A 57,671-nucleotide genomic window follows, 5' to 3' on the forward strand; every position below is an offset into this window, starting at 1 on the left:
AGGACAGGTGCTGCAAGTGGTTCTTGCGGCGCCTGTTAAATGGCCCGGAAAGGTGGGCAATATATTGAAATATATCGCCGTAGGCCTGGGGATATTGGAAACAGTGATGGAAGAGGAAAAGCCACCACCTGAACTTCCACCTGAAAAGGAGGAACTCTTCGCTCTGCCCACTCACGAAGAGCGGGACGCTGCCGCGATTGACCGGGTAGATAACCTGACTGACCGCGAGGCAATGCAGCAGCATACGGAAAGGAGCGAAGCTGATGAAATGGAATGATATTCGTATCTCAGCCCTAGGCGGTACGCTCTGCTCCATCTGGGCCAGCATCTCGCTAGGCGATGTGCTGCAGACTGCTTTGACAGCGGCGCTGGGCACCTTGATCAGTTTCGCCACGAGTAGATTATTGGCGAAGTTGGGCAAACGAAAGCGATGAACGGCGGTAATTTAGGCGTATCTACGGGTGCGCCTAACTTCTGTAGGGCTTCGACATATTGTACTGTTATCAATTTTGGAATTCGTTCGGGATCAGATGGAAACAAATTTTTTCGCATTATTATCGAGGGGGCACAGGCCGTATTGTCAATAAATTGAGGATAAGCGTAAAAATAATTTTTTCATTTTTTTTGACACTAATTTGAGACATGTGTCATATATTTGTGTCAAATGAATAAACACAAATTAATAAATAGTGCTGTAGAAGTTTTAAATGAGGATTTTCATGCGCCATTAGAAAGGGTAGCCGAAGTTGCTCAAATAAGCAAGCGAACTTTGTACCGATATTTTAAAGACCGAGAGGCTCTTATAACAGCCTGCTATGCCGACATGCTAGAAAATTGGTATCAGGCTATGGTAACAGCCTTCAACAGCGATAATGATCCGATCAAACAATTGGAGGCGATGTTACATGCTGCTATTGACTGCGGCGTAAAGTATATTTTCTTACACACTTTGGAGGAGAAGCATGTTGATGTTGCAGACATGGATAAAGATAAAATATTGGCTTATGAACGAACAAAAGAAAAATGGTTCGCCATGGTTCCTGAATTGCAGGAGAAACATATTATAGACAATCGTTTATCAGCTCCCTGGATCAGACATCTCTTTGAGAGCATGGCAAGGACAAGTGTAAAGGCATTAAATTCTGGTGATGTTGCTCCAAATGATCTCAAAAAATTTGCGTGGTTGTCTTTCAGCCGCAGTATAGGTATTCGATAATCTACTAAATATAATAACATGATAAAGTCTTTTTTGCTGATAGGGCAATCAAATATGGCGGGCCGTGGTAATCAAAATTCCGTACCTCCAATAATTAATGAATCAATAAAAATGCTTCGTAATGGTCGTTGGCAGATAATGTCCGAACCAATACACAACGACAGGCCTATGGCCGGTGTTGGGCTTGCATCGTCTTTCGCTGCCTCGTGGCATGCAGACAACATTGGCGAGGAAATCGGCCTTATCCCTTGTGCCGATGGCGGTACCAGCCTGAACGACTGGCAGGTCGGCGGCGAACTTTTTGACCATGCTATTTTTCAGGCAAAACTTGCTCAGCGCAGCAGTAAGTTATCGGGAATTCTATGGCACCAGGGAGAAAACGATTCATCTGCAGAACTGGCCGCAAAATATGTCGATAAATTTGATGTTATTGTCAATGAGCTACGTAATCAGTTAGAGGTTCCTGATGTTCCCCTTATTATTGGTGGAATAGGCGATTTTTTGCCCCATGGGCAGTTCGGGGCACATTTCCATGATTATTATTTAGTTAATAACGCCTTATAGGAATATGCAGCATCACACAGTAATTGTCATTTCGTTACCGCAAAAGGTTTGACTGCCAACGAAGACCAAATCCATTTCGACGCGAAGTCAGTTAGAAAATTCGGGCTTAGATACTATCGCGCATTTTTAAATGCAGCAGATGTGACTGAAGCTTTAATGGATGAAGACGAATTGCTGGAAAAGATTTATAGACGTGAATCGTCGGCCAATGAGCAGAAATTTGTTTTAGAGGTACAATTTGCATCTGGAAAAATCGCATTTAAAGAATTCCATGAACAACTGAAACTGATCGGTAAATAAGGTAATAATTTATCTCAGCCCTAGGTGGTACGTTATGTCCCATCTGGGCTAGCATTTCGCTAGGCGATGTAGCGCAGACGGTATTGACAGGCGCGCTGGGTACCCTTGTCAGTTTTCTGACAAGCCGTATGATTGGTAGATGGAACAATAAGGGGCGAAAATGATACTTGATGGTATTAACTGAGTAAAGCGCACTCCTGCAGTGCGCTTTATTGATATCAATCAGCAACTTTAATAGCTGAATCACGGTATTGCTTTAAACTCATTCCTTGGTGTCGTTTGAAAAACTTATTGATATGACTTTCGTCTGCAAAACCAAATTCATCCGCTATTTCGTGCACTCTTTTATCGCTAAAACGTAAGCGATGTTCAATAAGCCTGATGCGATATGAGGAGATATATTGCTGAAGGGATTCATTGCATTGTTTACGAAAATAGCTACCCAAATAAGTTGGAGAAAGATCGAATCTTTCCGCTATGACAGCGATTGTCAAACGTGCTGGATAACGAATATGTTCTTGAATATAATCCAATATCTGCAAGATACGATTGTCTGCATGTGGACTTATATTTTTGGGTTTAATAATGGCAATATTTCTCGCAGCAATGACAATCAAAGCATTGACTAAATGCCGCACCAGATCTTCCGTATATACAGATTCCTGGATCAGCGTTTGTTGGATGTGTTGAATCAATGAGCTAACCATTTTCTTATCATCCTGGTTGATCAACACAGATCCAGCTAAATCCGACGCATTGTGCAACAGACATTCGATATGATCAATACTTTTCCATTGATATTCTCGCACATAGTATTCTCCGAAACGGATAACCATAAATTCACAAATACTGCCAAGATCAAAAGAATGGTAATCCTTTGGCGTGATAAGAAAAAGATCACCGGGTTCAAACGGAAGTTCATTACCATTGATGCCATGTACACCATTCCCAGATAGTACATATACAAATTCAAAAAAATTAAACTGTCGATCCCGAAGTGGGCAACAATTTACTTTTTCATAATAGACCTCCAGCGATTTAGAAATATTCTCTCTTGCCATAAATGCAAATATACCCAAATGTACTCGATATATACCTGTTAAAAGGTGTTATATAGGGCTAATTTTGTATAATTCAACGTAAGAATAAATGAAAGCGATAGTTTTAAAAGAGTTTGGAGATACAGAAAATCTCCTTTACAAAGAGATTGAAATGCCTTTAATTAAGGCTAATGAGGTTTTGGTCAGAGTGAAAGCCATAAGTATTAATCCAGTAGATTATAAAGTAAGAAATCGACAAGCTCCTTTGGCAGAAGATCTAGTACATTTTGATCCTTTAATTTTAGGTTGGGATATTTCGGGAGAAGTTGTGGCGGTAGGAGCAGATGTTACTGAATTTAAAGTTGGGGAAGAAGTATTTGGTATGGTCAATTTTGTAGGTCATGGAAAAGGTTACGCCGAATACGTGGCAGCTCCAATTGCTCATTTAGCGCTAAAACCCAAAAACATCACACATATTGAAGCAGCGGCTAGTACGATGGCTGCCTTAACAGCATGGCAAGCTTTTGATAGTTATGGAAAATTGAGATCAGGAGATCGCGTATTAATTCACGCCGCTTCAGGTGGTGTTGGTCACTTTGCTGTACAGATTGCCAAATATTTGGGAGCCTATGTGATCGCCACTGCATCTGCCCCAAACAGGGATTTTGTTTTGGGATTAGGAGCTGATGAATGTTTTGATTACAGAATGAAGCCATTTGAAGAAGTGTTACACGATCTTGATTTTGTAGTTGAGTCGATTGGCGGAGCTAACTTTCAAAAATCCGTACAAGTATTAAAGCCATTCGGAACCATTGTAGCCTTAAATTCAGGATACACAAAAGAGGATGAACAGAAAGCAAAGGAAAAGCAACTTCATGCCTGCTATTTTATGGCGGTATATTCCAGTAAAAAAGATATGGCTATTATAGCTTCTTTTTTGGAGCGAGGTATATTAAAACCACACGTTTCGCATGTGTTCGATTTTGATGAAATGGCGCAGGCACATTTGCAAATAGAAACGGGACGAACTGTTGGGAAAGTGGTTGTCACTTTATAAAAAACATAGATAAAGAATTCGCACAAGCTATCTTGGATAGTTCGTACAGTGCAATCACTTTTACGAACAGCAGATAGCCTTGTTTAAGTACATCATAAATATATTGAAATGATAAAAATACTCGTTATAAACGGACATCCCGATAAAGAAAGCTTCAACACAGTCATTGCAGATCGGTATATTAAAACGGCGCTAGATCTAGGGGCCGAAGTCCGATATATTCATATTGGAACATTAGATTTTAATCCCAATTTGCAATTTGGTTATCGGCAAAGAATGGAACTTGAACCTGATCTGTTGAAGGCTTTAGAAGATATTCACTGGAGCGATCATCAGGTGTGGATTCATCCCATCTGGTGGTTGGGTATGCCTTCGATTATGAAAGGATTTATTGATAGAGCTTTTCTTCCGGGAATTACTTTTAGAAGTCATAAAAATCAACCAACTGAAGGTTTGCTAAAAGGAAAAACAGGACATATCATCACTACGGCTGGCGATATGTCGTTGGAAGTGTACCAAGATGTTTATAAATCCAGCGGACTCGTTCAGTTACAAAAAGGCATTTTGGAATATTGTGGAGTAACGATCATTCAACATGATTTTATAGGTCCTGTGCACGAATTCAATGCGACGGATTATCAAGAAGTATTGGACAATGTGGAAGCAATTGCTCAAGCAGATATAAATCTCATTGCTAATTAGGATAACAAATTTCATACGAAGGAGAATAGTGAAGCATCCCTCAGGTAAGTGAAGCGTATAAACTCCTGGTGGTGAATAGATGTATCCGCGTCGAGTAGCGTGCCGTAAATCTGTGCTATTCTTTAGCTCAAATGAGTTAGTCTCCCCGTACCAATAGCGGTAATTTTGTATAAACAAAAGAATAAAAAATGAGCAAAATAGTTTTTATAACAGGAGCTTCCAAAGGATTTGGAAAATTATGGGCTGAGGCCTTACTGCAACGCGGCGATAAAGTAGCCGCCTCGGCAAGAAATATTGCTGCATTAGCAGAGCTGAAAGCGGCTTATGGCGACAATATACTCGAAGTGGAATTGGATGTGAACAACCGCGAAGCTGTTTTTTCCGCTGTGAACAAGATCAAAGATCATTTTGGACGGATCGATGTGCTGATCAACAACGCGGGATTTGGCTTATTTGGTACCACCGAAGAAACCTCCGAGCAGCAGGCCCGTGATCAGATGGAAACGAATTTCTTCGGATCCCTGTGGGTGGCGCAAGCGGTATTGCCGATTATGCGGGCACAAAAGAGCGGCCATATTATTCAGGTTTCCAGTTTCCTTGGCTTAACTACGATTCCTTTATTGGGTTTATACAATGCCTCAAAATTTGCCGTAGAAGGGCTTATCGAAACCATCGGTTCGGAAACCGCGCACTTAGGCATCAAAACGACCTTGATTGAACCAAACGGTTTTGCGACAGACTGGGCAGGAGCATCTGCGGTGCAGACTTCTTCGGATATTACCGATTATGATGCCGTGCGTGCAGCTTTTGCAGCGACGGGTGATAACCCCGATACCTGGGGCAAAGCTGAAGCTACGGTAGAGCCTGTGCTAAACATCATCGACAGTGAAAATCCGCCCAAGCGTTTGTTGTTCGGTAAAATTGCCTATCAGGTAATCAATGATGTGTATACGCAAAGGCTTGAAGATATCCAGCACTGGAAAGAGGTCAGCATTGCAGCGCACGGACATTAAAAAACCGCTATTTCCGGTAGAATATTGTTTAACTTTGATAAAATGAAAACCGATGCAACATTATAGAACCCTGACAGAACTTCATCTGGGCAATCGTTGGGCAGCGCCGCAGCATCCGCTCTTCAGCTTGGTCGGCTGTCTTTCCGATTGTAAGTTGGGGGATAGGGAATTTACCGCCGACTGTTATGTGATTGCGTTCAAGAAAATCAAATCCGGCAATCTAATGTACGGGCGTACGCGCTACGATCACGATAACGGATGTCTTTTCTTTGCAAAACCCCGGCAGATCATCGAGATGAAAAACCTGGAATTTGAAGAAGAGGGCTATATGTTGATGATCCACGAAGACTACCTGCATGGCTATGAACTTTTCAAGGAAATCGAAAAATACAGTTTTTTCGATTATGAGGTGAACGAGGCGCTGCATCTTTCCCCGAAAGAAGAACAGCTAATTTTGGAGCTCTATGCAAAAATCCAGGACGAATACGAGAATAATCCCGATGAATACAGCCGTGAAATTATGCTGAGCCATGTTTCTTCGATCCTGAAATATGCGCAGCGCTATTACAAAAGACAGTTTATCGATCGGGCGCAGGTGAGCGGCAAAACAGCATCCAGGTTTAATGATCAGCTTCGCAATTATGTCAATCAGGGCCTGCTAGCCAAAAGCGGCTTACCCAATGTGGCCTTCTTGGCCGATCAGCTCTTTGTGTCGCCACGCTACCTCAGTGACCTGCTCAAGCAGGAAACGGGCAAGACGGCCATGGAGCTGGTCCATATTTTTATGATTTCAGAAGCCAAGAATTTACTGCGTCTAGGGGAGAAGGGTGTCGCTGAAATTGCGTATGAACTCGGTTTTGAAAACCCATCCTATTTTACCCGACTTTTTAAAAAACAGACGGGGATGAAACCCTTGGAATTTAGAAAATCCCAGTTGAACTGATAGAAGCTAAGCTGTTATAAGTCACAGGAAAATGAACCATTTTCCTGTGACTCTCTGTTTGTGTTCAATCACTTACATCGACCGTTTAATTTTCGGGCGAGAGATGCTGTACTGCTATTCGTCGAGCGCAGGTATTTGTCGCGCAGTCGACATGCGACAGCGTTTCAGCGCCAACAGCTCGTGGAGAGGATCGATTAATGGGATAGGATCGATCACTTCATTTTTCTTTTCGAGCAAAACTGATAGGCCACCAACCCAATCGCAAGACCGGCCACAATAGATTTGCTGATAAAGGCCTTTTTATTAAATTTCCATTCAGCGCCTAGGCCGAGTTCTTTGGCGATATTAGGGAGATGGCCTTTTGCGATATCCTGTGCCACGCCTTCCAGCATATTGACGCGGTCTGCCAGGACTAGTGGAAGCCAGCGTCCGTAGCTTGATTCGCTGTATTTGAAAGCGATGCGCCGAATTGCGCCACTCAGGCCGCTTGGTGGACTGCTGGTACCATAGACTGCTGTCAGATTGGGTCTTTCCACAGATTTGAGTATTTCAACCGTCTCTTCCTGTAGTGGAGGCCGTTGCCAGGCATATCCTTGGTGTTCTTCGTTATTTCGTTTTTTAATGGGGAAGGTCGGATCATTCCTGGGGTCAAAATCGATCCCCCAGCCCTTGATGTAGCTATAATGTCCTTTTCTATCGTTGATAAATTCTTCGGGTGTTGTTTGATCTGTTATCATAATAAAATATCTTAAGTTGAAGCCAATGGTGGGATTAACACGGTCTTGATGCAGTTGTCCAATTTGGAAGAGAAAAGGTGATAGGCATCGCCCACTTCCTCCAGTGGAACCCGATGTGTAATCAGTTCCTTTGGATTGATAATGCCGTCTTGTACATGTTGGATCAGTTTTGGCAAAAGCCGCTTCACCGAGGCCTGATTGGCCCTTATCGTAATCCCTTTATTGAGCACATTGCCTATCGGGACCAGACTGTTATTCGGACCATAAACACCGACGATCGACACGATGCCGCCCTTTTTTACACTGTTAATTGCCCAATGAAGTGCTGTAGTAGATCCGCCTTGAAGCATCATGTATCTTCCTAAAAGCGTATTCATCGCATTTCCGGCAGCTTCACAACCTACGGCATCAATACACACATCGGCCCCCAGCGAATCGGTAATTGTCTTGATAAAAACAACAGGATCGCCTATAGACCGGAAATTGACGGCCTCACACTGCGCATAGCGTTCGGCAAATTCAAGCCGATAGTCCACCTGGTCAATAATAATGACGCGTGCTGCACCAAACAGCCAGGAGCACTTGGCAGCCATAATACCGATAGGGCCAGCGCCAAATACAACCACGGTATCGCCGGGCTGTATGCCAGCCATTTCGGCCGCCTGATAGCCTGTAGGCACTACATCGGTCAACAAGACCGCGTCGTCGGGGTCCATCCAGTCGGGGATCACCACAGGGCCTACATCGGCATAGGGCACCCGCACATATTCGGCCTGCCCGCCGGCATAGCCCCCTGCGGTATGCGAATAGCCAAAGATGCCACCCACGGCGGTGGCTTCGGGGTTCGACTCATGGCAGTTGCCGTATAATTCCTGCCGGCAAAAAGCACATTTGCCGCAGGCAATGTTAAAAGGGACCATCACCCGGTCACCCACTTTCAGATTTTCTATTGCCGCTCCGACCTCAACTACCTCACCGATAAATTCGTGACCGAAAGTAGAGCCTACCCGGGTGTCGGGTACCAGTCCATGGTAGAGATGCAGGTCTGATCCGCAGATACAGGAACGCAGTACCCGGACAATCGCATCCTGCGGATGGAGGATTTCTGGCAATGGGGCATTTTTATCTGCGCGCACGCGATAGGGGCCCCTGTAATTCATTGCAAGCATAATTTCGAATTTTTAATCTATCAAAAAAGCCAGCGCCCGTTCGAAGACACTTACTTAGGGAAGGGATGTGCTGCGCCATTCGTTTGGCTACTTTGCGGATAGCGGATTTATACGTTACAGTGCGTATTTAAGACACTCCAGCCATCAAATTGAATTTATAGGGTATTTCAACGATTCAAAATGTCCGCTTCTTCTCGTCTTTCTTAGGGTTAGTAGGGCCGTTACGGAGATGTTGGCGCAGACATGACCCCGTCACCGAGACTTTATCCTGGAGCAAATCGGCAACTGTTCCTGTAAACACCACGGTGCCACCATATTTGCCTGCTCCAGGGCCAATATCGATAATCCAGTCGGCCTGCGCGATGACATCGAGGTTATGCTCGATAACGATCAACGTATTGTCGTTGTCCACCAGGTTATTGATAAAGTTTAATAGCTTTTCGGTATCGTTTGGATGTAAGCCTGTGCTGGGTTCATCAAGCACGATAATCTTGTTGGAGTTTTTCAGTTCCTTGGTCAGTTTCAGACGTTGTCTTTCCCCACCCGAAAAGCTGTCCGACCGTTGCCCTAAGGTCAGATAGTCCAGGCCGAGTTGGAGCAACATGTCAAAGGACTGGCGGTAGATTTTGTCCGGGAAAAAATCATAGGCTTCTGCGACGGTCATATCCATTACCTCAACAATATTTTTGCTGTGGTAATGATATTTTAAAACCTCGGGCTTAAAACCGGAGCCAGCGCATACTTCGCAGGTCTGTTCAATATCATCCATAAAGGCCAGATCAATTTTTTCGATACCGATACCTTTACAGTTTTCACAGGCCCCCAGGCTATTTCGGCTAAACAATTTTTCGGATACCTGATTTGCTTTTGAAAACAGTGCACGTATCGCATCCGATAAACCCAAATAGGTCAATAGGTTGGAGCGCGCACCTGTGGAAAATAACGACTGGTCAATAATGGTGGCCTCTGGATAAAATTTGGGCAGCACTTTGTTGATAAGCGTACTCTTACCGGAGCCCGCCACGCCGGTAACCACCGTCATCACCTTCTGGGGAATCTTGACCTGGATGTCTTTCAGATTATGCAGATTGGCGTGCCTGATTTCCAGATATCCCGCTGCAGATCTTGGCTCGTTGTTAATTTGGGGGGCTTTGGCAAAGTACCGGCCTGTTTTTCCGCTGGATGTTTTTAGTCCTGCAACCGTACCGTTATACACAATCTCGCCACCGTTTTTTCCCGACGCTGGTCCCATATCGATGACCCGATCGGCTATGCGGATCAAATCGGGGTCGTGCTCCACAAGCAATACGGTATTGCCTTTATCGCGGATCTGTTTAATAATTGCGGCGATGTTCTGTAAATCCATTGGATGAAGGCCGATGCTCGGCTCGTCGAAAATATAGAGTAAATCCGTGAGGCTGCTCCCCAGGTTCCGGACCATTTTGATGCGCTGGCTTTCTCCGCCCGACAAGGTGTCTGTACGTCTATCCAAGGTCAGATACTGCAAACCGATGTTGACGATATGTTGAAGTTTATGTTTCAATTCGGTAAGGATGACATCAAAAGTGCTGGAATGTAAAGAAGCAACAAATTCCAGCAGCTCATCGATCGAGAGCGCGGTACAGTCGGCAATGCTTTTTCCTGCTATTTTGCAGGACAGAATCGTATCATTCAACCGTCTTCCCTTACATACAGGGCAAGTTTTGGTAATGATCGTATGGCTTAACGCTTCTTTTCGGCTCAGGATTTCCTTCGATTGCTTCTTGAGGAATGCTTTCTCAATGCGGGGGATAATGCCCTCATACTGTACCGTTTTACCCCATTCCCGGGCAGGATGTTTGGGTTTGTGTTCGGCGGCATGCAAAAGGAGCTCCCATTCCTGCGGCGTATAATCATTCAGTTTTTTGTCGTTGTCAAAATAGCCTGACTGGGTGTAGCGTGTCAGGCGCCAGCCACCCGGTTGAAAGGTCGGAAAGCGGATGGCCCCCTCGTTCAGCGATTTTTGCTTGTCGATAAGGCGATCGACATCTACGGTCTGCACCATGCCCAGCCCTTCACAGGCCTTGCACATCCCTAAGGGATTATTGAATGAAAAGGCATTTGAATAGCCTACAAAGGGTGTCCCCATACGCGAGAAAAGCAGGCGGAGGGAAGCATAGATATCGGTGGCCGTTCCTACGGTCGAGCGTGCATTGCCGCCCAATCTTTTTTGATTGATGATAATGGGGACATTCAGGTTGTCGATTTTGTCGACATCAGGAACGCCGATATGCTGCAGCCGGTTTCGGATAAAACTGCCCTGTGTTTCGCTAAACTGCCTTTGGGCTTCAGCACCTATTGTTTCAAAGACCAAAGACGACTTGCCCGAACCGGAGACTCCTGTAAAAACAGTAATCTTTTTCTTTTCGATCTGTACAGAAATATTCTTGAGATTATTTTGCCGGGCGTGTATGATGTTTATGTGTTCCATAATCATTAACTTTGGTAATTATTAACTAAGTTAACTATTTTACGGGTGATGAACAAAACCGAACGCAAATTTTATGAAGTATTTACCGATTTACAATGCTTCATCTTGGCCAATATGAATAGGGGCGACATCAATGGTGTAACAGCGACCCACTATAATATGATTGAATATATTTACCGTCACGATCATTGTATCGTAAAACAGATCGCGCAGGCCTTTCATATAAGTCCGCCCGCAGTTTCCAAACAGCTCAAATTTTTGATCGCTAATAATCTCATTGAGCAGCAGCAGTCCTCGGCCGACCGCCGTATTTTCAATTTGAGCGTAACGGATCAGGGCAAGTTCATCATCGACAATTCGGAGAATTTCAGGGAAACCGTGGCCAAAGAAGCGGCTAAAAGCCTGTCGGAAGAGGAATTAATTAAGCTGAGCGAATTGCTCGATAAGGTGTTGACAGGAGTGAAAAAATAGTCTTTAAACGGAAAAGGCAGCCACTTCTGGCTGCCTTTGCTCGTACGTATATTATTCGTAATCCTGTTTTGTTAGGCATCATCCCAAGAGGGGAGCTAAAGAACACAGTCTTTCGATTGCGTATGGCATTATGGACTGATCAAACGCTATTAATGGCTTAACTGTAATTTTCCAATAAAGGGGCGGTTATCAACCGTTAGAATAGCTTCTTTAAGGGAATAGCATAGCTGGTAGCTTTCGCTCAGTGCCTTTTTGCTAGCTTCTATTTTGTCTTTTTCAACCTTGTCGACAATCCAGGTTGGGTTTAACGGATCGGAATTAAATTTGGTGATTAATACGGTAAATCCTTCTTTCTGAGCACTGATTAAAGTGTCTTTTGTGATGTCTACTATTTTCATAGTGAGATAATATACAAAAAAAATATGAAACAGGATGTGCCAAGTTGAGTCGATGACCTAGCCGGCGTCCGGACAATTTTAACGCAAATGTACCTTCTTTTATGGATCCGACGCTAAAATTTGGCGATTCAGGCATCGGAATACCCATCGTAAAGCAGCTTGCAAAAAAAAATATATGTAACTAAACTTTTTATCTTAATTCTATTCTCCATTGAGGTGGTCGCGCACAAAATTTAGCCAATTCTTAGGATCAATGGTTTTATCAATAAAGACGTCCGGTTGTAATCCGATATCGTCTACAGGGAAGTCCGGAATACGGTAACTTTTAGATAATCCATAATACAGTTCAATATCGCCACAGGGTGATGTAACGATATTTACATTAGAAATATCAAGCATCCCTTTTGTTGTTCGACCGTACAATTTTACCTTTTTACTTTGCATGGCAGTCAATAGAAATTGCTCTGTCGTGCTCCCGTTATTTTCATTGATAACGATTCCGATGTTTTTGGGGTAGGGCTGAATGGTATCCAGCTTGGTTATGTTTACTTTTTTATTGAATAAATCAACATACTCACCTTTATTGGCCTGCAATTTTTCGTAGTAGTTTTTGAACGTCTTTTTAGACTCCTCGTCAAAATCGGGGTTTTGACTCAGCTCCAACATGCGTTGATTATTTAAATCAGTCGAATAAAATAATGCACCTACGGTTCTAATCGGTTGCGTGTATAAGAAGGGGATAAGACTACTATAACTCGCATCACTTCCACCTGGATTATTTCTGACGTCAATAATAAAGTTTTCGGTCGATAAGATGGTTGCTCGGTTGGCCAATATAAGGCTGTCAATCGCCTTCTTTTCGGATATTTCAAAATCAGGAATACGGAGGTAAACCGTGTTTTCATTTAATTTTTCGAAAAATGGCTTTGTAGCGTTTAATGGATTTAGGTCCTTTTCAATAGAAGGCTTATTTTGTTCGGTAACCTTTTCGGCTTTCTTTGTTTTTCCAATATAATTTACACCGATATGTCCATTACGAAAGAAACGGATCCATTGATTGAGCAATGTAGCACATTCCTGATTATTGGGCAATTGTTTTACTTTTTTGAGATATAGCGCATTGTGCAATTCATAAGCATCCCGGCCTTTCTTGCTGATGATGTATTGAAAACCGGCATCATTCTCTTCAAACGTTTTTTTTACCCACAAAAAATTGGATTCACAATTGCAGTTTTGGGCGAAATTTAAGATAGGTAAACTTAGCAATAGCCATAAAAATAGGACGCGTGTGTTCATGTGTATAATCAGAAATGTTAATAATTGTCGATCGTACAAATATAGACTAAAAATAGAAAATACACGCGTACACAGCGAAGAAAAGATGCATTAGTACGGATAAATCCTATTACTGATTTTGATTCGTCTTTATTAAAACTATAGTGGAACCTCGGCTGTCTATAGTGTACAGTTTATAAGATGCAAAGTCTGCTATATAATGGTTTACGCGGTTATTGTATAACCACTAGGGCCGATCTTATGAAACTATAAACGTATTAAAGATTCGAAAAAAATGAAAAAGAAAATAGTCATTTGCGATGATGAACTTCTTATTTTAGATGTATTAGCAATTGCCTTAGAAAGTGACAGCATAGAAGTGATCAGCACATCAAAAAGTACGGAACTTATCGCACTCATTGAAATTGCGCAACCTGACCTGTTGATTATCGACCTAATGATGCCCTGGTTGACCGGTGATGAACTTGTGCGCGAGCTAAAAACAGGGCAAAAATATAGCCACATGCCCATTATCATGATGTCTGCTAGTGCTAGAGCGCCAAGAGTAGCCGACGAATGCGGAGCAGATGCTTTTCTGGCAAAGCCATTTGAACTTGATGATCTCTATGATTTAGTAGAGAAAGTGATGTAAGGGGACCAAACTTAAAAATGTATCGGTTTCTCATGAAAAAAGCAGGCAGAACATATTGCGGCCAACTTAAAGTCGCAGTTTCGGGCTGGTAGTCACTTTGTTAATTTAGCTTAATGTTTGTTAAATCGAACCTTACTGTAAGCAACCACAGCTAAATAATTCGTTATTTAGGTATAAAAGAAAACAGGAAAAATGCGCTCGGAAATTTTCGGGATCTGCTGTTTGCCGTTTCCAAAGCTCCGGCGATGCTCAATTTCCTCAACAACCAGCAGAATAAAAAAGATCACCCCAATGAAAACTTTGCCCGCGAAGTGATGGAACTCTTCACCATGGGGACTGGTAACTATACCGAATCGGATGTAAGGGAAGCTGCACGCGCATTTACGGGCTGGTCGTATAATAAGGATGGCCAGTTCCTGGAGCGTAAAAAGTTTCATGACTCGGGCCGCAAAACATTTTTGGGGAAAACCGGGAATTTTGACGGTAATGCCGTGTTGGATATTATCCTGGATCAACCCGCTACGGCCCGTTTTATCACAGCAAAACTCTACCGTTTTCTAGTCAATGAACAAGTGGATCAGGACACCGTCGTTTCGTTGAGTAGAGATTTCTACGATTCTGGATACAATATCAAGCAATTGCTCGACCGCATATTTACAGCAGCCTGGTTTTACGACTCCAAAAATGTCGGTAATAAAATAAAGTCACCGGTAGAGCTCATGGCCGGTATCATGCGCATGTTGCCCATGGAAATAGCGAATCCTGAAAACCTGATTGTTTATCAAAAGTTGCTGGGGCAGATGCTCCTTTATCCGCCGAATGTGGCGGGATGGCCGTCGGGAAAAGCCTGGATCAACAGCTCGACCTTATTACTACGGATGCAGATCCCACAGATATGGACCGGCCTGCGGCCGCTAGACCTTGATGCGCAGAATGACGACGACCTCGACACGGGTCTAAAGCAGTCGCGGGCGCTGGCTAAGGCCTACAAAAATCCCAAAATATCCATTGACTGGGCTGGGGTCGAGGCTGCATTTGCCGACCGGGATCCCTTTGAGCTCTTGCTGTCGCAGCAGCCATCATTTGGTAAGAAACTGCGCGATAGCTACGCTGGTGGAAGCCGGCGTAGAACTATTATTGAAGTCATGAGCATCCCCGAATATCAACTTTGTTAATCGTAAATAGGAAACCATGTTTATCAAAAGACGCCAATTTCTTAAAGCAGGTACACTCGCAACAGCATCGCTGCTGCTGCCCAATTTCTTAAAAGCCATGTCCTCGCCCGAAGCACTGGAAAGGGGAAATAAAGTGTTGGTCATCTTGCAGCTTAGTGGCGGCAATGACGGGCTGAATACTATTGTGCCGATACGCAATGATATTTATTTTCGGGAACGGCAGACGATTGCGGTCAATAATGCGATGGCCCTTACGGATGAAGCGGGCATTCATCCGGCTTTACCCTTTTTCAAGACACTTTATGAAGAATGCCAGCAATGGCACGGACCATGGTACGGCCAACCAGCTCTTCTTTCTATCCGGAGGCATGAAACGACAGGGACTGCTCAATGCCTTGCCTGACCTAACTCAGCTCAATGAGGGGGATCTCCAGTATACGGAAGATTTTCGAAAAGTATATGCAACAGTGTTGAAAAACTGGCTACATGCGGATTCCACCAAAATATTGGGATGGAAAAATGGGATTTATGATTTTATTTGAAAAGCACAGCTGTATGAATACAGTCTGTTCGTGGGATAGCAGCGCACAAAAAAACTGATGCAGGCTTGCATCAGTTTTTGCTAAGAGCCTTTTAAGCTATACCATTTACTTCTTGGCTAGCAAGGGCAAATATTTTTCATAACCCTTGGCTTTCATTTCTTCTTTAGGCACAAATTGGAGAGAAGCACTATTGATGCAATAGCGTAGCCCCCCTTTGTCGGCAGGGCCGTCATCAAAGACATGTCCTAGGTGAGCGTCGCCAGTTTTGCTACGTACTTCCGTCCGGCGCATGCCATGAGAATTATCAGCTAATTCTTCGACTAAGTCTGGATTGATCGGTTTGGAAAAGCTGGGCCATCCACAGCCTGATTCAAACTTGTCGGTCGAGACAAATAGCGGTTCACCGGTAGTAATATCTACATAAATGCCATCTCTGAACTCATCATTATATGCGTTATCAAAGGCACGCTCGGTTGCCTGATTTTGTGTTACATCATATTGTAGTGCTGTAAGTTCTTTTTTAAGTGTGCTCTTGTCCCTTCTTTTGTAGGTTGGTGACACAACTGTATCTTTGGTGGGAGAAGGATTGGCTTTGCGAGCGATCTCGAATAATTCCGGATCAATATGGCAGTAGCCCCCTGGATTTTTGTCGAGATATTTTTGATGGTATGTCTCAGCGTTGTAGTAGTTTTGTAAGGGTTCCAGTTCAACAACTATTTTTGCCGGATATTTTTTGGCCAATTCGGCAAGGCTTTCCTTGATAACCGGAATGGCTGAATCATTTGTATAGTAAATACCGGTACGATATTGTGTTCCGATATCGTTTCCTTGCTTATTGAGCGAGGTCGGGTCGATAGTCTTTAGGAATAAATCTACGAGCAGCTTTAAGTCAACGACTTGCGGATCGTAAGTGACTTTGACAGTCTCCGCAAAGCCCGTTTTTCCTGTGGAAACCTGCTCATAGCTTGGGTTTTTTAGATTGCCATTGGAATAACCAACTTCGGTAGCGGTCACCCCGCGGACCTGCTTAAGAAAATGCTCCGTACCCCAAAAACATCCCCCTGCAAAATAAATAACCTGATCTTTATCGCCGGTAGGGTTCATAGCTTGTTTTTTAATTATTTTGAAACATCAGTTTTCTGCGAAAAACCAAATTTGCTGAGCATAAGTAAGCCTAATCCTAGTAATAATAATAAAAATACCTGTTTCATAGCGTTTCTCCATTCTTGTTTTTTAATATACGATGTAAAGATCCAGATCGGTTTTAATCAATTTAAAAATTGGGATTCTTTGCTTCGTTATTGGTAAGATATATCTAGTTATGAAATTCCATAAAGATCGATAGAGAGTTTTAGGATGCAGGCACTTTTTTTACCTGCAGCAGACAAAACCTACTGTTACCGATAGAAATCTATTATTAAGTTGCTAAAAGTTTATACACTACTTTTTTTGCCGAACACCGACAATACCATATAACCTAAAATTCCCGCTAGCAGGGAGGTTAGCAGAATCGATAACTTCGCTTCATTTATATGCAGCGCGTCTATATGCAGCGCGTCGCTGAAGGACAGATGGAAATAAATATAGACATGGTAAAGCCAATTCCAGCCAATAAACCCACACCCAGGATATGTTTGAATGAGCTTCCTTCTGGCAGACTGCTAATCTACTGTTAATACCACCCCCGAAAATCGGGCCAGCAGTCGATATTTAGTTCGTTTTTCTTCGGGTTTAAAGTGAAAGATGCAAATTTCGATAGGTCAGAATATTTTACTAATTTAGTAACATATGATAGCATTGATGGAGGATAGTACTGTTGATTTTACCATATTTTTATTTAATAGATCAGTAACTTTATGCGTGAAATCAATTGTCATGAGGAAAAAATTCACCTGTGTGGAAATATACAGTCTTTTGGGTATTTATTTATCTTTGAAGACGATAAGTGTATTGCGGTAAGTGAAAACTGTGTAGCTATTGCAGGTGAAGATTACTCCGAAATACTCGGCATGACAGTAGACGATGTTCTTCATCGGATTGTTCCATCTTTTGAACTTCGTGGAGAAAGCATAGAACATGCTGTTTCAGACAACATGTTTGCCAGGTATGCCGATCGTGTAGCTATCCATGCTAACGATTATTTTTTAAGTCTCTATAGGTATGATGGCAAAATTTATCTTGAAATAGAGGCCTGCAATCCGCTTGCTGTCAAAACCACCAAATTATATTATTATGCCAAGCATTTAGATGACCGTAGCGGGGGCAACTCTTGCTGGCAGGCATTGACTGAATTGATTAAGGACATCATCCACTATGATAGAGTGATGGTGTATCGCTTTTTGGAAGATAATAGTGGACAAGTTATTGCAGAGAGCAAGACGGCGGATCTGGAATCGTTGATGAATTACCGTTATCCGGAATTCGATATTCCGGCACAGGCGCGCGAGCTTTACCGTATTTTTCACGCCCGCCATACGGCGAATGTCAATGAGGAAGTGATTCCGCTAATGGGGCGGAGCGCCGATGCTCTCGATCTTACACGCTGCAGCCTTCGGGCACTTTCACCCATGCATTTGCAATACCTTAAAAATGCCGGCGTAAAGGCGAGTGCAAGTTTTAGCATTATCGTGGACGATGAGCTTTGGGGGCTTGTAGCCTGTCAGAACCGGGAGCCAATGCATGTCGATCTTTCACAGCGCCATCTATGTACCTTTCTTACACAATACGCTGTGAACAATTATTTGGCAGATTTTCAGAAGAAACAGGTAAAAGTTCAGAAAAATCTATCGCAGCTGAAGCATGATCTAAAAAGTGATTTGTTGGTCAAGCGCGACTTGTATGACGTGTTGGAAAAGTATGCCGTGCGTATTATGGAGGTAATGAACGGGCAGGGGCTAATCATTAAACGTGACCGCGCAATCATGATGGTGGGTGAGGTGCCTGATAAAAAAATGCTCCGAGAAATTGATAAACAAATAGCCAATGCAGAGTTTTTTGCGACAGATAGATTTAAGTGTGATGGTCCTTCCAAAGATGTTGAGATGTATCCTGGTGTATTGCGCATCAGTATTCTGCCCGCAAATAACTGGTACTTATATGTCTTTAGAAAAGAACGTCTGATAGAAGAGACCTGGGCAGGGAAGCCGGAAAAAGTGATGCAGGTTGACGAAGATCGAAAGATCACCTTTCCTTCGCCACGTTCTTCTTTCGAGGCCTGGAAAAAGATTACGAAGGGAAAAGCCGAAAAATGGCAATCTTCTGAACTCGCTTTTATTGAAGATATAACACACATTATTCAGCAAGCAGTAGCACAACGTGGTGGAGAGATTGATGAATTGAACAAGAAACTGGTGCGCTCTAATAATGCGCTTGATACTTTTGGCTACACATTGACCCATGATCTTAAAAATCCGCTGACGACGATACAGCTCACTGCACAAATGTTGCTCTATAAAAAAGACATCTCTGAGGAACTGCTTGCAAAGTCAATGAAAAATATCTTGGATGGGACGCAACTGATGCGGGATATGATGGATAAAGTCTATCAAATGTCAAAGGTAAATCATGTAGACTTTGTGTTTGAACCAATTAATCCACAGTCCAAGATTGTCAATATCGTGGAAAATTGCAAACAACAATACAAGGTTCCTCATTTAGAATTTATAATGGGCGAAACACTACCTGTTTTGGGAGAGAGAACATTGGTCTATCAATTATTTTTGAACCTTGTTGGCAATGCCATAAAATACAGCAGCAAAAGGCAAAACCCGCAGGTGTCCGTTAAGAGCATGCGGCAAGGAAATACGGTCCGGTATGATATCAAGGATAATGGAATCGGAATTGATTTGAAGGAGGGCGACAAAATTTTTGAAATCTTTGCCCGAATGGCCAATTCAGAAGGCTTTGAGGGTTCGGGGGTTGGCCTGTCCATTGTTAAACAAATTGCGAGTAAGCTCAACGCAACTATTCATGTAGAAAGCGAATTAGATGTCGGTACTACATTTTCAGTCGTCTTCAAAGATGTGCCTGAAGCAGATCGTATGCATTTAGTATCTTAAACGATAGAGGGTAGATTTTTTAGAAGGTGATATAGTGGTTTTTATCCAATAAATTGTCTATCTTGTGGTATCTCAAAGAAAGATTATATAAACGGTTTGGTAACCAACTATCTGCCCAGCTTAGGTCTATATTTTAAATTCCTCCCACAAGACCATATTTTTCAATCATTGCGGTGTTTTTAAACAATCAAAAAATGAAAAAGAAAATTGTTGTTTGTGATGATGAAACCGTCATCCTTAACGTTTTAGAGCTGGCTTTAAAGAATGAATTTAGAGAAGTTTATTTAGTTTCAAAAAGCAGAGAACTTATTGCATCTGTCGAAGAAATTGAGCCTGATATTATATTATTGGATATTGAAATGCCATGGCTGTCAGGTGACGATATCCTTCGTGAACTCCGAAGTTCGGAAAAACATCGAAAGATTCCAGTGATCATGATGTCTGCAAGTTCGCGTGGAAAGCAGATTGCTTCTGAGAGTGGAGCTGACGCCTTTTTGGCCAAACCATTTGAACTGGACGATCTTTTACTTCTCGTGGATAAATTAGGTTAGGCGTAAGCGTTTGTCTTAGGATGATCCCATCAGCTGCTTAAAAGCACTTTTTAAAGAAAAAGTGCTTTTATGTGTATTTAGTCACCATGTACTTGCCAGCTAGTTGCTCAGTATGCTATTAAGTTTATCTGTGATATCTGTTAAATCAAAAGGTTTGGCGATAAAGCCATTTGCGCCTAAATTTCCTGCGATTTCAGGTCCATCGACGCTTGCTGATAGCACGATGATAGGAGTTTCTTTAATTTCGGGTGTACGGCGGATAATTTTAATCAACTGGTCACCAGAAATTATTGGCATCCAGAGATCCAGCAGCAAGAGGTCTGGCTTATGGGAAATTAATTGCTTCGTCAGGTGGGTGCTATTTATTTCGCATATAACATCAAATCCTTCTAGTTCTAAAAAAAGCTCAAGCATCTCGAGTATTCCTCGGTCGTCATCACAGATCATTATCTTTTTAGGCTGCATATTCTTTATTTGTTGATTACGATGGGTAATGTAAAATTAAATGTGGATCCCTCTCCCGGCTCGCTTTCGACCCACAGTGTTCCTTTGTGGTTTAAGATAATCTCATGCGAAACATAGAGCCCAATACCTAAGCCCGGAAACTTCTTCTGTATATGGCTGACACGGAAAAATCGTTCGAAAATTTTTAGTCTATCCTGATAGCTTATGCCCATGCCATAATCCCGTACCGAGATTTTAACAAAATTAGCTACCCTGTGGATGCTAACTTCAACTTTTTTCGACTCGGGTGAATATTTAATTGCATTGGATAGCAGATTGTTCAGCACTTGGATAATCTGTAGCTCGTCGCCTTCTACGATAATGCCCGTACTTCCTGTAAGGTGGATGTCAGAATCAGGTGCCGCCAATCGCATGCTTTCAACGGCATCTTGGATTGTCTTATCGATCTCAAATGGCTCCATGTGCAATTCAAGATTTCCAGATTGAATTTTAGACGTATCTAAGAGTTTTGCTATCAATATATTCAAGCGATCGATATATGCTGTGATTTTATCTAAAGTTGAGACATATTTCGGATCGGTGTTTTCGGTGCCCAATCGCTGCAAGATCTGGAAGAGACCCTTGATTGTTGTGAGGGGTGTCTTCAGTTCGTGGCTCGCAATCGAAAGGAAATCATCTTTACGCCGATCCTGCTCCTTCTTTTCAGTAATATCTTCGATGGCGATTAGGATCCTATCTTTATACTGGCCCTCGAACTCAATACGATAAGCATTTAGCAGCATGACTTTTCGGCCAATATGAGGAAAGATATGATCTACCTCATAATCGATAACCGGATTATTGGTTGGCAATATCTGAGTGAGCATCTCTTTTAACGAAGAAATATCCCACTGCTGATTACCGAGGTCAAATAATAATTTTCCTACCGTTTCTTCTGTGGTGACTTTAAATGAGTTTAAAAAATGCCTATTGGCGCTCAGGACGATATATTTGGCATCGAGTACCAAGAGACTTTCTCGTACTGTTTCAATAATACTGGACAGAAAGCTTTCTTTATCTTGTAGCTCCTTGGTTCTTTGCTGTATTTTGAGCTCCACATGGGACTTCTCTTCACGAAGATCATGCTCCGCTTTTTTTCGATCACTGATATCATTTTGAACACCAATAAAATGAGTTACCTGACCTTCTTCATTCTTCACTGGTGAAATAAAAAGTTCGTTCCAAAAAAGCGTTCCATCCTTACGATAATTTCGAATTTCAATTTTACATTCTTCGCCACGCTCAATGGATTCTTTAATAATCTTACGTTCGGCTTGCGAACGGTCCTGAGCCTGTAAAAATCGGCAATTGTGGCCAATAATTTCATCGTGGGCATAACCACTGATGGTTTCGAAAGCTTTATTGCAATAAATGATGGGATTATCATACTGCAGATTGTCTGTAATTATAATACCCGAATAGGCAGAATTCAATGCTTTTAGATAAAGATCTAAATCATTGTTCTTGTTTTCAATACGTTGCTTTAAATTTTTTATGCCGGAAGCATTTTTTTTCATATATTTTAAACTCCCAAATTAATTAAGGTGTCCTAATTTAGTCGATAATTTTGAAATTGAAGCGGATTTTGGGATGTCTAAATTAAAAAACCGTATAAATTCCTACTGAAAAAATAATCCATGCGAACATGCGGGACGACTATTATGATCTGACCTGTACCGCTGAGAACAAAACTCTAGTTAATATATTCTTTACCTGTCCTTAATACTGTAGTTGTATTAAAGCATGATCTTTACAGCCGACGAAGAATTATTGATCTAGAGAGTATGCTTGTGAAAACGATAGACGCCGTGCTATTGGCACGTCTGGTAAATGCAGATTACAGTGCTTTTGATGAGATTTATGAACATCATTGGAGTCACCTGCTTCAAATTGCCATCAAGAAGGTCGGCGACCTGGACGTTGCCATGGATCTCGTTCAGGATCTCTTTGTAGACCTCTGGCAAAGACGTCACACAATCAATATCCACAGTGGACTGCGGGCTTACCTCATTTCGGCCTTGTACCACAAACTGTTTCAGCATTTCAGGAAAAAGGGGGTGTATGAAAAACATATCGAGCAATATAGTATACTGTTGCAAGATGGTTTACATGACCTATTTCCAATAGATGGTTATGAGGAAAACTATACGGATGTGCTGGTCGCTATCGAACAGTCGGTCGTTGAAATGCCCGACCGTATGCGTATGGTGTTTAATCTGAAATACCAACGGAGCCTCAGTAATCACGAAATTGCGGAACACTTAGGCATATCCCTTCAGACTGTAAAAAATCAATTGAGCAAAGCATTGCACCTTGTGCGCCAGCACATGCAGCTGCAACAGCTAAATCCCAGTGTATTTCTGTCCTTATCTTTTTTTCTTTTCTTTTAGCCTAATGTCCGATCGCTGCCGCCGTCATTTTTTCTTAAACTAAGCTTTATACAAACTTAACCTATTTGGGATGGTACGATCATCCCATTGCTGCAACTATAAGGTGTATGCAGGGTAAAAAAAGAGAACTGGAAAATTTGATTGAACGATATTCCACAGGAAAGCTGACAGACACAGAGCGTGCGCATCTGATGCAATGGATGCTGGAACTCGACGTAAATAAAGCTGAGCAGGTTGATATGGATCTGGCGAGCAATCGTATGAAAGAAAAGATTGATGCACGTTTGCTCCCTGCCGAAACTGAGGTGGAAAGCCAACAGCTGTCTTGGCAATTTTTCGCTAAACTTGCAGCTTTAGTTCTTTTTTGTTTTTCTTTCAGCTGGTATCTTATGGAGTGGGATCCGGTAGATAGGTCGCAACAACGACAATTCACTAAAGCTGCGGAAATTGCGGTGAAATCTACACGGATGACTTGCAGCGTTTCGCAAGATAGCCTGATCTACTTGGAAGATGGGAGCAGAGTCCGCCTTTTGGCGCATTCCAGCCTGACATGGGTGCAGCCTTTCCCCAAGGGACAGCGTACCATTCAATTGGAGGGAAAGGCATTTTTTGAAGTGGCGCATGATCCTTCCCGACCATTTACCGTATTGGCAGGCAATATCCTGACCACAGCCTTGGGAACATCTTTCTGGGTAACGCAGGAAACCAAATACGCCACACCAAGGGTGCGCCTGATCTCCGGAAAAGTTTCCATTAAAGAGCGTAGTGAAAATGGCAGTGAAAGGCTGTTAGCCTATCTGAGCCCCGGACAAATCTGGCGGGCACCGACTGCGCAGCCCAAAAAGGAACCTGTGGCAAAATCCGAAAAACCACCGGAGCGGGTCCTACCAACACTGTTGACATTTCAGCATAAGCCGCTTAAAGAAGTGTTGCCTGCACTGGCTTCCTTCTACCGTACAAGCATTCTGTTTTCTGAAGAGGAAGTCGCAGAATTATCCTTATATGGTACGTATACGCAGGAAAATGATATTGCGCAGATTTTGCAGACAATCTGTATTGCAAATGATCTTAGATTGGAGTTTAACGCCGAAAAAAATACCTATACGATCGTAAAAAGCAGGTTATAAAAAATAAAAAAAATTAAATAAATGCACCCCAAAATCGGGGAGCCTTGGACAACTATGCACAATTATTAAGTAAAAATATGCAATTATCTTTATCTAAAAAACGGCCTGCCAAAGGGGCTTTATTACTGCTATTAGCGATTGCTTGTGGCCAAAAGGGCTTTGCCCAGCAAGGAGGGCAACTCGTTGTCATCGTGCAGGATGGAAAGTCGAAGGGCCTGGCCAATGCTACAGTGACCATAAAAAATAAGGTCAGCAACTTGAAGCGCTCTGGTCAGGCTGATCAGCAGGGAAAAGCAGTGTTTAACAATCTGCCAGTGGATAGCAACTACTGTATTCTGGTGACGTATACCGGCTTATCGCCAAAAGAGGAATGTCAGTATATCGTTACGTCGGGCAAACGTTCGAGTGTGGTTTTTCAGTTGACAGACGCCGCGGCAAATCAGATGGATGAGGTGGTCGTGGTGGGCTACGGTACGCAGAAAAGGACCAATCTCTCCGGGGCTGTGGATCAGATCAGCGGTGAGGTGCTCGAAAGCCGCCCCATATCCAATGCGGCTCAAGGACTTCAAGGGATTTCACCCAATTTGAATATACAGTTCAATTCAGGCGAACCTGGGGTCGCTCCTAAAATTAATATTCGTGGTATTACCTCGATCAACGGCGGCGATCCCTTAATCCTGGTCGACAACGTGCCGATTTCGGCAGCGGAATTAATTCGCATCGCACCACAGGATATTGAATCATTTACCGTCATCAAAGATGCTTCTGCCGCTGCAATTTATGGTGCACGTGCCTCGTTTGGTGTACTTATTATCACGACTAAAACCGGAAAAGGGGATGTAAAGGTGAACTATTCCAATAATTTTACCTGGAATACGCCGACGGTAATGCCTGATAAAATAACAGATCCTTATGTGTTTTCGCGATTACTGGAAACCTCAACAGACAATACGCCTTGGGACAATGTCAATTACTCGGATCAGTTTTACCAATATGCAAAGGAGCGCTCGGATAATCCTACTATCGCCGGGGTGCGGGTTAATCCTTCGGATTCCAAAGTCTGGGAATATATGGGAAATAGGGACTGGACGCGTTACTTCCTATCTGACTGGAATGCAACTCAAACGCATGACCTGTCGATCTCGGGTTCCAATGAGAAGGTACAATATTATATCAGCGGCAGCTACAACCGACAAAATTCGCCCGTTAAGCTTACAGAAGACTACTTTGACCGTTACAATTTGCGCTCGAAAGTGAATTATAGACTTTCAGATTTTATTTCATTTGGCAATAATACAGTGATTGGAAGCATACGCCGACTTGCACCATCGCAGATGAGCCTGGCGGATATCTACAATATTTTTCCAACGTCATTTGATAAAAATCCAGATGGCACATGGGCCAATTCTTCGGCAGGTATCATCGCAGCGCAAATGGTCGATGGTGGAAAAAGTGACCGTAAGCGACTTGATGTGCAATCAACTTTCAATACGGAACTTCGCTTTTTCAGCAATAAATTTAAAGTCAATGCCGATTACACCTTTCAGCGCAATTCCTTGAACCGCAATTGGTATACCAAGCAATATGAGATTGGTTACGGTCCGGATGATATCCGAAAAGAAGGGACCACAGGCGCATACCGTGAAGCAGGGTTTTCCTACTACAACGTGTACAATATCTACGGAACCTATATGCAGTCTTTTAACAGGCATCAGGTCAACGCGGTATTGGGCTTCAACCAGGAAGATTACCGCTATGAAGTTATCAGTGCCGAACGCGCGGGTTTGATTTCGGAATCTTTTCCGACGATTCAGTTTGCAACGGGGACTATGAAAATGGGCGAGGCAATTGATACCTATGCACTACGTGGAGCCTTCTACCGTTTGAACTACACCTATGACGATAAGTATATTGTCGAGTTCAATGGCCGTTACGACGGTTCGTCCCGCTTTCCAAAAAACAAACGTTTTGGCTTTTTCCCTTCGGGTTCGGCGGCATGGCGCATCGATCGTGAAAATTTTATGTCAGGAGTTTCAGGACTGGATCTCTTGAAACTGAGAGCCTCTTATGGCCAGCTGGGTAATCAGTCTGTGTCAAACTACGGCTACCTCCCTTCGATGGAAAAAAAAGATTCGGAATATTTATTCGGCAGTGAACGCGGTATCTTTATTCAGGTGCCTTCCTTAGTGTCGCCAAACTATACCTGGGAGAAGGTCAATACTGTGAATGTGGGTATGGATGTAGCTGTACTGAAAAATAAGCTTTCAGCTAGTTTTGATTATTATTCGAGACGTACCTTGGGGATGCTGACGCTGGGCAAAGATCTACCCAATATTTTGGGGGCAGATGAGCCCCGCGAGAATGCCGCCGATCTAAAGACCAATGGGTGGGAGCTGACCATCAATTTTCAGGACCATTTTGAATTGGCCAATGCACCATTGCGTTTCAATGCCAAGTTATTGCTGTCTGACTCACAGTCTAAGATTACACGCTTTGACAACCCCAATAAAAGCATCCTGCAGTATTACGAGGGCATGCAGATGGGAGAGATCTGGGGGCTGCAGAGCAATGGGCTTTTTAAAGATGAAGCTGAGATTGCCAAGTTAGACCAGACTTCGATTATTCCTTGGGGAGCCTTGTCCATCGTACCGGGATGGCCTACTTATGTGGATCAGGATGGTAACGGGAAGATTGAAAAAGGATATAATCTAGGGGATACCAAAGACCTCAAAATTATCGGTAACTCAACACCGCGCTATCAGTTTGGTGTGGATCTTTCTGCTGACTGGAAGGGGTTTGACTTGCGTGCATTTTTTCAGGGAATTGGCAAGCGCGATTATTATCCGCTGGATTACCTCTATTGGGGGACTTACCAACAACCTTATGGTAATTTCTATGGGCACTTGCTCGATTTCTACCGTCCGGAAGGTGATTCGGATATCGACCGTGCCAAGCATTCGCAGGCTTACCTGAATCTTGGGCTTGCAGATCAGAATCTCGATGCGGCCTATCCGATATTGCAGTCCTGGCTCGCCGACCGCAACCTGGGAACCCGTATTGACCAGGCTCAGGGACTGGCTATTCCACAAACCAACTATTTGCTGAATGCTGCTTATCTGCGCCTGAAAAATCTGACCATTGGCTATACCTTGCCAAAATCAATAGTCTCCCGTGCGAAGATCAGCAATCTGCGCGTGTATCTCAGTGGCGAGAATATCATCGAATGGTCGGCGGTAAAACGCTATTTTGACCCGGAGACGTTGAATGAAAATACCTATACCAATCCTACAATCGGTTCAGATCGTGTCGGGAATGGATTGACTTATCCCTTTCAACGGAGTTTTTCAGCTGGTATTCAAGTGACTTTTTAATTGCCTATCATGATAAATAAATATATAAAAATAGCTTTAGTGGGTTCAGTAATTTCCCTGCTTGGAAGCTGTAACGACAACTATTTGGATCGTGTTCCTGAAACTGCGATCAATAACGAAAATTTCTTTAATACAGCCACGGATCTGGAATTGTATATCAATGGATTGTATAATTTCTCAGGACTTGGTATCTATCAGGCTGACGCTACCTCGGACAATGCAAGTACAACGGGCAATACCGAAATCAAGACCATTATGGCTGGTAACGCCTCTGCCGCAACGATCTCGGGCGGCTGGGACTGGGTGCAGCTCCGCAAAATAAATTTCTTTTTGCAGCACATGGGAAAAGCAAATATCAGTGATAGTGAGAAAGCGCATTATGAGGGATTGGCTCGTTATTTTAGGGCACGGTTCTATGCGGAGAAAGTACAGCGTTTTTCAGATGTGCCCTGGGTAGATAAAGCGCTCGAGGTTGGTGATAATGACTATTTATTTGCCAAACGTGATCCGCGTGCCACAGTCGTAGAAAAAATCATGGAAGATTTTGAGTTTGCTGCCCAAAACGTACAGCCCCGCATCAAACTCGGTACCGTTAATAAATGGGTGGTGCTGCAGGAATATGGCCGCTTTGCACTGTATGAAGGAACTTATCGTAAATACCACAGTGAGCTTGAATTGAAAAGCTCGGCAAATGACTTTTTGACCAAAGCACAGCTCCTGAGTGATGAGCAGATGCGTGAGGGTGGTTTTACCATCTATAATACCGGCAGACCTGATGTGGACTATGGGTCTTTATTTTTTAGTGAAAATCTCGAAAATAACAAGGAGGTGGTGCTGGGACGCTTTTATGCCAACAATGTGCTCAATGCGGACTCCTGGCCAGGGATGTTTGGTAATTACGAGTATTATCCGCTCCGTGATCTTGTGCAGGCCTATCTCATGAAAGATGGCTCATTTTATACAGCACAGCCAGGCTATGCAAAAAATACATTTGTCAAAGAATTTGAAAACCGCGATCCGCGCCTGTCACAAACCTATGCGTATCCGGGATGGGAGTTGATCTATTCCCATACTTATGCCCAGGGTGCCGGATTATATGTGCAGCAGCTGGCCAAAAACTTCTCGGGCTATCACCAGATCAAAGGATTTCAAAATACACTCAGTCTGGAAGCGCGCAACAACCTGGACATTCCGCTGTACCGCTATGCCGAAGTATTATTAAATTTTGCTGAAGCGAAAGCAGAGCTGGGACAACTTACACAGGCTGATCTTGATCGTAGTATCAATTTGCTACGCAGAAGGGCTGGTATGCCTGATATGACCGTCAGCGAACGTATAGATCCGGTTATGGCAGCACGCTATGCCAATGTCGAAAGTAGCCAGCGCAACCTGGTACTGGAGATCCGGAGGGAACGTCGGGTCGAACTTGCTTTTGAAGGCTTTCGCTTTACCGACCTCATGCGCTGGAATGTGGGCGAACTGTTGAAAAACAAACGTGAAGGCATCTATTTCAATGGATTGGGACAACATGATATGACCGGCGATGGCATTCCGGATATGGTGTTATTAGCTGCCTCATCGTCTATTCCCGCAGTAAAAGAGAAAAACAGCTTGGGCAGAGAACTGCAGTATTATCGTGTGGGACGATTTGGACAGGATGTAGGTGTGTTTTTATCGGATGGAAACAGTGGAACTGTCGAAACGATCGAAAATACTGGGAATTTTGAAGCGCCCAAATTTTATTATCGCCCTATACCGCAAGGCGAAATACTTTTAAATGATAATCTTAAACAAATATTCGGATGGTAATGCGTCGTGTAACAACAGCTATTTTATTTTTTCTTTTTCTTGTGTTATCTGGTGTGGAGGCCGCCTGTGCACAAGAATTCAAGTTTGCATTTTTAACGGATATGCATGTACACAGTGATTCGACACTTGGTCAGGTGGAGCGAAGATTAAAATCCTTGCCCCCTCAGGTCGAGCTGCTGCTAAGCGGCGGCGATAATGTCGATATTGACAATTTAAAAACAACTGACTTATCGGCGGGCGAGCAGCGCCTCAGGTCCTTAAAGAGCCTTTTCGACCTTACAAAAAAGCCATACCATATGGCGATTGGCAATCACGACCGCTTGCCGCGCGATCTTCGGAATGGCAAGAATGACTTTGAGCTCTTTGAAAAGACTTTTGGCCAGACGTATTACAGTTTTGAATTTAAGGGCTGGAAGTTTATTGTGCTAAATAGTGTGGAAACCAAAGATAACCAGTATGTCATTGGGGATAAGCAGCTCGCATGGCTGCAGGATCTGGTGAAAAATACAGCCCAAGATCAACCTCTAGTGATTATTTCACATGTGCCTTTTTTGTCGGTTTATTATCCGGTGTTGGAGGGGCGCTATACGGCTACCGACACCTTTGCAAACCAAAAACAGGTATTCGATCTCTTTAAGGAACATAGCCTAAAGCTGGTGTTGCAGGGCCATATGCATTTGTACGAAGAGATTAAAGTAAAGGGCGTGCAGTTTATCACAGCAGGAGCGGTTTCGGGCAATTGGTGGCATGGAACATTCGAAGGTACGACACCCGGACATCTTGAAGTGCAAGTCCAGGGAAAAGAGTTTAGCTGGAAATATGTGAAGTAATTTCTTAGCCGGTCAATCGCATGAGCACAGTGCAGTTCAAGGGAAATATACAAATCAGCTAACCGCCAAAAGGATATAAACTTTTGGCGGTTTTTTTGGGGAAAATAGAATAGAGTTAATCTTAAGAGCAATGGTCTGTTGCATTATTCTACTGGTTTGTTTATAAATCCATCATAAATTGACTTTCCTAAAAATAAAACCTAATTTTGATTCATCAACAATAACTAAACCAGCAGATGAGTGTCACACATGTCCGACAATTGTTTACCCAGCTTTACGAAGAAAATTGGGTGAAGTTGTATGTGCATGTTTTCCGCATGTTGGACGATCGTGACGAAGCCCGTGATATTGTGCAGGAAATATTTGCCAATCTCTGGGACCGCATGGAACGACTGGAAATTGAGCATTCCTATCAGGCTTACCTGTTTCGTTCGGCCCGAAACTTGGTGATCAACCGTATCGCCAGCCAGGATGTCGGACGTAAATATGAACATTACCTGGAGCATGCCGCCCCGAGCCTTGAAATTATGCCCGACGAATTGCTGCGGGAGAAAGAATTGGCTGCGCAGATCGATCAGGCGATTGAAAAGCTGCCCCGCAAAATGGCTTTGATCTTCAAAAAAAGCCGTTTCGAACAACGTAGTTATCGGGAGATTGCCGCAGAATTGGAGATCTCGGAGCAGACTGTCAAAAAGCAGATATCCAATGCGTTGACGGTTTTAAGAAAAAAAATACGAACTATTTTCATTTTTTTCTACCACTAAAGGGTCGCCATCCTGTCTTCTAAGTTATAAACAGGATAGCACCTATGAAACCACCCTTATCGAAACAATTACTGCAGCGCTACCAACAAGGTCTGTGCAATGCCGAGGAAACGGCACTTGTCGAAAGTTGGTACAATCAGCTCAGCAAGACAAATAATGAAAAAGATATACCTGAACTTGATCTGGCAGCCGAAGACCGGTATTTCCAACAGCATATTTTTGGGGCTGTATTGCAGGGGCATCGCCAACGACGTGCCTATCTGAAGGTAGCTGCCAGTCTGGTATTCTTTTTAATGGCAGGCGCCGCTATATATTTCTTTTCCAAGCCCCAACGAGCACCGCAACCTTTGCCTTTTAGTGTCGGTCAATTCCAGGCGGATCTGCTGATCGGCAACGAAGTGGTCAGCCTCGACGATAAGAAGCCCTTTAGCCCCGCCTATATGGCGCAGGAAAAAGGGGCGAAGGTGGCTGTCAAAACCAAAAAGGGGCAAGAATTCAAAATGAAGCTTCCGGATGGTACCGTCGTCTGGCTAAATGCCGACAGCAAGCTGGAAATCGGATCGGGATATAACCTACAGGAACGCGCGGTCTTCCTGACGGGTGAAGCTTATTTCAAGGTGGCAAAAAATAAAGCGAAACCTTTTATTGTTCATGTCGGCAACACCAGCATCGAGGCCTTGGGAACGGCTTTTAACGTGAAGTTGTACGCAAACGACAGTCAGCTGTTGACCACACAGCTGGATGAAGGAAAAATACGGGTCAGCAATGCGGGGCTTCAGCAGGTATTGCTGCCGGGACAATCCATCGAACTGAATGTGCAGAATGGTGCCTTCCAGCTACAGCAGGAAAACAGACTGCAGGATGCATCCAATTGGAAAGACGGTTACTTTGAATTTGACCAGACTCCGCTGCCGGAGATTTTGGCCGATCTTGCCCGGTGGTACAATTTTACCTATAGCCTGTCGCCCGTCTATAATAATAAAGTCCTGAGCGGAAAAATCAGCAAAAAAGAGTCCTTTGCCGAAGTGCTTAAAATATTGCGATTTGCCGGCATAAATTATACCATCGACAAAGACCGACTCGTCCTTGTGCCCTAACCAAGCCCAAAACAAACGAATATTCAATCTAAATACCCTATGAAACAATCCGTAAAAACACTGCTATTGATGCTGATGCATGTCAATGGCTATGCCTTTAGCCAGCAGGCAGACAAGGCAGCTGACCATGTTCAACTCAAACAACTCGTCAAAGCCATTGAGCAGCGAAGCGATTATCGCTTTGTTTACGACCCCCATGAAATTAACCCCGATCTGCCTTTCAATGTCAATTTAAACAATGCCAATATCCCCGAACTGCTTCGGCAGGCATTCGCGGCGAAGGGGATCCGTTATCAAATTGTCAAAAACACCATTGTGCTCCAGGGCAAAGGGGCCAGCAAATCATTGCAGGCCACCATCTCTGGGCGGGTCAGCAATGCTTCGGGTGCAGCGCTTGAAGGCGTAAGCGTCCGTGTTAAAAACAAGATCGCCAGCACGGTCACCGATGCCAGCGGCCGCTTTAGTTTAAATGGGCTGCAGCAGGAGGATATATTGCTCTTGAGTTACGTAGGCTACCGCAGCCAAGAAGTGAAGGTTGCGGGTAACGGTCCCCTGGAAATAAGCCTCGAGGCCGATCCGGGCAACCTGGATGAAGTGGTGGTTATCGGTTACGGCACGTCTTCGGTACGCAAAAATACGGGTTCAGTATCCAGCGTCACCCGCAAGGAGATCGAAACACAGCCGGTACTGGATCCCCTGGCAGCTTTGCAGGGCCGCGTTGCGGGACTTAATATCGCTTCCAATTCGGGCTTGCCGGGCAGCTCCTTTCAGGTGCAGCTGCGCGGGGTCAACTCCTTGACCAATGGCAGCAGTCCGCTGTACATTATCGACGGTATCCCATTTTCGGACGAAAGCATGAACCAGTTTACCGCAGCCAATGGCAATCAAAGCCCGCTGAGCCTGATCAATCCCAAGGATATTGAACGCATCGATGTGCTTAAAGATGCCGATGCGACAGCCATTTATGGCTCCCGGGGTGGGAACGGCGTGATCTTGATCACAACAAAAAAAGGCAATAAGAACGGGCTTAAAATAGACTTTAATGCCAATGTGGGCTCCAGTAAAGCCATCCGCAACCTGAAGATGCTGAACACGCAGCAATACCTGGACATCCGGAAAGAGGGCTTTAAAAACGATAACTGGACGGCAACGCCAGATAATGCGCCGGATCTGCTTACCTGGGATCAGTCTGCCTACAGCGACTGGCAAAAGCAGTTTTATGGTGCATCGGCTCCTTTCTCCACCTATCAGCTGTCTTTTTCCGGTGGCAACGAAAATACGCAGTACCTGGCGAGTGCCAATTTCAACCGCCAGGGTGATCCTTTGCCCGGTAATAAGAACTATCAGCGTGGCGGTGCACTGTTGAACCTGGCTACACAGTCCAAAGACCAGCGATTTAAACTCAACAGCAGTTTCAACCTCAACCTCGACCGCAACAATACGGTCCCCACAGATATTGCACAGTTTTATAACCTGGCGCCAAATTATCCTTTATACGATGAAAATGGCAACTATTACTGGTTTCAGCAGACCTTACAGAATCCTGCAGCCTACATGGAGCGCTCGAGTATTTCTAAAGCTAAATCCCTGCTGGCCAATTTTTCTGCCGAATACGCCATCTTACCTGAATTGGTCGCGAAAGTCAATGTGGGCTATAACCTCAAAAGTATGGACCAGACGCGCTTGCTACCCAACGCGGGATTTAATCCATTGACGAGTACGGGATCAATGGCCTCTTACGGGAATTCGGATTATCAGTCCTATATCATTGAGCCGCAATTAAACTACAGCAAAACAATTGGTAAACATGATTTCAAGTTGCTTTTGGGTGGCACCTGGCAGCAAAGGATCACCGAAGGGAAATACTTCGATGGCAGCAGCTACCCGAGTGATTCGCAGCTGGACAATATAGCAGCTGCAGGGATCCTCGCAATCCGCAACAATCAGTATGCCGATTACCGCTACCAATCTGCATTTGGACGTATCAATTATGCCTATGCCGACAAATACCTATTGAATTTCAGCTACCGACGGGATGGCTCTTCCCGTTTTGGCCCCAACAATAAGTACGGTAATTTTGGATCGGTTGGTGCAGCCTGGGTATTCAGCAGTGAAGAGTTTTTCCAGGATCAGTCTATCCTGAGCTTCGGTAAGCTACGTGGTAGCTGGGGGGTGACGGGCAATGACCAGATCGGCGATTACCAGTACCTTGATACCTGGGGCACAGGTTTTGCCTACCAGAGCATCACGGGGCTTTATCCGACGCGGGTGTTCAATCCCAATTTTGGCTGGGAAGAAATCAAAAAGAAAGAACTGGGCCTCGACCTTGGATTTTTCAGGGACCGTATTTTCCTGACGGCCAATTATTACAACAATAGATCGGATAATCAGCTGATCAATATCGTGCTCGCACCGCAGACAGGCTATAATTCTTATTTTGGTAATACCCCCGCACTGATCGAAAATAAGGGCCTTGAGTTTGAGCTGAGCAGCGTGAATATCCAAAAGGAAAAGTTCAGCTGGAAAACCAATTTCAATATGACTTTTCCTTCCAATACCCTGCTGGACTATCCTAATCTTGAAAGTAGCAGCGATGTACGGCGATACGTCATTGGCGAGTCTACCCGTATTGTGCGTGGATTTCAGTTTACGGGAGTGGATCCGCAAACAGGTATCGCTCAATTCCTGGATGTGAATGGTGATGGGAAAATCACCGAATTCAATGACTATGTGACCCTGGGTTCATTGCTGCCGAAGTTTTATGGCGGGATCAACAACAACCTGAGTTATGGCCATGTGAGCCTTGGACTGCTGTTTCAGTTTGTCAAACAGGAGGGACCCTCCATTGGTTATGGCCCGCAGGCCACGACCATCGGCGCACTGGGCAACCTGGATGAATATGTATTGCGCCGCTGGCAGCAGCCGGGCGATGTGACGGATGTACCGCGTGCAACCGCCAACAGCGCCAACGATGCCAACCTGGCGTACCGCAATTACTACCGTTATTCATCGGCGGTATGGGATGATGCCTCTTTTATCCGCTTAAAAAATGTATCCCTCAGTTACGACATCTCCAAATGGGCGCAGAAGATCAATATAAACCGTGCTGTGCTGCAGTTCAATGCGCAGAACCTCTTTACCTGGACAAGCTTTAGAGGTATGGATCCCGAGATGCCTGGTTTTGACCGTACTTATGTTTCGGATGTCAATCCTTTTGGTTCGGTGCGGAGCAGCGCTACACCATCGCTGCGTACCTATACTTTCGCGGTTCAGCTCACTTTTTAATGATCATAAAACTAAAGACTTACACCATGAACAAATATATCATCTACAGCCTTTTTGCAACGCCCCTGTTGAACCTCTCCTGCAACAAATTTCTGGCGGTGGATCCCCCCAAGACAGAAGTGGCGGCAGCGTCGGCTTTCAGTGACGAAAAAACGGCCACAGCAACCGTGGGCGGACTCTATACCAGTATGAACAACTACAATAACCAGTTTGCCAGTGGACTGATGAGCATCGTGCTATCCAGCCTGGCCGACGATTACAACTCGGCCTTTACAAGCTATGATGAGTACAAATACAATCGGCTGAGTCCCGCAACCTCTTACCTCGATCGGCTGTGGTCGCAACCCTATAGCTATATCAATCACAGCAATAAGATAATCGAGGGACTTGAAGCTTCGGCACTCAGCACCAAGGTGAAAGCGCAGCTCTCGGCAGAAGCGCGTTTTACGCGGGTATTCAATTATTTTTACCTGTGCAACCTCTTCCAAAAAGTGCCCCTGATCACAGACACCAAAGATCTGGAAGCCAACAACCGAAAAGGGCCAGCGTCCCGGGAAGAGCTCTATGCTTTTATGCTGGGCGATCTGAAGCAGGCTGCTGTGGATATTTCGGATACCTACCAGGGCAATGAGCGCACCCGCCCCAATAGAAAAGCGGTTGATGCGCTATTGGCCCGGTTATACCTGTACCATGGCGACTGGGCCGATGCGGAAGCGACCGCCGACAAAGTCATCGGGGATAACCGGTACGAACTGTCGCGCGACCTCAATACCGTTTTTTTGAAGACGAGCAAAGAGGCCATCTGGCAGCTGCAGACGGTCAATCTTTCGACGGCAGGCGTCAACACCTGGGAGGGATTCAGCATCGTTCCGGCCGTAGCGACGGCACGGAGTTACTATCAGCTGTATGATACGACCGTGGCAGCTTATGAGGAGAACGACTTGCGTAAATCACAATGGTTAAAATCGTATGTGGTAAACAATAAAACGCTTTATATGCCCTATAAGTACAAGTTGCGCACAGCGACACCGGTTGCCGAATACAATACTGTGCTGCGCCTGGCCGAGCAGTATCTGATCCGTGCGGAAGCGCGGCTCAACCAAAATAAGTTACAGGCAGCACTACAGGATATCAATCAGATCCGCGAGCGTGCAGGCCTCGCTGCGCTGCCACAAACGCTGGACAAAGCAGCTATCGCCCTAGCCCTCGAAAAGGAACGGCAGCTGGAGCTGTTGGGCGAATGGGGCCACCGCTGGTTTGACCTGGTCCGCACAAACCGGGCCCTGCCTGTACTTTCGAAGGTCAAAACAGACTTTAGTCAAAGCGATACCAAAATACCGATCGCCAGTGCTATTTTATTAACCAATGGTAATCTCCAACAGAATGATTAAGCTATATAAACAGGCCTCGCTGCAGTTTAGACGGGCCTTGCTGCTGCTGTTACTGCCAGCAACCCTGGGAGCGCAGGCGCAAGTCAGCATCCTACCGGAAAAAGCAGCCGCCGGTGATACCGTGACCATCAGCTTTGATCCCGTTAAATCTACCGCTGCTCCTGGCGCAGGGCCATTTTTCGTGGACTTCAACTACTCCAATTTTTACGAATTTCCGAGCCGCATGCCCATGCAGCGCGAAGGCGGACTGTGGCGTGTACGCTTTAAACTGCCGCCCTACGCCAACTTTTCCTGTTTTACGATCGCCGACAAGGACAAGAAATTTGTGCAGCGGGCAAGCGATAGCAGTCAGTATGAGATCTACGTCTATAAACAGGGGAAACTGATCGCTGGTAATTTCCTGGGGAAATCGTATAGCGTACCCGTCCAGGATAAAACATCGGATCGCATCGTGGATAAACAGGAATATTACCTCAAAAAAGAGCTGAGCTTGTATCCCGACAACTACGAGGCCCAGCTCCGGCTAATCGTCCTAGAGATGAAGAAAAGTAACCCTACCCAGCAGGCCCGGCTCCTGAAAAAGGGCTTGGCCGTGGTTGAAAAGAAATTCCGCAGCAACCCGCTTTTTGAAGGGAACCTCAATAAGGTGACCATGGGGTATTTGATACTCGGTCAAAATCAAAAAGTAGATTCGATCCGCCAGGTTGTGATCGACGAGTTTCCCAACAAGAAGATCGGCATAGCCTATCGGCTCAATAAACTGTTTCGTGAGCCGGATTCCACGGCGGTGGTCGCCAAGATCGGGCAGCTTCTTGCCCTTAAAACCACCGATAATGAGGCGGCCTATGGCAGCGCTTACGACTATCTTTTTACCTACTATGTGCGGCATGGCGACAGCGTACAGGCCAAGAAATACCTGCCCCTGATTACCCGATGGGAGCAAGATCCATACAAATGGCGCGCCTACAATCAATATGTGCAGCTGCTGTTGGATCATAAGCTGCTGCTCAACGATGCATCCAAGCTCAATCTATACCTGTTGGACAGTGTGGCGGCCTATCCGGTGAGCTTAATACGCTATTTCCCCGAAACAGGTTATCTGGTGGCGCATGACCCCGCCAAGGCTGATAAAATCGCTGCGGTGAAAGCAGAACTTATGGCCAATCAGGGGCTTATCGCTACTCAGTTAAATCAGACTGAAGTAGCGCAGGACTGGTTTGCCAAAAGCATCCCTACGCTCAAATCGGCGGCACTGCTCCGGGCCATTGCCCTGCAGTATCAAGCGTGGAATGAGCCAGAGCGTGCGATACCTGTGCTGGAGGCAGCCTATCGCTATGCGCCTTTTGATCCACAGATCCGGCAGCTGCTCGACAGCGCGCTCGATAAAAAGGGGATGGGCAATGCCGCCGAGCGGCAGGCTTATTTTAGGCAGCTCGATAAGCAATGGAAGCAGGGCTATTACGCGGAGTTTCAGAAGATCATCGGCAGTACACCTCTTCCAGAAGACCTCAGCATCGTTGATATGGACAAAAAGCCCTTGCTTAAGGCGGAACTTGCGGGCAAGATCGTTGTCATTGATTTTTGGGCAACCTGGTGCAAGCCCTGCATAGCCTCTTTTCCTTATCTGCATCAGGTGTACAAAAAATATGCGGATGACCCGCAGGTGAAGTTCGTTGTGCTCAATTCGGGCAGTGGAAATAGCTGGGACGATGCGTATAAATGGGCGCAGGCCAATCGCCAATTTGACTTTCCATTTTATTATAACCAGGATAAGAAGTTGAGCAGTAAACTGGAAATAACCTCCATTCCGACAACGTTGATCTTGGATAAAAAAGGGAACATCCGTTTCCGAAAGGTGGGCTTTGAAGGTGAAAAGTTGCTGCAGAGCCTCGATGCCATGATCGAATACCTGAAAGAACTGGACCAATAACCAGGGCATGTCGTACCCCCTTTTTTTTGGTATATTTGCCTTACAGGTGATCCTGGTTGGATAAACTGTAATCAATATTTATGTTTGAGAAGAAAACTATCATCACTGTACAACACCCCGAATCCATGCATCATTTAAATGGGATGGTCGGTTCGTGGACAGACTGGGAGCTGACAGAACTTGGAAGGCAGCAGGCGGAAAATATCGCCACTAATCTGCGATTGGAGCTTGGGGATAAAAATTTTTCCCTGTATTCATCGCCACTTCGCAGAGCCAGTGAAACTGCCCAAATAATCGGACAGGCTTTTGGGCGCAGCCCACAGTTCATGAAGGCGTTAAAGGAAAGGAATCTGGGCAGAGCGGTGGGGCAGTCGGTACAATGGCTGAAGGACAATATCGAAAACCAAGAGCTAACCTGCTTTGATAGATGCTTTAGTGATGCAGAATCTCGTTATGATGTTTGGCAAAGGCTGAAGCCGCTGTATGAAAAAATCTGCTACGGTGAAGAAGAGTATACGCTATTGGTCTCGCACGGAGACACTTTAGGTATATTCCATGTAATGTGGCTGGGATTGGATGTCGAGATGCTGGATAAAATACAGCTTGCGGGCCGCAGTGCTGGTGTTACCATTCTTCAACAGTTGACCACAGGAAAAAGAGTCATCAGTAAGCTGGGGGATATGGGCTATCAAATCCTAAAGGATCAATAAGGTAGTTATACAACTACCTTATTGATGTCTATTACCTTTGTGGTAATACGAAATGTTTTTGTTGATCCCTTGCGCCGCATCATTTCTTTCGGGCGATACCGTTGCGGGAGCGTATTGCAATGACACAATATCGCTGCTGTCGATGTCGGGCATTTTAAGCGGGCGGTACCACGAAGGTGGGTTTGTTAGATTGCCCGTCCGCTTGCGATCTGTTGTTTCGGTTGATTCTTGTACCGAACGCTGTTTCCAGCGTTTGTATACCAGCAGTGCTGCTCCAGCGACTGCCGTGATAACGAGTCCGATTTGTGCTTTCATGCTTTCTTCTTTACGAATTGAAAAAAATTCCTTTCAAATTGAACAAAGCTCCTTTCAAAAAGTTCAATAAAAATCAAATCAGCTTTTTGGTCTAGCGCAATAAGGTCTTCCAACAGTGCATTCGAACGTTAGTCCACCAGTGTCACCAGCATATCAGCCAATTTTGTAGGTGCTGTGAGCATGGCATCGTGGCCCGTCGTGATCTCCCGATAGTGCCAGTTGAGCTTGTGGTCGGCGCGCACCTTTTCGCTCATCTCCTTCATAATGGGCAGCTGTGGATCGGTACATGCGATATAGACCAAGGGTAATCCATTGCCATACTTGTTTTTTAAGTGCAGCCGCTGTGCAAATGTGCCAAAGGGTTGTGCGCTGAGCCTTTCCTTGACCCAGGAAACCATGCCGGGGGCTGTAACACCAAATAGTGCAACGTCAAAAGGCGCAAAATTCTCTTTCCGCTGAATGTTTTTGAGCTGAATTTCTTGCACTGCCTTGGGTTGCAATGAAATGGGGCTCTGGCCGTCTTCAATAATCATGGCGTCGAGAAAAATCAACTTGTGTAATCGTGAGGGAATGCGATCGGCAACTCCGGCAATCACAGCACCGGCATAGCTGTGTCCAACGAGATACACATCGTGCAGATCTTCCATCTCGATCAGGTTGACGATGTCCTGGATATGGGTGTCGATGTCGACCGAAGGCTCGATCAGGTGTTTACGTTCACCAAGCCCCGTCAGCGTAGGGGCGTAGACCCTGTAGTGAGCATCTGTGAGCTGTTGTGCGACGGCCTGCCAGCACCAGCCGCCATGCCAGGCCCCGTGAACCAGCACATAGGTAGGCCGATGATCTTGGTGTTGAGCGTATCCACTTAACATACCGCAGCTTAGCAGGACAAGCAGAAATAAAGTTCGCAGTTGTTTCATTTTTTTATAATTTTATACTGTTTTTAATACCTGACAAAGGTATAGGCAAGCTTTTGTCCGCACAATAACTCATCCTGAAGTGAGTGGCTATAACTCGATATTTAAAATGGCAACACCCCGAAAAAAACAATCCACCAACACGGAGAATCTACAGACTTTGGCACAGGCATGTGATGTGAACGAAGTACTGGCGCAAATAGCGTTGCGTTGGAAAATGCAGATTCTATACTGTATTGCAGCGGATGTATCGCAATTCAGCACCTTAAAAAAAATGTTTCCGACACTTTCAGATCAGGTACTGAGCAAACGTTTAAAGGAGCTGAAAGAAGAATCGCTTGTCGTTACCGAAGAAATTGAAAACACCGTACCGCCTCAGATACGCTATAGCCCAACAGAAAAGGGTAAGGAACTGTTGAAGATTATCCTGAATCTGCATCACTGGGGACTAAAATGGAAAACTACAGGCAATAACTATTGCCAAGTGCATTCGGAAAGCGATCAGGATCGCGTTTTTTAACCCTATTTAAATCTTATGGATTCACTCTTTCGCGCCTGGCAAACAAGCCGCATGGCTTACCTTAAGTTCTTCGACAATTATTCTTTGGAACAGCTTAACCGCATTCCCGAAGGCTTTAGCAACAACCTGATCTGGAATATCGGGCACATCATTGCCACACAGCATAAATTAATTTATATCGGATCTGGGGTAGCGGGACATATCCCCGAGGAAGTTTTTCTGAATTATCAGTCCGGCACAAGGCCGACAGCAGCGGTATCGCAACAGGAAGCCGATCTGCTTAAAAGATTACTCCTCGAGCAGATTGAGCCGACCATCGATGATTTTAATAACAAAAAGTTTGTCCACTATCAAGAACGTACAACCGGAACGGGCTTTCATCTCACTTCAATAGTGGATGCCTTCGAATGGAATAATTTTCATGAAGGGCTGCATTTGGGGTATATGATGAGTATTAGAAAGTTTGTTATTGGACCGACAATAATCTAGGGGGGGGTATTTTCAATGGTTTGTATATGCAGTACGAAAGGTTAAATAGGTGAAAGCGAATGATTTTTAAAGCTCTTCGGTCGAATATGGATGTCGATGACAGTGTATTTGATGATATATACCCGTCCAAAATAAAACAATTGGCTGAACGCCACTGGACACCTGTTCATGTTGCAAAAATGGCTGCCGAGTACCTGGTTGAATCTCCCATGGACAAAGTCCTGGATATTGGTGCCGGAGCAGGGAAATTTTGCCTTGTTGGCGCTTCTTGCACCCAGGGAATGTTTTATGGTGTGGAACAGCGCGAATCACTGGTGGAGCTTTCCAATGGATTGGCCGAGAAACATCAGGTGCACAATGTAGCCTTTATTCATGGCAATATTGACGAGATCTGTTTTTCCGACTATGACGCATTTTATTTCTATAACTCCTTCTATGAAAATATAGACACATCGAGTCCAATAGATTACTCGATAGCGCTTGATCCAAAACTTTATCATGCCTACACCGCGGCTCTTCGGAATCAGCTTGCGCTGCTGCCTATTGGTACGCGTGTTGTTTCCTATTGGAGTGGCTGGGAAGAGATTCCTAGTAATTTTGATTTGGAGTATACGGCATGTGACGGTTTTCTCAATTTCTGGCGGAAGCTGGGTTAAGGGAAAGGAAGCAGGACAGCCCTGCTTCCTTTTTTTGACGACCTTAATCTAAGTAGAAGAAAAGCCGGCTGAATATCTGATTCGGTACTTTTGGCGCAATAAAATAAGGCTGAACCTTGCCTTTATCGTTCAATTTTGGTAAAAAGAATCCTTCGGCCCCCATTTTACTTTTTGTTTCGTCGCCGTCAAAAGCCCATTCATTGTCCGTATTGGCCTTGGTGAAATTGACCGTGGCACTCCGCAGATCAGCGCCTTTGTCAAAATCCTTCGGTGGTAAATAGTCCACATAGACCCACCTTCCGGGAAGTACATTTTTTGCAATGTACTCCTTACGGACATCACCGGTCGCTGCATTGACCTTCTGTAAAGAAATATCAATCGGGAAATCAATGCTTTTATCATAAATATAAAAGCCCAGTTTATTGACATTGGGGTCCGCAGCAGGTGGGGTCACTTCCTGCACCTTGCCATCAAAATAGACGTAGTTGAAATTGACTTTAATCGTGTTTTCAGGCAATTCGGCACTGTAAACCACTTTCTTGGTCTCCGTATCGGTTAAGGTAACCAGTCTTTTTTTTGGTATTTTGTAACTGTACGCCGTCGCAAAATGGATATTGTGCTGCGGTTGAATGATAAAAGCGCCATCTTTATGATCAAATACGGTCGTATCAATGGCGATCTGCAATGGATGGTCACTGCCATTATAACCATTGATCAGGATATGCATCGCGCGTTCCACCTCCGCAGCGTCCTTGTTGCAGGCACTGAACAGGAAGGGAATGCCGATCAGCAGGAGCGCAGTGACCAGGGGATACAGCTTTGTTGACAAATTTTTCATACTTTATAATTCTAAAACCTTATTAAACCGCATCATGGTGTTGATGGGTGCTTCATTGATAATAAACAACTTGGAAATGGCTTTTGTGGGCGAGGGCACCGGTGCACCTGAGGTCAGCTGGCTGAATTCAAAAGACGATCCTTCGGTGTAGGGAATATTTGTCCCAGCTTTATAAATATAGGCCCGAAATAAGACCGAGGTCTTCTCTCCCTTATAATCCTGGAGGCCTAAGGGAAAGGGATCGAAAACGAGGGGCTGAGAGAACGTATTGGTTTTTAGATTTTTGATCCGTACGACCTCTTCAAACACTTTGGGGGTAAAATAGTATTTTCCAAATACAATGTCCACGGGCTCCCGGTAATTTAAGATGTTGGACTGGAGCATATAGATCAACTGTACTTTGCCCTCCACAGGTGCCGGCACTTTTGGGAAATCGGCTACTTTTCCGTCCATGTAAATAACATTGAGGTCTGTTATAGCCGCTGTATCGTTGGCATTGATTTCCTGTTCCAGCAGAATTTTATCGGTAACCTTAGACTTCATGGTAAATTTTAAACGCTGCTTGGCCGGGTCATTGAAATTATAATTCGCAGCAAATGCGATGCGGCTAAAGGCTGGTGTTACCGTAGCGCTAAAGGTGTCCAATTGGAGGATAAGTTCCTCGTTGCTGTTATTGTAACCACTTAAATTGATCATATGCACATTGGAATGATACAGCAGTTGGTCGCCACCTTTATCGCATGAAAGGAAGGTGGATAGCAGAAAAAAGGTGATCGCCGTGGCTATTAAGATTATTTTTGTTTTCATAACGGTTGATTTAAAAGGTATATCCAATGGAAAGGCTAAAGGAACTGCCCACTTTCCGGTTAAAAGTTTCTTTGTCGCCTATGCGCATCTTTTTTGTCCCGTCTTCGGAGGTCTCGTAATAACCTTCCTCATATTTCTGGGAAAAACCAAACTTCCATTCGTAGATCTCGTCCCATTCCTGTGTGGGCCATTCGGAGTTTGACAGGCCTTTCCAGCGATCCTGTACTTTGTACGTCTCGGGTCTATTCACATAGAAGCGAAACGGACTGTTCAACAGGTTGCTCAGGTTCAGTTTAAGATCGAGGTTTTTGTTTTTCAGGAATTTGTAGCTCAGTTGTGCGTCGAGCTGGTTGCGTGGGCGTTCGTATTCAATCAGATCTTCGCTCATGGCTGTCATAAAGGTTTTATAGCCCATGTGGTTGAAGGCTACGTTGGCTCCAAAGCGGTCTCCGGCGTATTGGATAGCCGCATTATACACGACGGGGATCTGTCCATAAAGTGGGCGTTTGCTTTTCAGGAATTGCTTTTCACGGTATTCAAAGGTATTTCCGTATTTATCGGTGCCGATGCTCTTTGCCATAAATTCGGCCGACTGCACTTCGGAGCTTTGAAGCGTCATGTTTCCACTGACATTGAAATCCTCCAGCAGGGAACCGGGCGCCATAAAGCCCAGGTTTTTGCGGATATCAAACTCCAGTCCCTTTACTTTGGCCCATTCCGAGTTATTGGTGGTCACATAGATGCGATGCGACGAATCCATCATCTGCCGGTACAATTCGATGGGGTTCTGAAAATATTTATAGAAAAACCCGATGGAAATAACTTCGGCAATGGAAGGATACCATTCAAAACGCATATCATAATGGTCAATTAAGGTCGATAGCACACCTTCATTCCGACGGTAAGCACCACCCAATGCGGGATCCTGCCGCACCATCTTGGAGTTTTCAATCAATGCCGGCCGCACCACGGACTGTGAGTAGGCCATGCGGATGTTAAAATCGGGTATGGGCGTCAATGTTAGGCTGGCCGATGGCAGGTAGCGCCAGGTTTTCTCTTCGGTTTCGGGATCCGCCGTCATGCCCACCAGTTTGCCCGTTTTGGGATCGACAAAGCGTTGCTTGCGCATGGCAATGGTTCTGGCGTCCATCTGCAGGTCATTATCGCCATTTTGCAGGCTTTTATACTTGAAGTATTCGGCTCGTACACCCCAGACCAGTCGGATCCACGAGTTGAAGCGGTTGTCGAGTAGACCATAGACGGCCTGGTTTATATTTTTCCCTTCATAAGCACTGACGGAGAATGCTGCCGGATAGTAAAACATGCCATGTAAGGGATCTGTGAACTCGAGGTATTTCGACCAGGTGTTGACAGGCGTAAAGGTATTGGCACCGACAGAGACGATAGGCAGCGAAACCCATTCGAACAAGCCATGCCGATCCATATATTGGTATCCGGCTTTGAACGTCTGCTTTTGCCCGAGCCAATTCGTCTGGTAGCTCAATGCACCTTCCGCAATTTTGTTGGTCTCCGTATAATGGTACTCGGAGCGTGTAAATGTTCCGTCACCGGCATTAGCGTAGTGCGAAGGAATCACATTATAAAGGGTATCATTTAAGAAACCGATCGGAGCGAGCCAGGCTTCGGTGGCATCTTTCTCGCGGTTGTTCAGCTGGTTACTTGCAATATTCCACTCGAGTTTTAAATTGCCGAACCGATGTTCGCCATCCAGTTTATTCTGCAGCATATCGATAAATTTGGGACGGTCATATTCGCGGATTGCTGGCCTCGAATCGTAGCCAATATCATTTCCCCAGCCTTCGATTATAGAGAACTGATTGTTGAACATCCGGGAATAGAAATTCCGCGAGGTTACCTTGTGATTTTTACTGTTCCAGCCCAGGTTGACCAAAGCGCCTAAGCTTGAATTGAAGTTATACTGTGTCGAGGTCGCCGGATGGATTTCTTTGCCCGTGCTGACATCGAAAGTTGCCCCGTCTACCTTTTGCCAGTTGCCGCGCTCAAAATTGGAGATGTGATCAATAGATTGCTCATTTCGGTAACTGAGTGAACCGACAAATCCAAAGACGCCCTTTGTACCACTATAACTCCGCCCCAGGCTGCACTGGTAGTTTTGTCCGGGTAGTGCGGTGTATTTTCGGGTACCCAAACGCTCCAGTCCGCCGATACGCTTGTTCTGTGCAGCGATCATTTCCGGTGTAAAAGGTTTCACGCCTTCAGGCACGGGTTTATAGGGATTGGCAGGGTCGTAATTGATCCCGTCGAAAACGGTCAGATCGCGCGGGAAATTGCCCCTTGTACCATCGTCAAAGGCCAGGTAATCTAAGCTGCCGCGGCCATAGCCCAGGAAATCTTTACCCGTTGAGCCATTGATGTATTTGCTTCCCACCGAAAAGGACGTGAAGTTTTTGACCGGAATGGCCAGGGTGTTGATCTGTACCAGTCCACCACCAAAACCAAAGCTCAGGTCGGGCGACGAAGTTTTGTGAATGATGACATTGTCGATAAGGTTGCTGGGGACAATATCAAATTCGAAGTCCCGCACCTGCACGTCTGTACTGGGGAGGGTGGCGCCATCCATCATGGCCAGGTTGTAACGCTCGGCAATACCGCGGACCACCACCCGACGGTTGTCGTTGGTACTGACACCGGAGATGCGTTTCAGGGTCTCACCGACGTTTTTATCCGGTAAAACGGCTATCTGCTCCCGGCTGATCCCGTTGGAGATGGTGGCTTCATTCTTCTGTTTGGCATATAAGGAAGCCACACTTTCCTGTTTGTAACTTCCTGTCACGACCACCTGCTCCAGGCTTTTCACCACGCTCTTCAAAACGATGTTGAGATTGGTCTGTTTGCCGGACTGCACCACGATGTCGGTGATCCTTTTTGTCTGATGGGAAATGTAGCTGACTTCGATCGTATAGGTGCCGGGTGCGAGGTTCAAGCTGTAGCTGCCATCGGCTTTGCTTTTTAAGGATTGGCGGCTTTGGAGCAGCGTAATGCTTGCATCGACAAGGGCTTCACCATTTTCATTGATGATTCGTCCGCTGATATTTCCCTGCTGTTGGGTGGCACTGTTGCCCATGCTGGCGGATAGCGGAACGGGGATAGCGGCCACGCTTTTTGCCGAAACGATCACAGACTGGTCCTTCAGCACAAAGCTGAGTGGCTGGTTTTTGAAAATTTCGGCCAATACAAGATTGATGTCGGTATTGCTGATTTCTATCGTAACGGGTCTGGCGATGCGCAGCAGGCTGCCTTCGACCAGAAATCCATACCCCGTCTGCGTACTTATCTTTTTGAATACTTTGGCCAGGGAGCTGTTCTTCTCGGAGAGACTGATGTTTTGTCCTATTGCTCCGAAGCTGATCTGTAGCATGCCAAAGAGTGTCATGAAGGTGCTTAGCTTCATTTTCAATAGTATTTTTGTATTTTTTTTATACATTTGTTAAGCTGAAATATGTGTTCATTGGATCGAGAAATTCATTGGCCTATTCCGGCTTTTTGGCCAGTAGTGTTGCGACCACTATTGGCTTTTTTTGGAATTGGGCATGCGGTATAATGTTCTATAAGGTGCTGTCCTAGGGCAGTCACCGATGTCAGTGCTTGTCTTATTTTGTTTCTACGATAAGCCTCCTTCCTTGCATCTCGACCTGGATGCTTTTAAATGTTTTTAATAGATTCAGTACTTTTTCAAAAGACCAGGACCGCGGGATTCTTCCGGTAAAGGTTTCGCTCGTTGGGGTACCCCGATACTGGATGTCCACATTGTACCAGCGGCCAAGTTCGTCCACAACACTGCCGATATCGGCATCTGTAAAATCAAAGTAACCCTCTTTCCAGGCGATCACTTCTGCGGGCTCCACATTTTTGATGGACAGGGATTCTCCAGCGACAATACCCTGTTCACCAGGCTTGAGGACAACGCGCTGATGTGCATTGGCCAAGGCAATGGAACCGCTCAGAAGGGTTGTTTTGGTCCTGGATCTGGATGTGTAGGTATTAACATTAAAATGAGTTCCCAGTACTTCGATCACTTGATTTTCGGAGCGCACCCGGAAAGGCATAGCCGCATTGTGTGCCACTTCAAAATACACCTCACCGCTGATGCTCACCTCGCGCGACGTGCCCCGGAAGGCTGAAGGATAGCTGATCGACGACTGTGCATTGAGCCAGACTTGCGTACCGTCGGCTAATGTCAATTGGTAGCGGCCACCCCGTGGGGTAGCAAGCGTATTGACATGTACCTTATCGACGTTCTTGCCGGCCGTATACACCAGATTACCGGGTTTCAGTTTGTTGATATGAATATTTCCTTCGCTGCTGAGCTCGCCATTTTTGGACTCGTCCAGCAGGATTTTTTCACCATTGCCAAGGGTTAAGATGGCTTTATCCGTTGCGGGATGAATGCTGCTGCTTTGCTTTTCAGCAGGGGTAGTTGACTGGTCAGCCTGCTGCTTGAAGATGTAAAACGAGACCGCACAAAGGAAGACGAGGGATGCTGCTGCTTGCCAAAGCCTATTTCCCGGATGGAGGAAGGATAACTTCTTTGGAGGGGCGGTCGATGCGGCTATCTCCACGTCGATCTGATCGAAGATCTTTTCCTGCAGTTGGCTTTTCCGGCGTAAACGTTCTTCGACGCTTAACCTGTCGATGAGATTCGGATTGGCTTCAAAGGAAGCGTACCAATTTTCAAGAACCTGGAGCTCGTCCTCCGTTATTGTGCCGGCTTCGTATTTAGCGAGTATATCACGTATCTGTTGATTTTGATCGTCCATTTCCTGTGCTTTATACTAAGGAGTACCCGAAGTCTACAAAAGCGGGAACGAAAATTTGAAAAAAAAATACTTTGCCTATTTTTTGTGCGTGTAGAGCAGCAGGACCAGGTAGAAAATATCCATTTGATGTGCTTTGATTTCCGAGCGCATGATCTTCATGGATTTTGTGATGTGCTTGCGGACCATGGCCACCGAAATGTTGAGCTGGTCGGCGATATCCTGATTGGAGCGCTTTTCGAAGCGGCTCAATAGAAAGACCTCTTTGCAGGTCGCGGGCATTTTTTCGGTGATCTGAATAATCTCTGCGTGGATTTGCTTGGCTTCGAGCAGCGTGTCGGGCTGAATCGGAGCGGTATAGCCGAGCTGGGCGGCGGTTTGGATATATTTATCCTGCACTTGTTGCGCTCGATAGGTTTTAAAGACCTGAAATTTAATCGCCGTTTTTAAATAGGCCGAAAGGGAGTGGCTGAGTGTGATCTCCTTCCGCCGCAGATAAAAATCGACAAAAATAGCTTGCACGATCTCTTCGGCCATGGCCAAGGAGCCTGTCCGTTTACCGGCATGATTAATCAAAGGTTCCCAATAGCGGTTATAAAGTTCGGAAAATGCGGCTTTATGGTCTTCTAGTTGAACCAATTCCACCAGTTCCTGATCCGAAAGCGTTTTCAATTCACAATTAGCCATTCTAGTTAAGCAAAGACCAAATGTAAAGAGGCAATTAAACCTGAGCGTTTTAAGAATATTAATAAATTATTAATATTGGTTTGGCCTGTTGCTGCCCCGGGGGGCGCCGACAAATAAGCGCTCGGTCCATCAAAAAAGCCGCTTTCCTTCTGTAGAAAACGGCTTATTTGATGGTGAATACCGTCGGGCTTGTCACCCCGCGGTGTTTAGCTTGATTACCAATAAGCGTCGGTCGTCTTTTCCATGATTAGTGTAGTAATAAGAATGCCATGGCTTTATTTTCTAGGTATTAAAGTGGAAATAACAATTTTAACTCCTGACTATTATTGTTTAATGGTCAGAAATTTTTTATATTTACGGCACGTTAGCGAACCTTGGGCCGATAATCTGAAAAATCTGGCTTTATGGTCGCAATGCGCAATGATTAAAAACTTATTAGAATATGAAATATTACTTACTGACCTTTTCTGTTTCTGCTCAGGTGCTCACCAAACGCGCTGAACTGATCAATTACCTTAGCCGGCACATTGCTGATCTGAAATACATTTCGGCCGATCTTCAGGATAAACTTTGTACCATTACCATTCGAACACTACGACGTGACGAAGGCGTTGTTCTTAATTTATTGGCCCTAAGGGGATTCAAGGCATCTTTTCTATCAGCGACTGAAGGTTCTTAATGTTACTAGCTGGAAAAATGGTCGTGACAACTCTGGTAAAAAGCTTGGCAGAATGCTCTTTATGATCAGTTGACTTAGCCTGGGACGTAGTGAACTGCTGCGGTCCTGCCTATTGGACGAGCTTAAAATTACCGGTTCAAAACGTTTGTCCGTTCGATTACCGTGATTTCCTCTTTCGCGGCGATCTGCTGTTTTTTTGAAGTTCTACAGTAGGTATACTGTCGTGAACGGCTAAAGCCACGGGGTAAGACTGTCCGCTCCAGATAACCCTCCGCTACATATTTACGCAATAGTGAAGCAATTCGTTCACTTTTAAAAGTAATCTGATAGATTTTTTCAACGGCAGCGATAACCTGTTCAATGCTGCGGGGATGCTGAAAATAATCCGAGTCAAAAATCAGCTGCATGACAGATTCCCGCTGATAACGGTGATCCAGATTTTGCGTCCTTTGGAGTTGGTATTTGTTAGTGACCTCATCGGTAAAGAACTTTTTGCCTAAGGGAAAGAATGTGGTCCTAAATCGACCGACAAGGTATAAAGGTGTTTTTGACAGAAATATGTTTATTTTGAAATCTTCGCAAAGGCGAAGGGAATTTGGAGGCTATCGCCCGCTACATTTGCTTTCAGCTTTTCACCGTCCCGCCAGTAGGTAATTTTTTTAGGAAAGGGGAGCGAGTCATTCGTACATTCAAACAGACCATTCTTCATCATGGTCATCTCAAAAGTGATAAAATCTTTTTCATCGGGTGTTTTAACCTTTAAATTCCAGTTACCGTCGGATTTTGATAACTGCATTTTTTCCTGATGTATGGTATCCAGGTTATGTAGGGTAAAAGCAAAACCGACATATTCAGCGTCTTTGATTTTCTTCCAATATTCAAAGGTCCTTTTATCCTTGGCTTCGTTGGTACGCTGCCATTTTCCCACGAGCCAATCGAAATTTTCAGATGGCTCATTTTGACGCCCTGAACATCGTACCAAAACGAGTAGAATCAATAGGGGAACTCCAACTTTGATTAATTTTGCCATCTTCTGTTTTGTTTTAAAGGTTGAGCAGCCAGCATAGGCGCTGCTGAGACGGGCCCAAATGTTGACAGGAGGCTCTGTTGCCCCTATGCGATTAAATTTAATAAAAAAAACGGAGTTTGAAAAGTATCGGTTTGGTTATCCTAGTCCATTATGTCTCTTTTTGGCGCTATCCAATGGCTTTTTGGCACTTGTATTATGAGAAAAAACGATTCCTATTGCTGCCCTGCGTAGCGTGCATGATCTGACTGGTAATTGTCTGTATTCAAATGTACATATTCCCGCCCGCTCTTCTATATTGATTGACTCTATTTTTGGTCAGGAAAAAGATTGTTGAAAATAAAGTCTACTAATATTATAGAATTTATTTTATGTTTACTATATTTGTTTTATCAACCTAGGAGATAAGCCTGTCTTGCGTACAAGCCGTATCTTCCGCACGTAATGATCACAATGTTTTACTTAATTCATTATTTATGAACGGCAAATTTTATCTAAATCCTTTCCAACCGAGCGCAGGTCTGCGCAATGGTACATCCTTTTGTTCTGATTTCAATAAGCGAATGTGTAGCTGCGGTTAAAGGGAAGTACTTCTTTCCATAAAAAGCAGCTTTTCTGACAAGTAATCAATTGGCGTTGGCACTTGTAAATATTCACTGTTAAAATTTTACCTATGAAAAATAGCGTATGGAAGTACGCCGTGACAATTTTTTTGTCACATGGTTTGCTATTGCCTGCATTTTCGCAGCAAGCTGAGCCCCTTATTAACGCTACCTTAAAAGGTGTTGTATTGGATTCGATTACCAATCGGCCTATTGAAGGCGTTACCATAAAGCTCGAAGGCGTGACGCACCAAGTAAAGACCGACGCGTCGGGAAGATTTCAGTTTGTCACGGGGCAACGGCTTCCGTTGACATTCTCCACTTCATTTTTGGGATATAAAGGTCGAAAGATTACCGCACGGGAGGCGCAGATTCAGATCTTGCTTCAACCGAGCGTTTCCGACCTGGATGAAGTTGTTGTTGTGGGCTACGGTGTACAAAAACGAAGAAGCCTAACGGGCGCAGTTGCCAAGATCGACGCTGCCGAAGTCAACAAAATTCCGGTAGCCAGTTTTGATGCCCAGTTGCAGGGTAAACTCTCGGGAGTGCAGGTTTCCACCAACTCGGGAGTCCCTGGCGAAAGTATCTTTCTGCGGGTTCGCGGAACAACATCCATCAACTCCAGTAGCGATCCCTTATATATTATCGATGGGGTATTCTTAAACAATACTTCGCTTCAGAATATCGGGCTCGGTGGACGGACCAGTTCGCCGCTCACAGATATCAACCCGGCAGATATCGAGTCGATTGAAGTGCTGAAAGATGCATCTGCTACCGCAATCTATGGTTCCCGGGGGGCCAATGGTGTGATTATCATTACCACCAAAAAGGGAAGCTACGGTAGCCGGACCAAAATTGACCTCAACGTGCAGGGAGGCTGGGCTGAAGCCAATAAATCCTTGTTGCCCAAACTGGCTACAGGTCCCGAAACGGCAACCCTCGCCAACGAGTGGTGGATAAACTCTGGATTGGACAATCCGGCATTGAAACAGACTTTCGCCAACAGGCCTTACCGTCCTGTCTCGGAAGGCGGGAAGGGAAATCCCGAAGATCAGCCTACTTACGATCGCCTTGGTTTCCTCTTGCGCCACGGGAAGCTGCAGGATTATAACATCGGCATCCAAGGGGGCGGAGACAAATCGCGTTTTTATATTGGTGCGGGCTATACGGGCCAGGAAGCTTTTATCAAGGTGATCGACTTCTCACGTACTAATCTCAAGTTTAATTTTGACCATCAGATCAGCAGCCGTGTGAAGATCGGTCTGACCAATAATTTTTCCAGAACTTACCGCAATCAGGCACGTACAGGCGATGGCCCACAGGTAAGTCTGTTCAATTCGGCCGTTTCTTCGGCAACGAATGTGCCGATATTCAATACCGATGGATCAATCAACGGTACCGATAATACGTATACCCTGGTAGACAACTACGATGTTAATACCACAAGTCTGCGTTATGTGGGAAGTGCCTTTGCGGAAATCGATCTGCTGAAGGGACTAAAATTCAAATCCAGCTTTAGTGCCGACTATAACCTCTACGACGAATCACAATACTGGAACAGTAAAACCAGTATCGGTATTGCGAATAACAATCAGGCCACCTCGGGAATATCAAGAAATGCAACCTGGATCAATGAGCAAACCTTGTCGTATCAGAATGCCTTCGGTAAGCATAGCCTCAATGCTATTTTGGGAAATACTTTGCAGAGCAATGTGCTTGATTACAAGTATTTGGAGGGGAATGGTTTTGCCAATGATTCCTTTAAACAGATTTCCTCGGCAGCCAATATCATTGCCGCCGACAACTGGACTAAATATACCATTGCTTCCTATTTTGGAAGGGTCGGCTATAGCTATGCCGACCGTTATTTTGCAGAGGCAACCCTGCGGGCAGATGGCTCGTCCAAGTTTGGTGCCAACAACCGATGGGGGTATTTTCCCGCTTTTTCGGCGGGCTGGCGGATTAGTCAAGAAGCCTTTCTGGCAGATCAAACCTGGTTAAACGACCTGAAAGTAAGGGCTTCCTATGGATTGACGGGCAATCAGGCCGGAATCAGCAATTTCGCCGCCAGAGGTCTCTGGTCGGGCAATGAAAAATATGCGGACAGCTATGGCAAGGTGTTGCCAAGTACAGGTCCTTTCCAGTTGGGTAACGAAAATCTGCGCTGGGAGAAAACGGCACAGGCCGATCTTGGACTGGATGTGGCGCTCTTTAAAAATCGCCTGTCCATTACCGTAGATCTTTACCATAAATATACCTCCGATCTCCTGCTCGAGCGACCTATTGTCGGCAGTTCCGGTTTTTCAAAGTATTGGGCCAATGTGGGCGAAATCAGCAACAAAGGCTATGAAGTGTTGATCAACTCGCTCAACGTGAAAACAAAAGACTTTGCCTGGAATACAAGCTTCAACATCTCGGGCAATAAAAATAAAATTGAGAAACTACCCACGCAAATCACCCAGTATACCCGCGATTGGGTGATTCTGAAAGAAGGTTATTCGCTCAACTCATTCTGGCTGTATGAACAGTTGTATGTCGATCCGCAGACCGGAAAGGTGGTATTTGACGGACAGCTGAGCGATGGTTCTTTGCCGACTTCGGCGCGGAAGGTGTTTCGCAATGCCTATCCCAAGTTTTACGGTGGTATAGGTAATACCTTTACCTATAAAAACTTCGATCTGGGTGTAGACTTTAGTTTCCAATATGGCAACTACGCGGTGAACCTCAACCGCTATTTCAGGGAGCGTAATCCCAGCAGTGGTGGGGTATCTCAAAATGTGCTGAACAGGTGGCAGCAGCCCGGGGACATCACCGATGTGCCCCGACTGACATCGGAAGGGCTCAACTATACCATCGATGCCAATAGCCGTTATCTCGAAGATGCCTCGTTTTTGAAACTGAGACAGCTTTCTTTTGGATATAAACTGCCGAAAGAGCTGGTAGAGCGGGCGAAGCTGTCTGCAGCGCGGATCTATTTTGTAGGATCAAACCTCTTTATCTGGAGCAAATATACAGGCGATCCCGAATCGAATGTCACCAGCAACCCAAATGCGCAGGGGATAGGCACATTTGGAACGCCACCGCAGCCCCGTACGTTTCAGCTTGGGCTCAATGTAACCCTTTAAACGTTAACCTTAATCCGTAAAGCTCATGAAAAAAATTATATATTTCCTTTATCCGCTTCTTGTCTTTCAGCTCAGTGGCTGCAGTTCTTTTTTGGAAGTGGAGCCCAGGAGTTCAGTATCTGATGAAGTGACTATCGTCGATGCGAGTTCTGCCGCAACAGCAGTACGCGGTATCTACTCTGCACTTCGGTCCAACGATTATTATGGCTATAGCTTTCAGCTGCTGGGATTCTTTTCGGCAGACAACATCGTGTATCGCGGCAGTCAGACTGTTCATCAGACGCTGACCAATCATACGGTCAAATCCGACCTCGCTGTGTTGGCTACGGCTTGGAACCAGATCTATGCCACCATCAACAGGACCAACCATGTGATCAGCAAAGTACCCAACCTCGCGCTGACGACGACTTTCACCGAAGCCTACCGCAACCAGCTTGTGGGGGAAGCCTATTTTGTGCGCGCACTGGCGTATTTTGATCTGGCCAGAACTTGGGGTGGTGTACAGATCGTGTTGCAGCCGACAACTTCGGCCAGTAGTCTGCCGCAGGTCAAAAGAAGCTCCCTGGCCGACACCTATGCTCAGGTGCTGCAGGACCTGCAAAAAGCAGAACAGCTCTTGCCTAATGACACCAATCGCATTCGCGCTACCAAGAAAACAGCCCGCGCGCTCCTGGCAAGATTTTACCTCTACCAGAAAAACTGGAGCGAAGCCATAAAATATGCATCCTATATTATTGACGACAACGCCAATTATAGCTTGGTCAATCCATACCGCTCGTTTTATGCCAACAATACCTCCAACACCAAAGAGTCTGTCTTCGAATTGGTCTATGATATCAACAATACCAGTGGGCAGACCAGTCAATGGTTGTCGGGCAATAATGGCGGGACTGCCTGGATCAGACCTTCGCAGGGTATCTACGACCTACTGGTAGATCCTACGATCGGAGGGGATCGTGCTGCGCTCGTGTCCAAAACCACTTCATCCACAGATCCAAATATCCTGATCGGCAATCTCTATTACCGAACAGACCGTACTGACCCCGCCTTTTTGATCCGTACGGCCGAGCTCTATCTGATCCGCGCCGAAGCGTTGGCGCAGCGGAATGGCCCGGGCGATCTGACAGCGGCATTGGCCGACTTAAATGCCATACGCTCGCGCGCGAATATTAAGCCGTTGCAAGGGCTCGGAGCTGCGGCACTGCTGCAGGCTGTGGAAGATGAAAACCGCGTGGAATTTGCCCTGGAGAACCATCGCTGGTATGATCTTTTGCGGACGGGACGTGCACAGCAGGTGCTAAATATTTCTTCCGCGAATAGGCTTTTGCTGCCGATACCGTATGCTCAGGTTTCGATAGATCCGGATCTGCAGCAAAATCCTGGTTTGGATTGATCCGCATGAATCAGGTGTTTTTTTTCATTTAATCGTATTGAAATGACCATATTAACAGACTCTCATTTTTTTAAGCGCCATCGCTCAGCGATCGTATACATTGGCCTGATTTTCTTTTTGATACTCAGTATCCCTTACGACCCTAATCTTTTTAGGGACCGTTCATTTGGGGATCTGTTTTCCTTGGAGAACTGGTTTGCGTTGGCGACTTACCGCACTTCTTTTATTGCCGAGAGCCCTTACGTCGGTACGGACGTGCGCGGATATTACAACTGGGCTATTGCGCTGCTGCTCGCGTTGTTGCTATTTTGGGCCTTTGGCCGTAAAATCAGGCAATCTTTTCAGGTCAATGATGATAGCGTATTTTATTGGCTGCGCGTGCTGCTACGCTATCGTTTAGCCTTAGCAATGATCTTTATCGGTCTCGTCAAAATCATCCCTATACAACTTCCCGAACCAACCATTAGCGAGCTGCATACCGAATATGGTGATTTTCTGCTCTGGAAGCTCTATTACCTGACCAACGGCATTGCAACCGCGGGTTATCTACCGGTAATTGGTGCGCTAGAAATTGTGAGTGGACTCTTTTTATTGAACCGGCGCACAGCAATCATCGGGTCGGGGCTGCTTATCGCTGTATTGCTCAATGTTGTTATCGTCAACTATGTGTACGAAATCGGTGAACAGGTGTATAGTTCATTTTTACTACTGCTTGCGGTCGTGATCTTCTCGTACGACTGGCCCCGTTTTTATCAGCTCCTGATCAAAAAGGGAGCAACTGTTCCCGATGGGTTTTGGCCTGAGTATGGACGCCGCATTGCGCGCATTCGCCCTTATCTGCAGGTCTTATTCCTGCTGCTGATCACTGTCTTTAGCGTGCAGACTTACCTGAGCTGGAAGAATTCGGATTATCCCTTCCCCGATGAAAAAGGGTTGGAAGGAGCAGCAGGGGTGTACAATGTGAAAGATTTCGTGTGGAAGGGCGATACCATCCCGTATTCGCTGAGCGATACATTGCGGTGGAAGGACGTGGTTTTTGAAAAATGGAACACGCTCAGCATAAGGGGAAACCGTTCTGTACGGGTTGATAGCCTCAAACCACATATCGCCTTCAACCGGGAGCGTAACTATGAATATCTGGGCAATGGTGGCCGCGAATTCTTTGCTTATGCGATCAAAAAAGGAGCAAACAAGGCGGAGACAGCGATCAAACTGACGGGAAAGGTCAGTAAAGGCCACACCTTTGCCTTTGTGGTCAATCGCCCGGATAAGCGCACGC

52 protein-coding genes and 2 pseudogenes (2 of these 54 running past the window's edge) are annotated in these 57,671 nt (G+C 45.1%); 34 read left to right on the forward strand and 20 right to left on the reverse strand.

Annotated features, from left to right (window positions below; translation table 11 throughout):
• From B3600_RS23510 to B3600_RS23530, 5 genes and pseudogenes are all read left to right on the forward strand, one after another.
• Positions 1-277: the 3' portion of a hypothetical protein gene (locus B3600_RS23510; RefSeq protein WP_286754621.1), read on the forward strand. The gene continues 23 nt to the left of window position 1, outside the view; the window shows 277 of its 300 coding nt (coding positions 24-300); its start codon lies off the left edge, out of view; the stop codon is at positions 275-277.
• Positions 264-434, forward strand: coding sequence for a hypothetical protein (locus B3600_RS23515; RefSeq protein ID WP_286754622.1), 171 nt, complete (start codon positions 264-266; stop codon positions 432-434). Before B3600_RS23510 ends, B3600_RS23515 begins: the two co-directional genes overlap by 14 nt.
• Positions 435-664: 230 nt before the next feature.
• Positions 665-1,216, forward strand: coding sequence for a TetR/AcrR family transcriptional regulator (locus B3600_RS23520; RefSeq protein ID WP_286754623.1), 552 nt, complete (start codon positions 665-667; stop codon positions 1,214-1,216).
• 18 nt (positions 1,217-1,234) lie between these two features.
• Positions 1,235-1,897, forward strand: a pseudogene (locus B3600_RS23525) (sialate O-acetylesterase); the annotation flags it as partial.
• 24 nt (positions 1,898-1,921) lie between these two features.
• Entirely contained in the window at positions 1,922-2,080 is a 159-nt protein-coding gene (locus B3600_RS23530) for a hypothetical protein (RefSeq protein ID WP_286754701.1), read from the forward strand.
• A gap of 218 nt (positions 2,081-2,298) precedes the next feature.
• Here B3600_RS23530 and B3600_RS23535 read toward each other — a convergent pair whose 3' ends face one another.
• A complete protein-coding gene (locus tag B3600_RS23535; RefSeq protein WP_286754624.1) occupies positions 2,299-3,141 on the reverse strand; it encodes an AraC family transcriptional regulator in 843 nt (280 codons plus the stop codon).
• A gap of 88 nt (positions 3,142-3,229) precedes the next feature.
• On the opposite strand from B3600_RS23535, the gene B3600_RS23540 reads away from it, so the two are divergent.
• The 4 genes from B3600_RS23540 (at position 3,230) to B3600_RS23555 (ending at position 6,835) form a co-directional block, all read left to right on the forward strand.
• Complete coding sequence (locus B3600_RS23540; protein WP_286754625.1) at positions 3,230-4,177, forward strand: NADP-dependent oxidoreductase; 948 nt, start codon at positions 3,230-3,232, stop codon at positions 4,175-4,177.
• A 108-nt stretch (positions 4,178-4,285) separates the two neighbouring features.
• Positions 4,286-4,879 (forward strand): NAD(P)H-dependent oxidoreductase, encoded by a 594-nt coding sequence (locus B3600_RS23545; RefSeq protein WP_286754626.1) that lies wholly within the window; start codon positions 4,286-4,288, stop codon positions 4,877-4,879.
• A 188-nt stretch (positions 4,880-5,067) separates the two neighbouring features.
• Complete coding sequence (locus B3600_RS23550; RefSeq protein ID WP_286754627.1) at positions 5,068-5,892, forward strand: SDR family NAD(P)-dependent oxidoreductase; 825 nt, start codon at positions 5,068-5,070, stop codon at positions 5,890-5,892.
• 52 nt (positions 5,893-5,944) lie between these two features.
• Positions 5,945-6,835: a helix-turn-helix domain-containing protein gene (locus tag B3600_RS23555; protein WP_286754628.1), complete on the forward strand. Its 891-nt coding sequence runs from the start codon at positions 5,945-5,947 to the stop codon at positions 6,833-6,835.
• A 212-nt stretch (positions 6,836-7,047) separates the two neighbouring features.
• On the opposite strand, the gene B3600_RS23560 is transcribed toward B3600_RS23555, so the two are convergent.
• The 3 genes from B3600_RS23560 to B3600_RS23570 form a co-directional block, all read right to left on the reverse strand.
• Complete coding sequence (locus tag B3600_RS23560) at positions 7,048-7,572, reverse strand: hypothetical protein (protein WP_286754629.1); 525 nt, start codon at positions 7,570-7,572, stop codon at positions 7,048-7,050.
• Positions 7,573-7,583: 11 nt separating this feature from the next.
• Positions 7,584-8,741, reverse strand: coding sequence for a zinc-dependent alcohol dehydrogenase (locus B3600_RS23565; RefSeq protein WP_349676827.1), 1,158 nt, complete (start codon positions 8,739-8,741; stop codon positions 7,584-7,586).
• Positions 8,742-8,916: 175 nt separating this feature from the next.
• Complete coding sequence (locus tag B3600_RS23570) at positions 8,917-11,211, reverse strand: excinuclease ABC subunit UvrA (protein WP_286754630.1); 2,295 nt, start codon at positions 11,209-11,211, stop codon at positions 8,917-8,919.
• Positions 11,212-11,259: 48 nt separating this feature from the next.
• Here B3600_RS23570 and B3600_RS23575 point away from each other — a divergent pair, with 48 nt between their 5' ends.
• Positions 11,260-11,682 carry a MarR family winged helix-turn-helix transcriptional regulator gene (locus B3600_RS23575; protein ID WP_286754631.1) on the forward strand — a complete coding sequence of 141 codons (423 nt, stop codon included), beginning with the start codon at positions 11,260-11,262 and terminating at the stop codon, positions 11,680-11,682.
• 149 nt (positions 11,683-11,831) lie between these two features.
• Here the strand turns inward: B3600_RS23575 and B3600_RS23580 are convergent, their stop codons facing one another.
• Both B3600_RS23580 and B3600_RS23585 read right to left on the reverse strand, forming a co-directional pair.
• Positions 11,832-12,080 carry a hypothetical protein gene (locus tag B3600_RS23580; protein ID WP_070566561.1) on the reverse strand — a complete coding sequence of 83 codons (249 nt, stop codon included), beginning with the start codon at positions 12,078-12,080 and terminating at the stop codon, positions 11,832-11,834.
• A 201-nt stretch (positions 12,081-12,281) separates the two neighbouring features.
• On the reverse strand, positions 12,282-13,376 hold the full coding sequence (locus B3600_RS23585) for a S41 family peptidase (protein WP_286754632.1): 1,095 nt from the start codon (positions 13,374-13,376) through the stop codon (positions 12,282-12,284).
• Between the two features lie 274 nt (positions 13,377-13,650).
• Between B3600_RS23585 and B3600_RS23590 the strand changes: the two genes are divergently transcribed.
• The 4 genes from B3600_RS23590 (at position 13,651) to B3600_RS23605 (ending at position 15,724) form a co-directional block, all read left to right on the forward strand.
• Positions 13,651-14,007, forward strand: coding sequence for a response regulator (locus B3600_RS23590; protein WP_286754633.1), 357 nt, complete (start codon positions 13,651-13,653; stop codon positions 14,005-14,007).
• Between the two features lie 173 nt (positions 14,008-14,180).
• Positions 14,181-15,182 carry a DUF1800 domain-containing protein gene (locus B3600_RS23595; protein WP_286754698.1) on the forward strand — a complete coding sequence of 334 codons (1,002 nt, stop codon included), beginning with the start codon at positions 14,181-14,183 and terminating at the stop codon, positions 15,180-15,182.
• A 97-nt stretch (positions 15,183-15,279) separates the two neighbouring features.
• Positions 15,280-15,585 carry a hypothetical protein gene (locus B3600_RS23600; RefSeq protein ID WP_286754634.1) on the forward strand — a complete coding sequence of 102 codons (306 nt, stop codon included), beginning with the start codon at positions 15,280-15,282 and terminating at the stop codon, positions 15,583-15,585.
• On the forward strand, positions 15,551-15,724 hold the full coding sequence (locus B3600_RS23605; RefSeq protein ID WP_286754635.1) for a hypothetical protein: 174 nt from the start codon (positions 15,551-15,553) through the stop codon (positions 15,722-15,724). The genes B3600_RS23600 and B3600_RS23605 overlap by 35 nt, the downstream gene beginning before the upstream one ends.
• 105 nt (positions 15,725-15,829) lie before the next feature.
• Here B3600_RS23605 and msrB read toward each other — a convergent pair whose 3' ends face one another.
• The 3 genes and pseudogenes from msrB to B3600_RS23615 form a co-directional block, all read right to left on the reverse strand.
• Entirely contained in the window at positions 15,830-16,285 is a 456-nt protein-coding gene (gene msrB / locus B3600_RS25540; protein WP_349676830.1) for a peptide-methionine (R)-S-oxide reductase MsrB, read from the reverse strand.
• 75 nt (positions 16,286-16,360) lie between these two features.
• Positions 16,361-16,828: pseudogene (msrA, locus tag B3600_RS25545) on the reverse strand (peptide-methionine (S)-S-oxide reductase MsrA); the annotation flags it as partial.
• A gap of 439 nt (positions 16,829-17,267) precedes the next feature.
• Complete coding sequence (locus tag B3600_RS23615) at positions 17,268-17,345, reverse strand: hypothetical protein (RefSeq protein WP_286754699.1); 78 nt, start codon at positions 17,343-17,345, stop codon at positions 17,268-17,270.
• 235 nt (positions 17,346-17,580) lie between these two features.
• Here B3600_RS23615 and B3600_RS23620 point away from each other — a divergent pair, with 235 nt between their 5' ends.
• Both B3600_RS23620 and B3600_RS23625 read left to right on the forward strand, forming a co-directional pair.
• On the forward strand, positions 17,581-19,782 hold the full coding sequence (locus B3600_RS23620; RefSeq protein WP_286754637.1) for an ATP-binding protein: 2,202 nt from the start codon (positions 17,581-17,583) through the stop codon (positions 19,780-19,782).
• A 194-nt stretch (positions 19,783-19,976) separates the two neighbouring features.
• The gene (locus tag B3600_RS23625) at positions 19,977-20,333 is read left to right on the forward strand and encodes a response regulator (RefSeq protein ID WP_286754638.1); all 357 of its coding nucleotides are present in this window, start codon (positions 19,977-19,979) and stop codon (positions 20,331-20,333) included.
• Positions 20,334-20,432: 99 nt separating this feature from the next.
• On the opposite strand, the gene B3600_RS23630 is transcribed toward B3600_RS23625, so the two are convergent.
• Together B3600_RS23630 and B3600_RS23635 are read right to left on the reverse strand one after the other, a co-directional pair.
• Positions 20,433-20,798 carry a response regulator gene (locus tag B3600_RS23630; RefSeq protein WP_286754639.1) on the reverse strand — a complete coding sequence of 122 codons (366 nt, stop codon included), beginning with the start codon at positions 20,796-20,798 and terminating at the stop codon, positions 20,433-20,435.
• 5 nt (positions 20,799-20,803) lie between these two features.
• Positions 20,804-22,354, reverse strand: coding sequence for a PAS domain-containing sensor histidine kinase (locus B3600_RS23635; protein WP_286754640.1), 1,551 nt, complete (start codon positions 22,352-22,354; stop codon positions 20,804-20,806).
• 273 nt (positions 22,355-22,627) lie between these two features.
• Here B3600_RS23635 and B3600_RS23640 point away from each other — a divergent pair, with 273 nt between their 5' ends.
• The 11 genes from B3600_RS23640 (at position 22,628) to B3600_RS23690 (ending at position 39,541) form a co-directional block, all read left to right on the forward strand.
• On the forward strand, positions 22,628-23,227 hold the full coding sequence (locus tag B3600_RS23640) for an RNA polymerase sigma factor (RefSeq protein ID WP_286754641.1): 600 nt from the start codon (positions 22,628-22,630) through the stop codon (positions 23,225-23,227).
• Between the two features lie 107 nt (positions 23,228-23,334).
• On the forward strand, positions 23,335-24,354 hold the full coding sequence (locus B3600_RS23645; RefSeq protein ID WP_286754642.1) for a FecR family protein: 1,020 nt from the start codon (positions 23,335-23,337) through the stop codon (positions 24,352-24,354).
• Between the two features lie 77 nt (positions 24,355-24,431).
• Entirely contained in the window at positions 24,432-27,725 is a 3,294-nt protein-coding gene (locus B3600_RS23650; RefSeq protein ID WP_286754643.1) for a SusC/RagA family TonB-linked outer membrane protein, read from the forward strand.
• Between the two features lie 9 nt (positions 27,726-27,734).
• The gene (locus B3600_RS23655) at positions 27,735-29,534 is read left to right on the forward strand and encodes a RagB/SusD family nutrient uptake outer membrane protein (protein WP_286754644.1); all 1,800 of its coding nucleotides are present in this window, start codon (positions 27,735-27,737) and stop codon (positions 29,532-29,534) included.
• The gene (locus B3600_RS23660; protein ID WP_286754645.1) at positions 29,534-30,364 is read left to right on the forward strand and encodes a metallophosphoesterase family protein; all 831 of its coding nucleotides are present in this window, start codon (positions 29,534-29,536) and stop codon (positions 30,362-30,364) included. Before B3600_RS23655 ends, B3600_RS23660 begins: the two co-directional genes overlap by 1 nt.
• A 236-nt stretch (positions 30,365-30,600) precedes the next feature.
• Positions 30,601-31,128 carry an RNA polymerase sigma-70 factor gene (locus B3600_RS23665; RefSeq protein WP_046676041.1) on the forward strand — a complete coding sequence of 176 codons (528 nt, stop codon included), beginning with the start codon at positions 30,601-30,603 and terminating at the stop codon, positions 31,126-31,128.
• A 44-nt stretch (positions 31,129-31,172) separates the two neighbouring features.
• Complete coding sequence (locus B3600_RS23670; RefSeq protein ID WP_286754646.1) at positions 31,173-32,225, forward strand: FecR family protein; 1,053 nt, start codon at positions 31,173-31,175, stop codon at positions 32,223-32,225.
• A 39-nt stretch (positions 32,226-32,264) separates the two neighbouring features.
• Positions 32,265-35,510 (forward strand): TonB-dependent receptor, encoded by a 3,246-nt coding sequence (locus tag B3600_RS23675; RefSeq protein WP_286754647.1) that lies wholly within the window; start codon positions 32,265-32,267, stop codon positions 35,508-35,510.
• A gap of 26 nt (positions 35,511-35,536) precedes the next feature.
• Positions 35,537-36,901, forward strand: a complete 1,365-nt coding sequence (locus B3600_RS23680) for a RagB/SusD family nutrient uptake outer membrane protein (protein ID WP_286754648.1) — start codon at positions 35,537-35,539, stop codon at positions 36,899-36,901.
• Positions 36,894-38,831, forward strand: coding sequence for a TlpA disulfide reductase family protein (locus B3600_RS23685; protein WP_286754649.1), 1,938 nt, complete (start codon positions 36,894-36,896; stop codon positions 38,829-38,831). The genes B3600_RS23680 and B3600_RS23685 overlap by 8 nt, the downstream gene beginning before the upstream one ends.
• 80 nt (positions 38,832-38,911) lie before the next feature.
• Positions 38,912-39,541: a histidine phosphatase family protein gene (locus B3600_RS23690; protein WP_286754650.1), complete on the forward strand. Its 630-nt coding sequence runs from the start codon at positions 38,912-38,914 to the stop codon at positions 39,539-39,541.
• An 18-nt stretch (positions 39,542-39,559) separates the two neighbouring features.
• On the opposite strand, the gene B3600_RS23695 is transcribed toward B3600_RS23690, so the two are convergent.
• Together B3600_RS23695 and B3600_RS23700 are read right to left on the reverse strand one after the other, a co-directional pair.
• Positions 39,560-39,856 (reverse strand): hypothetical protein, encoded by a 297-nt coding sequence (locus B3600_RS23695; protein WP_286754651.1) that lies wholly within the window; start codon positions 39,854-39,856, stop codon positions 39,560-39,562.
• Positions 39,857-39,984: 128 nt separating this feature from the next.
• Entirely contained in the window at positions 39,985-40,776 is a 792-nt protein-coding gene (locus B3600_RS23700; RefSeq protein ID WP_286754652.1) for an alpha/beta hydrolase, read from the reverse strand.
• A 106-nt stretch (positions 40,777-40,882) separates the two neighbouring features.
• Between B3600_RS23700 and B3600_RS23705 the strand changes: the two genes are divergently transcribed.
• Genes B3600_RS23705 through B3600_RS23715 form a run of 3 tightly spaced genes read left to right on the forward strand, consistent with a single transcriptional unit; the run spans position 40,883 to position 42,438 of the window.
• Positions 40,883-41,293, forward strand: coding sequence for a winged helix-turn-helix transcriptional regulator (locus B3600_RS23705; protein ID WP_112374635.1), 411 nt, complete (start codon positions 40,883-40,885; stop codon positions 41,291-41,293).
• 15 nt (positions 41,294-41,308) lie between these two features.
• On the forward strand, positions 41,309-41,782 hold the full coding sequence (locus tag B3600_RS23710) for a DinB family protein (RefSeq protein WP_286754653.1): 474 nt from the start codon (positions 41,309-41,311) through the stop codon (positions 41,780-41,782).
• Positions 41,783-41,841: 59 nt separating this feature from the next.
• Positions 41,842-42,438, forward strand: coding sequence for a methyltransferase domain-containing protein (locus B3600_RS23715; RefSeq protein ID WP_286754654.1), 597 nt, complete (start codon positions 41,842-41,844; stop codon positions 42,436-42,438).
• A 43-nt stretch (positions 42,439-42,481) separates the two neighbouring features.
• On the opposite strand, the gene B3600_RS23720 is transcribed toward B3600_RS23715, so the two are convergent.
• The 5 genes from B3600_RS23720 to B3600_RS23740 form a co-directional block, all read right to left on the reverse strand.
• A complete protein-coding gene (locus tag B3600_RS23720; RefSeq protein WP_286754655.1) occupies positions 42,482-43,276 on the reverse strand; it encodes a hypothetical protein in 795 nt (264 codons plus the stop codon).
• A gap of 3 nt (positions 43,277-43,279) precedes the next feature.
• Positions 43,280-44,083, reverse strand: a complete 804-nt coding sequence (locus tag B3600_RS23725) for a hypothetical protein (RefSeq protein WP_286754656.1) — start codon at positions 44,081-44,083, stop codon at positions 43,280-43,282.
• Positions 44,084-44,093: 10 nt separating this feature from the next.
• Positions 44,094-47,549 (reverse strand): carboxypeptidase regulatory-like domain-containing protein, encoded by a 3,456-nt coding sequence (locus B3600_RS23730; RefSeq protein WP_349676828.1) that lies wholly within the window; start codon positions 47,547-47,549, stop codon positions 44,094-44,096.
• Between the two features lie 166 nt (positions 47,550-47,715).
• The gene (locus tag B3600_RS23735) at positions 47,716-48,684 is read right to left on the reverse strand and encodes a FecR family protein (protein WP_286754657.1); all 969 of its coding nucleotides are present in this window, start codon (positions 48,682-48,684) and stop codon (positions 47,716-47,718) included.
• 273 nt (positions 48,685-48,957) lie between these two features.
• A complete protein-coding gene (locus tag B3600_RS23740) occupies positions 48,958-49,566 on the reverse strand; it encodes an RNA polymerase sigma factor (RefSeq protein ID WP_286754658.1) in 609 nt (202 codons plus the stop codon).
• Between the two features lie 442 nt (positions 49,567-50,008).
• Here B3600_RS23740 and B3600_RS23745 point away from each other — a divergent pair, with 442 nt between their 5' ends.
• Positions 50,009-50,245 carry a hypothetical protein gene (locus B3600_RS23745; protein WP_286754659.1) on the forward strand — a complete coding sequence of 79 codons (237 nt, stop codon included), beginning with the start codon at positions 50,009-50,011 and terminating at the stop codon, positions 50,243-50,245.
• Positions 50,246-50,373: 128 nt separating this feature from the next.
• Here the strand turns inward: B3600_RS23745 and B3600_RS23750 are convergent, their stop codons facing one another.
• Positions 50,374-50,652 (reverse strand): hypothetical protein, encoded by a 279-nt coding sequence (locus tag B3600_RS23750; RefSeq protein WP_286754660.1) that lies wholly within the window; start codon positions 50,650-50,652, stop codon positions 50,374-50,376.
• A 155-nt stretch (positions 50,653-50,807) separates the two neighbouring features.
• A complete protein-coding gene (locus B3600_RS23755; RefSeq protein ID WP_286754661.1) occupies positions 50,808-51,275 on the reverse strand; it encodes a DUF6265 family protein in 468 nt (155 codons plus the stop codon).
• A 670-nt stretch (positions 51,276-51,945) separates the two neighbouring features.
• Here B3600_RS23755 and B3600_RS23760 point away from each other — a divergent pair.
• The 3 genes in view from B3600_RS23760 to B3600_RS23770 are tightly spaced (at most 42 nt apart) and all read left to right on the forward strand, a layout consistent with a single transcriptional unit that may run on beyond the window.
• Positions 51,946-54,999 carry a SusC/RagA family TonB-linked outer membrane protein gene (locus tag B3600_RS23760; RefSeq protein WP_286754662.1) on the forward strand — a complete coding sequence of 1,018 codons (3,054 nt, stop codon included), beginning with the start codon at positions 51,946-51,948 and terminating at the stop codon, positions 54,997-54,999.
• 25 nt (positions 55,000-55,024) lie between these two features.
• Positions 55,025-56,392 (forward strand): RagB/SusD family nutrient uptake outer membrane protein, encoded by a 1,368-nt coding sequence (locus B3600_RS23765; RefSeq protein WP_286754663.1) that lies wholly within the window; start codon positions 55,025-55,027, stop codon positions 56,390-56,392.
• Between the two features lie 42 nt (positions 56,393-56,434).
• Positions 56,435-57,671, forward strand: the 5' portion of a protein-coding gene (locus B3600_RS23770) for a beta-carotene 15,15'-monooxygenase (protein ID WP_286754664.1). It continues 113 nt past the right edge of the window; the window shows 1,237 of its 1,350 coding nt (coding positions 1-1,237); it begins with the start codon at positions 56,435-56,437; its stop codon lies off the right edge, out of view.

Origin of the sequence: Sphingobacterium sp. UBA2480 (genome assembly GCF_002341965.1) — a bacterium.
In the GTDB taxonomy this organism is placed as follows: Bacteria; Bacteroidota; Bacteroidia; order Sphingobacteriales; family Sphingobacteriaceae; genus Sphingobacterium; species Sphingobacterium multivorum.

Coding starts and splice junctions, on each gene's coding strand:
- B3600_RS23715 (WP_286754654.1), top strand. CDS start 41,842: ATGATTTTTAAAGCTCTTCGGTCGAATATGGATGTCGATGACAGTGTA.
- B3600_RS23665 (WP_046676041.1), top strand. CDS start 30,601: ATGAGTGTCACACATGTCCGACAATTGTTTACCCAGCTTTACGAAGAA.
- B3600_RS23650 (WP_286754643.1), top strand. CDS start 24,432: ATGCAATTATCTTTATCTAAAAAACGGCCTGCCAAAGGGGCTTTATTA.
- B3600_RS23545 (WP_286754626.1), top strand. CDS start 4,286: ATGATAAAAATACTCGTTATAAACGGACATCCCGATAAAGAAAGCTTC.
- B3600_RS23660 (WP_286754645.1), top strand. CDS start 29,534: ATGCGTCGTGTAACAACAGCTATTTTATTTTTTCTTTTTCTTGTGTTA.
- B3600_RS23550 (WP_286754627.1), top strand. CDS start 5,068: ATGAGCAAAATAGTTTTTATAACAGGAGCTTCCAAAGGATTTGGAAAA.
- B3600_RS23575 (WP_286754631.1), top strand. CDS start 11,260: ATGAACAAAACCGAACGCAAATTTTATGAAGTATTTACCGATTTACAA.
- B3600_RS23765 (WP_286754663.1), top strand. CDS start 55,025: ATGAAAAAAATTATATATTTCCTTTATCCGCTTCTTGTCTTTCAGCTC.
- B3600_RS23520 (WP_286754623.1), top strand. CDS start 665: ATGAATAAACACAAATTAATAAATAGTGCTGTAGAAGTTTTAAATGAG.
- B3600_RS23730 (WP_349676828.1), bottom strand. CDS start 47,549: ATGTATAAAAAAAATACAAAAATACTATTGAAAATGAAGCTAAGCACC.
- B3600_RS23740 (WP_286754658.1), bottom strand. CDS start 49,566: ATGGCTAATTGTGAATTGAAAACGCTTTCGGATCAGGAACTGGTGGAA.
- B3600_RS23710 (WP_286754653.1), top strand. CDS start 41,309: ATGGATTCACTCTTTCGCGCCTGGCAAACAAGCCGCATGGCTTACCTT.
- B3600_RS23570 (WP_286754630.1), bottom strand. CDS start 11,211: ATGGAACACATAAACATCATACACGCCCGGCAAAATAATCTCAAGAAT.
- B3600_RS23585 (WP_286754632.1), bottom strand. CDS start 13,376: ATGAACACACGCGTCCTATTTTTATGGCTATTGCTAAGTTTACCTATC.
- B3600_RS23720 (WP_286754655.1), bottom strand. CDS start 43,276: ATGAAAAATTTGTCAACAAAGCTGTATCCCCTGGTCACTGCGCTCCTG.
- B3600_RS23685 (WP_286754649.1), top strand. CDS start 36,894: ATGATTAAGCTATATAAACAGGCCTCGCTGCAGTTTAGACGGGCCTTG.
- B3600_RS23515 (WP_286754622.1), top strand. CDS start 264: ATGAAATGGAATGATATTCGTATCTCAGCCCTAGGCGGTACGCTCTGC.
- B3600_RS23580 (WP_070566561.1), bottom strand. CDS start 12,080: ATGAAAATAGTAGACATCACAAAAGACACTTTAATCAGTGCTCAGAAA.
- B3600_RS23680 (WP_286754648.1), top strand. CDS start 35,537: ATGAACAAATATATCATCTACAGCCTTTTTGCAACGCCCCTGTTGAAC.
- B3600_RS23590 (WP_286754633.1), top strand. CDS start 13,651: ATGAAAAAGAAAATAGTCATTTGCGATGATGAACTTCTTATTTTAGAT.
- B3600_RS23755 (WP_286754661.1), bottom strand. CDS start 51,275: ATGGCAAAATTAATCAAAGTTGGAGTTCCCCTATTGATTCTACTCGTT.
- B3600_RS23555 (WP_286754628.1), top strand. CDS start 5,945: ATGCAACATTATAGAACCCTGACAGAACTTCATCTGGGCAATCGTTGG.
- B3600_RS23600 (WP_286754634.1), top strand. CDS start 15,280: ATGTCCTCGCCCGAAGCACTGGAAAGGGGAAATAAAGTGTTGGTCATC.
- B3600_RS23620 (WP_286754637.1), top strand. CDS start 17,581: ATGCGTGAAATCAATTGTCATGAGGAAAAAATTCACCTGTGTGGAAAT.
- B3600_RS23745 (WP_286754659.1), top strand. CDS start 50,009: ATGAAATATTACTTACTGACCTTTTCTGTTTCTGCTCAGGTGCTCACC.
- B3600_RS23705 (WP_112374635.1), top strand. CDS start 40,883: ATGGCAACACCCCGAAAAAAACAATCCACCAACACGGAGAATCTACAG.
- B3600_RS23535 (WP_286754624.1), bottom strand. CDS start 3,141: ATGGCAAGAGAGAATATTTCTAAATCGCTGGAGGTCTATTATGAAAAA.
- B3600_RS23750 (WP_286754660.1), bottom strand. CDS start 50,652: ATGCAGCTGATTTTTGACTCGGATTATTTTCAGCATCCCCGCAGCATT.
- B3600_RS23675 (WP_286754647.1), top strand. CDS start 32,265: ATGAAACAATCCGTAAAAACACTGCTATTGATGCTGATGCATGTCAAT.
- B3600_RS23645 (WP_286754642.1), top strand. CDS start 23,335: ATGCAGGGTAAAAAAAGAGAACTGGAAAATTTGATTGAACGATATTCC.
- B3600_RS23630 (WP_286754639.1), bottom strand. CDS start 20,798: ATGCAGCCTAAAAAGATAATGATCTGTGATGACGACCGAGGAATACTC.
- B3600_RS23605 (WP_286754635.1), top strand. CDS start 15,551: ATGAAACGACAGGGACTGCTCAATGCCTTGCCTGACCTAACTCAGCTC.
- B3600_RS23625 (WP_286754638.1), top strand. CDS start 19,977: ATGAAAAAGAAAATTGTTGTTTGTGATGATGAAACCGTCATCCTTAAC.
- B3600_RS23655 (WP_286754644.1), top strand. CDS start 27,735: ATGATAAATAAATATATAAAAATAGCTTTAGTGGGTTCAGTAATTTCC.
- B3600_RS23725 (WP_286754656.1), bottom strand. CDS start 44,083: ATGAAAACAAAAATAATCTTAATAGCCACGGCGATCACCTTTTTTCTG.
- B3600_RS23695 (WP_286754651.1), bottom strand. CDS start 39,856: ATGAAAGCACAAATCGGACTCGTTATCACGGCAGTCGCTGGAGCAGCA.
- B3600_RS23690 (WP_286754650.1), top strand. CDS start 38,912: ATGTTTGAGAAGAAAACTATCATCACTGTACAACACCCCGAATCCATG.
- B3600_RS23700 (WP_286754652.1), bottom strand. CDS start 40,776: ATGAAACAACTGCGAACTTTATTTCTGCTTGTCCTGCTAAGCTGCGGT.
- B3600_RS23565 (WP_349676827.1), bottom strand. CDS start 8,741: ATGCTTGCAATGAATTACAGGGGCCCCTATCGCGTGCGCGCAGATAAA.
- B3600_RS23760 (WP_286754662.1), top strand. CDS start 51,946: ATGAAAAATAGCGTATGGAAGTACGCCGTGACAATTTTTTTGTCACAT.
- B3600_RS23635 (WP_286754640.1), bottom strand. CDS start 22,354: ATGAAAAAAAATGCTTCCGGCATAAAAAATTTAAAGCAACGTATTGAA.
- B3600_RS23560 (WP_286754629.1), bottom strand. CDS start 7,572: ATGATAACAGATCAAACAACACCCGAAGAATTTATCAACGATAGAAAA.
- B3600_RS23540 (WP_286754625.1), top strand. CDS start 3,230: ATGAAAGCGATAGTTTTAAAAGAGTTTGGAGATACAGAAAATCTCCTT.
- B3600_RS23670 (WP_286754646.1), top strand. CDS start 31,173: ATGAAACCACCCTTATCGAAACAATTACTGCAGCGCTACCAACAAGGT.